The sequence below is a fragment of the Streptomyces sp. CA2R106 genome (genome assembly GCF_037034245.1).
In the GTDB taxonomy this organism is placed as follows: domain Bacteria; phylum Actinomycetota; class Actinomycetes; order Streptomycetales; family Streptomycetaceae; genus Actinacidiphila.
Window position 1 is genome coordinate 1 of record NZ_JBAGKC010000036.1, and the last position, 57671, is coordinate 57671.

At 73.4% G+C, this 57671-nt stretch carries 45 protein-coding genes and 2 pseudogenes (1 of these 47 running past the window's edge); 19 read left to right on the forward strand and 28 right to left on the reverse strand.

Annotation, left to right across the window (positions count from 1 at the left end; translation table 11 throughout):
• Window positions 1–204: pseudogene (locus WA788_RS31705) on the reverse strand (hypothetical protein); the annotation flags it as partial.
• A 61-nt stretch (window positions 205–265) separates the two neighbouring features.
• Complete coding sequence (locus tag WA788_RS31710) at window positions 266–718, reverse strand: DUF6415 family natural product biosynthesis protein (protein WP_335983328.1); 453 nt, start codon at window positions 716–718, stop codon at window positions 266–268.
• A gap of 158 nt (window positions 719–876) precedes the next feature.
• On the opposite strand from WA788_RS31710, the gene WA788_RS31715 reads away from it, so the two are divergent.
• Entirely contained in the window at window positions 877–2088 is a 1212-nt protein-coding gene (locus tag WA788_RS31715) for a helix-turn-helix transcriptional regulator (RefSeq protein WP_335983330.1), read from the forward strand.
• A 305-nt stretch (window positions 2089–2393) separates the two neighbouring features.
• Here WA788_RS31715 and cutA read toward each other — a convergent pair.
• Window positions 2394–2712 (reverse strand): annotated as a pseudogene (gene cutA / locus WA788_RS31720) (divalent-cation tolerance protein CutA); the annotation flags it as partial.
• Between the two features lie 413 nt (window positions 2713–3125).
• Window positions 3126–3572 (reverse strand): NUDIX hydrolase, encoded by a 447-nt coding sequence (locus WA788_RS31725; RefSeq protein WP_335983332.1) that lies wholly within the window; start codon window positions 3570–3572, stop codon window positions 3126–3128.
• 279 nt (window positions 3573–3851) lie between these two features.
• Here WA788_RS31725 and WA788_RS31730 point away from each other — a divergent pair, with 279 nt between their 5' ends.
• The 4 genes from WA788_RS31730 to WA788_RS31745 all read left to right on the forward strand — a co-directional run bounded on the left by WA788_RS31730 (window position 3852) and on the right by WA788_RS31745 (window position 8149).
• Complete coding sequence (locus tag WA788_RS31730) at window positions 3852–5012, forward strand: carbohydrate kinase family protein (RefSeq protein WP_335983334.1); 1161 nt, start codon at window positions 3852–3854, stop codon at window positions 5010–5012.
• Between the two features lie 151 nt (window positions 5013–5163).
• Window positions 5164–6252, forward strand: a complete 1089-nt coding sequence (locus WA788_RS31735) for a PhoH family protein (protein WP_335983336.1) — start codon at window positions 5164–5166, stop codon at window positions 6250–6252.
• A gap of 13 nt (window positions 6253–6265) precedes the next feature.
• A complete protein-coding gene (ybeY, locus tag WA788_RS31740; protein WP_335983338.1) occupies window positions 6266–6760 on the forward strand; it encodes an rRNA maturation RNase YbeY in 495 nt (164 codons plus the stop codon).
• An 18-nt stretch (window positions 6761–6778) separates the two neighbouring features.
• Window positions 6779–8149 (forward strand): hemolysin family protein, encoded by a 1371-nt coding sequence (locus WA788_RS31745; protein WP_335983340.1) that lies wholly within the window; start codon window positions 6779–6781, stop codon window positions 8147–8149.
• Here the strand turns inward: WA788_RS31745 and WA788_RS31750 are convergent.
• The gene (locus WA788_RS31750; RefSeq protein WP_335983342.1) at window positions 8146–9396 is read right to left on the reverse strand and encodes an MFS transporter; all 1251 of its coding nucleotides are present in this window, start codon (window positions 9394–9396) and stop codon (window positions 8146–8148) included. The two genes, WA788_RS31745 and WA788_RS31750, sit on opposite strands and share 4 nt — an antisense overlap.
• 170 nt (window positions 9397–9566) lie before the next feature.
• Window positions 9567–9749: a hypothetical protein gene (locus tag WA788_RS31755; RefSeq protein ID WP_335983345.1), complete on the reverse strand. Its 183-nt coding sequence runs from the start codon at window positions 9747–9749 to the stop codon at window positions 9567–9569.
• A 124-nt stretch (window positions 9750–9873) separates the two neighbouring features.
• Between WA788_RS31755 and WA788_RS31760 the strand changes: the two genes are divergently transcribed.
• Window positions 9874–10248, forward strand: coding sequence for a cytidine deaminase (locus WA788_RS31760; RefSeq protein WP_335983347.1), 375 nt, complete (start codon window positions 9874–9876; stop codon window positions 10246–10248).
• Window positions 10249–10301: 53 nt separating this feature from the next.
• On the opposite strand, the gene WA788_RS31765 is transcribed toward WA788_RS31760, so the two are convergent.
• Entirely contained in the window at window positions 10302–10640 is a 339-nt protein-coding gene (locus WA788_RS31765) for a P-II family nitrogen regulator (RefSeq protein WP_335983349.1), read from the reverse strand.
• Window positions 10637–12007, reverse strand: a complete 1371-nt coding sequence (locus tag WA788_RS31770; protein ID WP_335983417.1) for an ammonium transporter — start codon at window positions 12005–12007, stop codon at window positions 10637–10639. The genes WA788_RS31765 and WA788_RS31770 overlap by 4 nt, the downstream gene beginning before the upstream one ends.
• A 198-nt stretch (window positions 12008–12205) precedes the next feature.
• Here WA788_RS31770 and era point away from each other — a divergent pair, with 198 nt between their 5' ends.
• Entirely contained in the window at window positions 12206–13177 is a 972-nt protein-coding gene (era, locus tag WA788_RS31775) for a GTPase Era (protein ID WP_435130485.1), read from the forward strand.
• A 219-nt stretch (window positions 13178–13396) separates the two neighbouring features.
• Here era and WA788_RS31780 read toward each other — a convergent pair whose 3' ends face one another.
• The gene (locus tag WA788_RS31780) at window positions 13397–14401 is read right to left on the reverse strand and encodes an Lrp/AsnC family transcriptional regulator (protein ID WP_335983353.1); all 1005 of its coding nucleotides are present in this window, start codon (window positions 14399–14401) and stop codon (window positions 13397–13399) included.
• Between the two features lie 117 nt (window positions 14402–14518).
• On the opposite strand from WA788_RS31780, the gene WA788_RS31785 reads away from it, so the two are divergent.
• Window positions 14519–15955 carry an MFS transporter gene (locus WA788_RS31785; protein WP_335983355.1) on the forward strand — a complete coding sequence of 479 codons (1437 nt, stop codon included), beginning with the start codon at window positions 14519–14521 and terminating at the stop codon, window positions 15953–15955.
• 136 nt (window positions 15956–16091) lie between these two features.
• Here the strand turns inward: WA788_RS31785 and WA788_RS31790 are convergent, their stop codons facing one another.
• On the reverse strand, window positions 16092–16355 hold the full coding sequence (locus tag WA788_RS31790) for a protealysin inhibitor emfourin (RefSeq protein WP_335983357.1): 264 nt from the start codon (window positions 16353–16355) through the stop codon (window positions 16092–16094).
• Between the two features lie 4 nt (window positions 16356–16359).
• Complete coding sequence (locus tag WA788_RS31795; protein WP_335983359.1) at window positions 16360–17487, reverse strand: M4 family metallopeptidase; 1128 nt, start codon at window positions 17485–17487, stop codon at window positions 16360–16362.
• A 298-nt stretch (window positions 17488–17785) separates the two neighbouring features.
• Between WA788_RS31795 and leuA the strand changes: the two genes are divergently transcribed.
• From leuA to WA788_RS31815, 4 genes are all read left to right on the forward strand, one after another.
• A complete protein-coding gene (leuA, locus tag WA788_RS31800) occupies window positions 17786–19558 on the forward strand; it encodes a 2-isopropylmalate synthase (protein WP_335983361.1) in 1773 nt (590 codons plus the stop codon).
• Between the two features lie 312 nt (window positions 19559–19870).
• Window positions 19871–20572: a TerB family tellurite resistance protein gene (locus WA788_RS31805; RefSeq protein ID WP_335983363.1), complete on the forward strand. Its 702-nt coding sequence runs from the start codon at window positions 19871–19873 to the stop codon at window positions 20570–20572.
• A gap of 188 nt (window positions 20573–20760) precedes the next feature.
• Window positions 20761–21507 carry a DNA repair protein RecO gene (gene recO, locus WA788_RS31810; protein ID WP_335983366.1) on the forward strand — a complete coding sequence of 249 codons (747 nt, stop codon included), beginning with the start codon at window positions 20761–20763 and terminating at the stop codon, window positions 21505–21507.
• A gap of 123 nt (window positions 21508–21630) precedes the next feature.
• Window positions 21631–22428: an isoprenyl transferase gene (locus tag WA788_RS31815; RefSeq protein ID WP_335983368.1), complete on the forward strand. Its 798-nt coding sequence runs from the start codon at window positions 21631–21633 to the stop codon at window positions 22426–22428.
• A gap of 111 nt (window positions 22429–22539) precedes the next feature.
• Here WA788_RS31815 and WA788_RS31820 read toward each other — a convergent pair whose 3' ends face one another.
• Window positions 22540–23922, reverse strand: a complete 1383-nt coding sequence (locus tag WA788_RS31820; RefSeq protein ID WP_335983372.1) for a glycine--tRNA ligase — start codon at window positions 23920–23922, stop codon at window positions 22540–22542.
• Between the two features lie 244 nt (window positions 23923–24166).
• On the opposite strand from WA788_RS31820, the gene WA788_RS31825 reads away from it, so the two are divergent.
• Window positions 24167–24577, forward strand: a complete 411-nt coding sequence (locus WA788_RS31825; RefSeq protein ID WP_335983376.1) for a Fur family transcriptional regulator — start codon at window positions 24167–24169, stop codon at window positions 24575–24577.
• Window positions 24578–24632: 55 nt separating this feature from the next.
• Here WA788_RS31825 and WA788_RS31830 read toward each other — a convergent pair whose 3' ends face one another.
• Entirely contained in the window at window positions 24633–25613 is a 981-nt protein-coding gene (locus tag WA788_RS31830; RefSeq protein WP_335983378.1) for a helix-turn-helix domain-containing protein, read from the reverse strand.
• 175 nt (window positions 25614–25788) lie between these two features.
• Complete coding sequence (locus WA788_RS31835; RefSeq protein WP_443034126.1) at window positions 25789–27327, reverse strand: MFS transporter; 1539 nt, start codon at window positions 27325–27327, stop codon at window positions 25789–25791.
• 89 nt (window positions 27328–27416) lie between these two features.
• On the opposite strand from WA788_RS31835, the gene WA788_RS31840 reads away from it, so the two are divergent.
• On the forward strand, window positions 27417–28325 hold the full coding sequence (locus tag WA788_RS31840) for a helix-turn-helix transcriptional regulator (protein ID WP_335983380.1): 909 nt from the start codon (window positions 27417–27419) through the stop codon (window positions 28323–28325).
• Window positions 28326–28331: 6 nt separating this feature from the next.
• Here the strand turns inward: WA788_RS31840 and WA788_RS31845 are convergent, their stop codons facing one another.
• From WA788_RS31845 to WA788_RS31855, 3 genes are all read right to left on the reverse strand, one after another.
• Window positions 28332–29309, reverse strand: a complete 978-nt coding sequence (locus WA788_RS31845) for a protein-L-isoaspartate(D-aspartate) O-methyltransferase (protein WP_335983382.1) — start codon at window positions 29307–29309, stop codon at window positions 28332–28334.
• Window positions 29310–29439: 130 nt separating this feature from the next.
• Window positions 29440–30417 (reverse strand): MvdC/MvdD family ATP grasp protein, encoded by a 978-nt coding sequence (locus WA788_RS31850; RefSeq protein WP_335983384.1) that lies wholly within the window; start codon window positions 30415–30417, stop codon window positions 29440–29442.
• Between the two features lie 4 nt (window positions 30418–30421).
• Entirely contained in the window at window positions 30422–30700 is a 279-nt protein-coding gene (locus WA788_RS31855) for a hypothetical protein (RefSeq protein WP_335983386.1), read from the reverse strand.
• A 139-nt stretch (window positions 30701–30839) separates the two neighbouring features.
• Between WA788_RS31855 and WA788_RS31860 the strand changes: the two genes are divergently transcribed.
• Together WA788_RS31860 and cyaB are read left to right on the forward strand one after the other, a co-directional pair.
• Complete coding sequence (locus WA788_RS31860; RefSeq protein ID WP_335983388.1) at window positions 30840–31685, forward strand: helix-turn-helix domain-containing protein; 846 nt, start codon at window positions 30840–30842, stop codon at window positions 31683–31685.
• A gap of 13 nt (window positions 31686–31698) precedes the next feature.
• Window positions 31699–32256, forward strand: coding sequence for a class IV adenylate cyclase (cyaB, locus tag WA788_RS31865; protein WP_335983390.1), 558 nt, complete (start codon window positions 31699–31701; stop codon window positions 32254–32256).
• 172 nt (window positions 32257–32428) lie between these two features.
• Here the strand turns inward: cyaB and ppdK are convergent, their stop codons facing one another.
• Entirely contained in the window at window positions 32429–35194 is a 2766-nt protein-coding gene (gene ppdK, locus WA788_RS31870) for a pyruvate, phosphate dikinase (protein ID WP_335983420.1), read from the reverse strand.
• A 362-nt stretch (window positions 35195–35556) separates the two neighbouring features.
• On the reverse strand, window positions 35557–36807 hold the full coding sequence (gene dusB, locus WA788_RS31875; RefSeq protein WP_443034127.1) for a tRNA dihydrouridine synthase DusB: 1251 nt from the start codon (window positions 36805–36807) through the stop codon (window positions 35557–35559).
• A 123-nt stretch (window positions 36808–36930) separates the two neighbouring features.
• Between dusB and WA788_RS31880 the strand changes: the two genes are divergently transcribed.
• The 3 genes from WA788_RS31880 to WA788_RS31890 all read left to right on the forward strand — a co-directional run bounded on the left by WA788_RS31880 (window position 36931) and on the right by WA788_RS31890 (window position 40086).
• Complete coding sequence (locus tag WA788_RS31880) at window positions 36931–38352, forward strand: MFS transporter (protein WP_335983392.1); 1422 nt, start codon at window positions 36931–36933, stop codon at window positions 38350–38352.
• Complete coding sequence (locus WA788_RS31885; protein WP_335983394.1) at window positions 38349–38870, forward strand: MarR family winged helix-turn-helix transcriptional regulator; 522 nt, start codon at window positions 38349–38351, stop codon at window positions 38868–38870. The genes WA788_RS31880 and WA788_RS31885 overlap by 4 nt, the downstream gene beginning before the upstream one ends.
• Before the next feature lie 145 nt (window positions 38871–39015).
• Complete coding sequence (locus WA788_RS31890) at window positions 39016–40086, forward strand: LacI family DNA-binding transcriptional regulator (RefSeq protein ID WP_335983396.1); 1071 nt, start codon at window positions 39016–39018, stop codon at window positions 40084–40086.
• Window positions 40087–40090: 4 nt separating this feature from the next.
• On the opposite strand, the gene nirD is transcribed toward WA788_RS31890, so the two are convergent.
• The 9 genes from nirD to WA788_RS31935 form a co-directional block, all read right to left on the reverse strand.
• A complete protein-coding gene (nirD, locus tag WA788_RS31895) occupies window positions 40091–40480 on the reverse strand; it encodes a nitrite reductase small subunit NirD (RefSeq protein WP_335983399.1) in 390 nt (129 codons plus the stop codon).
• Entirely contained in the window at window positions 40477–43065 is a 2589-nt protein-coding gene (gene nirB / locus WA788_RS31900) for a nitrite reductase large subunit NirB (protein ID WP_335983401.1), read from the reverse strand. Before nirB ends, nirD begins: the two co-directional genes overlap by 4 nt.
• 124 nt (window positions 43066–43189) lie before the next feature.
• Window positions 43190–43681, reverse strand: a complete 492-nt coding sequence (locus WA788_RS31905; protein WP_335983403.1) for an OsmC family protein — start codon at window positions 43679–43681, stop codon at window positions 43190–43192.
• A 56-nt stretch (window positions 43682–43737) separates the two neighbouring features.
• A complete protein-coding gene (locus tag WA788_RS31910; RefSeq protein WP_443034128.1) occupies window positions 43738–44469 on the reverse strand; it encodes a SanA/YdcF family protein in 732 nt (243 codons plus the stop codon).
• 160 nt (window positions 44470–44629) lie between these two features.
• Window positions 44630–46561 (reverse strand): hypothetical protein, encoded by a 1932-nt coding sequence (locus WA788_RS31915; protein WP_335983405.1) that lies wholly within the window; start codon window positions 46559–46561, stop codon window positions 44630–44632.
• 95 nt (window positions 46562–46656) lie between these two features.
• On the reverse strand, window positions 46657–50430 hold the full coding sequence (locus WA788_RS31920; protein ID WP_443034129.1) for a DUF5682 family protein: 3774 nt from the start codon (window positions 50428–50430) through the stop codon (window positions 46657–46659).
• Window positions 50417–51646, reverse strand: coding sequence for an AAA family ATPase (locus WA788_RS31925; protein WP_443034130.1), 1230 nt, complete (start codon window positions 51644–51646; stop codon window positions 50417–50419). The genes WA788_RS31920 and WA788_RS31925 overlap by 14 nt, the downstream gene beginning before the upstream one ends.
• Window positions 51643–56802, reverse strand: a complete 5160-nt coding sequence (locus tag WA788_RS31930; RefSeq protein ID WP_335983409.1) for a hypothetical protein — start codon at window positions 56800–56802, stop codon at window positions 51643–51645. Before WA788_RS31930 ends, WA788_RS31925 begins: the two co-directional genes overlap by 4 nt.
• Window positions 56799–57671, reverse strand: the 3' portion of a protein-coding gene (locus WA788_RS31935; protein ID WP_335983411.1) for a DUF4132 domain-containing protein. It continues 27 nt past the right edge of the window; the window shows 873 of its 900 coding nt (coding positions 28–900); its start codon lies beyond the right edge, outside the window; it ends in the stop codon at window positions 56799–56801. The genes WA788_RS31930 and WA788_RS31935 overlap by 4 nt, the downstream gene beginning before the upstream one ends.

The following is a 57671-nucleotide window of genomic DNA, read 5'->3' on the forward strand; positions in this document are numbered from 1 at the left end:
CCGGTGCAGATACGACTGCTCGTACCGGCATTTCTCGCCGAGTTGCACCAGGCTCATCCCGGAGCGTTCCCGTTCGTACGCGAGCCGGTTGGCGTACAGCGCCCGTGCCGAAAACCGGTCCACCGCCCGGACGTTCCTGCCCCTCACATTCCCGTTGCCGCTTCCGTTGCCGTCGCCGATCGTGCTGTCGTCGTCGTTTTCCATGCGGACGTCTCTTCCTTTTCTCCGATGTGGTCTGAAGGGTTCGGGTTCTGCTGCGACCGAGCTACGAGGAGAATCCGCTTTCCGCGGTCAGCGCTTTACTCAAGGCCGCCGCCTCGGCCCGCAACCGTCCGACCAGGCAGCACATCGCCATCACCGAACGCCCCATCCGCTCGGCATACCGCGCCGCATCGAGCGAACGCGGCCCCGCGTCCATCCGCCGCCGGGCCTCACCCACACTGAGCAGCGCGACGGCCCGCGCACTGTCCCCCTCCGGGCACCGCCGCGCCATCCCGTCCACCACCGGGATCAACTCACCCAGCACGGCCCTCATCCGCGCCGCCGCGCGAACCTGCTCAGCGACGGACAGCAGCGCGGCACCATCCACAACGTGCTGCGCTTCCTCCAGCAATGCCGCTGGCGCCAGGCAATGCGAACCGTCCGGGGCCAAGCCCGCTAACCCAGTAGCTTTACGCATGTTGATCTGCACCTCCCTGACCGGTTTCGTATCGGTCACGCCCCCGGGACCGGTCACTCGGACGACGGGAGCCTTCCGGCTGACAACACTCGCGGGTGGGAACAGGGGCGCACCACGGCAGAAAAGCTGCGTTCGCGTGGCGTGTTGGTTGCGCGGGGTACCCTGAGCAGGGCGGACAGAGCGGGACGGAGTGCGTCATGGCAGCCAAGCGGCAGCGGTTCGCGGAGCGCCGGAAGGCGCGCGGGTACACCCAGGAACGGTTCGCCGATGCCCTCGACGTGGACCGGACCACGGTGCAGCGCTGGGAGCGGGGAGAAGGCAGCCCGCATCCGCACCTGCGTCCCAAGATGGCGCGCCTTCTGGGGCTTGCTCCCGATGAGCTGGAGGAAGTTCTGTCCTCCGGTTCAACCGTGTCCGCTACGGCCACGCCCTGGACATCTCGAGGAACCGAGACTCACGACGACGAATCGGACGCGTGGGAGTTGGCGCGCCGCGTGCAAGCGAGCGACGTGGGAAGAGAAACCCTTGATCGTCTTGAGTCGTCTTTCGACCAGCTTGCCGCTGCGTACCCCAAGTCCGCGCCGCAGGATATTCTGCGGCGCGTGCGGCGGAACTCTTCCTATGTGCTGCACCTGCTTGACGCGAAGAAAACCCTGGCCGAGCACCGGCGCCTGCTGACCATCGGGGGTTGGCTGTCCCTGCTGGGCGCGACAGTTCATATTGATCTCAAGCAGGAAGACGCCGCAACGGCGCGCCTGCAAACGGCCATGGCGCTGGCTCACCAAGCGGAGCAGCCGGAAATCGTCGCATGGTGCTACGAGACTGAAGCCTGGCGCGTTCTGACGGACGGCGACTACGCTCGCGCTGCGGAGCTGTCCAGAATTTCGCAAGGAATCGCTCCGGCCGGAAGCTCGGTGCTGATCCAGTCAACCGCCCAAGAGGGACGGGCGCATGCGCGGATGGGGCAGGCAAAGGAAACGTACTCGGCCATTGATCGCGTCCAGGACCTTTCATCGTCCCTCGCAACGCCAGAACTGCCCGAGCATCACTACCAGTACGATCCTGGCAAGACGGTCTCGTACACGGCGACCACGTTGGCGTGGCTCGGCGACCCGGCGGCCGAGCCGTTCGCGCGAGAAGTGATCACCCGGTTGGACGCCGGTCGCGATGTGGCCAAGTGGCCGCGACGGGTGGCGTCGGCAAGTATTGATCTGGCTCTGGTTCTGGTGGCGGGAAATCGGCTTGATGAAGCGTGTGAAGCGGCCCAGAAAGCCATTCTTTCTGGTCGGCTGGTGCCGTCCAATCACTGGCGGGCGCTGGAAGTCGTGAATTCCGTCGAGGCCAAGCAGTTGCCAGAGGCGGTCGATCTGCGTGAGGCGTTCGAAACCCTCGGTGCGAACGACGCATGAACCCGACCCACGTTGACCTCGATTCCTCCGAGGGCTGACGGTGGCAGCGTGACGGGTTGGCTGTCCGATGTGCCCCGTGCCGTGTCGGGGCCGGCCTTCGCATGACGCTGCGGGGGTGCCGGGTTTCGCGGGCCCGAGGGTGGTGCGGTCTTCTCCTTCCTGTCCCTGTCGGAGCGATGACTGACCGTCAGGTGCGGGCCGGAAGCCGGGTGGTCTGAAGTGCCTCGCAGAACATCGAGGTGTGCCGGTCGTCTCCGAACTGCTGGAGAAGGCAGCGGGCTGAATGCCCGACTACTCGGGTGAGCCGGGCTCGTATTCTCGGCCACCCAGCGCAGGCACCGTTCCGCACCGGCGACGATCGCCACGGCGGACACCTCAGGGTTGTCCCAGGGATGGTGTTCGAGCAGGTGCGCTTCGAGCTCCGGGGTACCTGTCGGCACGTGTCTTGAGGAGGAGTTGCCACTCCTCGCCCGTGCCGAACTCTCCGAGGTGCCAGAACACGGAGGTCACAGGGCCGACGATCTGCGCTCCGGCGGCCAGACGCTTGCGCACGACGGACTGGGCGAGCTGAACGGCCTGGTCACGGGTCTCGGTGACGGTGGACACCTGCACGAAGTCCGTCATGACCCGATCGTACCGTTGGACTTCAGCGGTTGAAGTTCAACGTGGAGCGACCTGGTCACTGTGTCCTCGGCAACAACAAGGCCGGGTGCGTGCCCGTCGTACCGCTGCCGACATGCGCCGGGCCCTGTTGACCGTACGTGGGCGCGGCATTCCGGCAGTCGCCGAACTGGACCGCAACGTGCGGCGGCAGAACTGGCTGGGCGTCTCAGGACCGAGCCCGCGTGGCCGGTCACCGGCGCACCCGGTGCCGGCTGGTGGGCAGAGCCTGGAGATGGTCCAGGACCTCGTGGCTGAAGGCCGCGCCGTCGATCCGGACCAGCAGTTTCGATCACAGCGGGCAGCGGGAGCTGCGCGAGCGCGGCGGCCAGAACCGTCTTGTGGTCGTCACCAGGTGCTCCCTCAGGTGGAGTTCTTCACGCGGACGCGGTTCGCTCGGCAAGGAGAAGCGCAAGGGGCCCTGCGGGGAGGAGGAAGCGGCCCTCTGCGGCGGCGTCGAGGGCTTCGTCCATGGGCCACCAGGCGAGTTTGAAGTCCTGCTCGGTGGGGGTGAGTTGCTGGGGGCCGCAGGTGAGATCGCGGGCTTCGTAGAGATGGATGCGGGCGGTCGAGGCGAGGGTGAGGGCGTAGGAGCCGAGGGGGCGCCACGTCGTGGCGGTGATGCCGGCTTCCTCGCGCAGTTCCCGGCGTGCGCATTCCTCGTCCGTTTCGCCGGGTTCTTTGCGGCCGCCGGGGAGGAAGAGGTAGTTGCCTCCGTGGTCGGGGAAGTGGGCGCCGAGGAGGGCTACGAGGCCGTCGGCGTCGCGGGCGACGATGACGGAGGCGTCGCGGCCGGGGCCTTGGCCGGGGTGCGCGTGGCTCATACCCGGCGAGGCTAGCGGGGATTTAGCGGAGCATCGCGGCGTGGGCGACGTTCATGACGACGGGGTGGGCGGCCGGCTGTTCCCGGACTTTCCGGTCTACGCCGGCGGTGCCTCGCCACCAGCCCTCCACCAGCGGGTGGTCCCTCGACCGACAGTACGGGGCAGCCCCGGGGGGTCCGGGCGGCGCGGCACCGTAAGGGGGCAACCCGGGGGGACGGGGTGGCGCGGGCGGGACGTGGCTACCCCGGGGGACAGGGGGCGCCGTGGCACAGTGGGGGGATGGACGATCAACCCGTTCTGGACCCGCTGGCGGGTGTACGGGTGCCGGGCGACCCGGCGACGGACGTGTACCTGACGGGCACCGTCTTCCTGGACATCATCTTCACCGGCCTGGACCAGGCCCCGGTCCGCGGCACCGAGTCATGGGCCCGCGGCATGGGCTCCAGCCCCGGCGGCATCGCCAACATGGCCACCGCCCTGGCCCGCCTCGGCCTGCGGACGACCCTGGCCGCCGCGTTCGGCGACGACATGTACGGCGACTACTGCTGGGAGAGCCTCCGCGAGGGCGAGGGCATCGACCTCGGCCCGTCCCGGCGGGTGCCCGGCTGGCACAGCCCCGTCACCGTGTCGATGGCGTACGAGGGCGAGCGCACCATGGTCAGCCACGGCCACCGCGCCCCGCCGCCGGAAGGCGCCGTCCCCGCCTGCCCGCCGCCGGCCCGCGCCGCGGTCGCCTCACTCGGCGCCCGGGAGACGGGGGAGGAGCGCGCCGACTGGATCGCCGGCGCCGCCGCGTCCGGCACGAAGGTCTTCGCCGACGTCGGCTGGGACGAGACCGGCCGCTGGGACCCCGCCGACCTCGCCGGGCTGCGGCACTGCGCCGCCTTCCTGCCCAACGCGGAGGAGGCCGTCCGCTACACCCGCGCCGACAGCCCCCGCGAGGCCGCCCGCCGGCTGGCCGAACACGTGCCGCTCGCCGTGGTCACCCTCGGTGCGCAGGGCGCCTACGCCGTGGACTCCGCGGCCGGCCGCACCGCGGAGGTGCCCGCGCTGGCCGTGGAGGCGCTGGACCCGACCGGCGCGGGCGACGTCTTCGTGGCCGGGTTCGTCACCGGCACGCTGGCGGGGTGGCCGCTCACCGACCGGCTGGCCTTCGCCTCGCTGTGCGCGGCGCTGTCGGTGCAGGAGTTCGGCGGGTCGCTGTCGGCGCCCGGCTGGATCGAGATCGCCGGGTGGTGGGCGCAGGCCAAGGCGTACGCGGGCCAGTCCCCGGACCACCGGGAGGCGGTGTGCCGCTACGGCTTCCTGGAGGAGCTGCTGCCCGCGGCCACCCGCCCGTGGCCGCTGCGCCGCGCGGTCCCCACGATCGGCTTCCGCCCGGCCCCGGCGGGACCCGCGCCGGCGCCCCCGGCGGGACCGGCCCCGGCACCCCCGGCGTGACCTCCCTCCGGCCCGCCCGGCAGCACGGTCCGCAACAGCGCGCCGTAATCCCCTCTGCCTGCGCCGTTCCGCGTCGTACGCTTGGTACTCCAAGGCCCCACGGGCCCAGCGACCAGCAGAAGGCGGGATGAGCAGGCCCTAGCGCCGGCCCATGACTCAGACACCGACCCAGCAGCAGCCGCAGCAGCCGCACCAGGCACGCGCGCATTTCGTCGTACCGGCCAAGCACCCCATGGTGACCGTCCTGGGCTCCGGTGACTCCCTTCTCCGGGTGATCGAGCAGGCGTTCCCGGCCGTCGACATCCACGTCCGGGGCAACGAGATCAGCGCCGTCGGCGACGCGGCCGACGTGGCCCTGGTCCAGCGGCTGTTCGACGAGATGATGCTGGTGCTGCGCACCGGCCAGCCCATGACGGAGGACGCCGTGGAGCGCTCCATCGCGATGCTCCGGGCGAACGGCGAGGCGGCCGACGGCGAGGCGGAGACGCCCGCGCAGGTCCTCACGCAGAACATCCTGTCCAGCCGCGGCCGCACCATCCGCCCCAAGACGGTCAACCAGAAGCGGTACGTCGACGCCATCGACCGCCACACCATCGTCTTCGGCATCGGCCCGGCGGGCACCGGCAAGACCTACCTCGCGATGGCCAAGGCCGTGCAGGCCCTCCAGTCCAAGCAGGTCAACCGGATCATCCTCACCCGCCCCGCGGTCGAGGCCGGCGAACGCCTCGGCTTCCTGCCCGGCACCCTCTACGAGAAGATCGACCCCTACCTGCGCCCCCTCTACGACGCCCTGCACGACATGCTCGACCCCGACTCCATCCCCCGCCTGATGGCGGCGGGCACCATCGAGGTCGCCCCCCTCGCATACATGCGTGGTCGCACCCTGAATGACGCGTTCATCATTCTGGACGAGGCGCAGAACACCAGCGCCGAGCAGATGAAGATGTTCCTGACCCGGCTCGGGTTCGACTCGAAGATCGTCATCACCGGCGACATCACGCAGATCGACCTGCCGGGCGGGACGAAGAGCGGGCTGCGGCAGGTGCAGGACATCCTGTTCGACGTGGACGACGTGCACTTCGCCCGGCTCACCAGTACGGACGTGGTCCGCCATAAGCTGGTCGGGCGCATCGTGGACGCGTACGAGCGCTACGACACCGCCCAGGCCGAGGAAGGAGCCGCGCGCGACCGGCAGGCCGGGAGCGGGCGCGGCAGCGGCTCGGGGCCGAAGAGAAAGTAAGCACCCCACCACCATGGCGATCGACGTCAACAACGAGTCCGGCTGGGACATCGACGACGAGGCGGTCCTGGACGCCGCCCGTTACGCCCTGTACCGGATGCGCATCCACCCGCTCTCCGAGCTGTCGGTGATCCTGGTGGACGCCGCGGCGATGGAGCAGCTCCACCTCCAGTGGATGAACCTGCCGGGCCCCACCGATGTCATGTCCTTCCCGATGGACGAGCTGCGTCCTGGCAAGGAGGACGAGGAGCCCGAGCAGGGCCTGCTCGGCGACATCGTGCTCTGCCCGGAGGTGGCGAAGAAGCAGGGCGAGGAGGCGCCGACGAAGCACTCCATGGACGAGGAGCTGCAACTGCTCACCGTGCACGGCGTGCTGCACCTGCTGGGGTACGACCACGAGGAGCCGGAGGAGAAGGCCGAGATGTTCGGCCTCCAGAAGGCGATCCTGGACGGCTGGCGGGCCGAGCGCGGCGTCGAGGGCCCCTCGCCGGCGCCCACCACCCGCTGAGGCGGCGGCTGCACCCCCATGGTCGTCTTCGCCGTACTGCTCGTCATCGTGGCCTGGCTCGCGGCGTGTGCCGAGGCCGGGCTCGCCCGGGTCTCCCGGTTCCGCGCCGAGGACGCGCTGCGCTCCGGCCGGCGCGGGGCGGCGAACCTCGTCGCGGTCGCCTCCGACCCGACCCGCTACCTCAATGTGGCGCTGCTGGTGCGGGTGGCCTGCGAGACGGCGGCGGCCGTGCTCATCACGGTCGTCGCCTACCGCCACTTCGACCGCACCTGGCAGGTGCTGTGCGTCGCGACCGGCGTGATGGTGCTGGTGTCGTACGTGGCGGTGGGCGTCTCGCCGCGCACCATCGGCCGCCAGCACCCGATGAACACCGCCACCGCCGCGTCGTACGTGCTGCTGCCGCTGGCCCGGGTGATGGGCCCGGTGCCGGGGCTGCTGATCCTGCTGGGCAACGCGCTGACGCCGGGGAAGGGTTTCAAGCGCGGGCCGTTCGCGAGTGAGGCGGAGCTGCGGGCGGCGGTGGACCTGGCCGAGTCGGAGTCGCTGATCGAGGACGAGGAGCGCCGGATGGTGCACTCGGTCTTCGAGTTGGGTGACACGATCGTGCGCGAGGTGATGGTGCCGCGCACCGAGCTGGTGATGATCGAGCGGTTCAAGACGGTCCGCCAGGCGATGACGCTGGCGCTGCGCAGCGGGTTCTCCCGGATTCCGGTGACGGGGGAGAGCGAGGACGACGTGGTCGGCTTCGTCTATCTGAAGGACCTGGCGCGGCGGGTGCACATCAACCGCGACGCGGAGTCCGACCCGATCTCCACGGTGATCCGCCCGGCGTTCTTCGTGCCCGACACCAAGAACGCCGGCGACCTGCTGCGCGAGATGCAGCAGCAGCGCAACCACGTGGCGGTCGTCGTCGACGAGTACGGCGGCACCGCGGGGATCGTCACGATCGAGGACATCCTGGAGGAGATCGTCGGGGAGATCACCGACGAGTACGACCGGGAGACGCCGCCGGTGGAGCCGCTGGGCGGCGAGCGGTTCCGGGTGACCGCGCGGCTGGACATCGGGGACCTCGGCGAACTGTACGGTGTGCCGCTCGACGACGACGACGTGGAGACGGTCGGCGGGCTGCTGGCCAAGGCGCTGGGCCGGGTGCCGATCCCGGGCGCGGGCGCGGTGGTGCCGCTGCCGGTGGACGCCTCGGCGGTCGGCCCGGACGGTACGGTCGCGCTGCGGCTGACCGCGGAGACGCAGGCGGGGCGGCGGAACCGGATCGGCACGGTGCTGGTGGAGCCGGTGACCAGCAGCGAACTGTCGGGCGCGACCCGCGCGTCGGAACCCCGAAACCCGCCCCGCACCGAAGCCCAGCCCGAGGCACACGGGGAAGACTAGGCGGGGTGGGGGGACGGGTGGTTTGCGGGGTGGTGGGGGAGGAGGAGGGGGGTGGTGAGGATGAGGAGGCCGGCGGCTCCGATCGCCAGGCGGGGGGAGGTCGCTGCGGCGAGCAGGCCCCACAGCGCGGTCAGGGCGGCGGTGGCGAGGTTGGTGCTGACCGTCCACGCGGACAGGGTGCGGGCGACCCGGTCGGTCGGGGTCTGCTCCAGCCGGTAGGTGGCAAGCACCGGGTTGAAGACTCCGATGCTCGCGACCAGGCCGAACTGCACGGCCACCACCAGGGCGATGCCGGCCGCGCCCGGGCGCACGAACACCAGCCACAGCGGCCAGCACGCGCGCAGCGCGCCCGAGACGACCATGACGCGGTGCGGCCCGTAGCGTGCGACGAGCCGCTGTGAGAGCCGCGCGCCGAGCAGCCCGCCGGCGCAGGGCAGCGCGAAGGCGAGGCCGTACTGCCAGGGGCGGAAGCGGAGTTCGCCGAGCATGAGGACGGCGAGCAGCGGTTCGGTGGCCAGCAGCAGGGCGCTGAGCAGGACCGTGTTGAGGAAGAGCGGCCGCAGCCGGGGGTGGGTGAGCAGGTGGTGCCAGCCGTCGAGGAGTTCGGCGAGGCGGGCCCGGGGCCGGGGCGCGGTCGGTGCGGTACGGGGCAGCGGGCGCGGCTCGTCCCGGCGGATCGCGCAGACGCCCAGGGCCGACAGCAGGTAGCTGACCGCGTCGGCGGTCACCGTCGTCACCGGGCCGAACAGCCCGACCGCAGCGCCGCCGAGCGGCGGTCCGAGCACGGTGGCGCTCCATGTCGTGGACTCGAAGCGGCTGTTGGCGACGAGCAGCTGCTCCGGGCCGACCAGCGACTTCAGGTAGGCGCCGCTCGCCGAGCGGAACGCGATCTTCGCGGTGGCCGCCACGACGGAGACGAGCAGGAGCTGGACGAAGCCGAGCCGGCCGAGGGCGTAGGCGACCGGGATGCTGGTCATCGCGGCGAACCGGACCAGGTCCGCCGCGACCATCACCGGCCGTTTGCGGCGGGAGTCCACCCACGGGCCGAGCGGCACCGCCGCCAGGGCCCCCACCGCGAGCCCGGCGGCCGACAGCGCCGACACCTCGCCGGACCCGGCGTGCAGGACGACGATCGCCAGCAGCGGGAACGCGCCGAACCCGAACCCGGTGCCGTAGGCGCTGACCGCGTACGCCGCCCACAGCCACCCGAACGGCCGCCCCAGCGCCCGCCCCCCGACCTCCGCCATGCCCTGCCCGCCTCGCCCGTACTCCCACCGGTACAACCCGTCGTTGACCGGCGCCATCCAAGCAAGCGCGGCAGCACCCGGGCAAACAACCGTACGACCGGCGAGCCACAACCGCTGGTTGTTCGGGCTGGCGGGTGGGTGGGCGGCGGCCCTTGACGGACGGGCCCGGGTCAGGGGCCGAGGTTTCCGATCATGCCGAGCATGCCGGCGCTGGCGGAGTGGATCGAGGTGGCCAGGCTGGTGTCGGCGAGGTAGAAGCCGAAGGCGCCGCAGACCAGCGCGTGGGTCGCCTTGAGGCCGGACTTGCGGCTCAGGAAGAACGTGGCCGCGGCGAGTGCGATGACGAGGGGCATGTGCAGCAGCATCGTCGGATCACCACATCTCCTCATACGAGGGCATTTCTCGTGACGAGGCTATGCGCCCGTGCCGGTGTGCGCATCTTCGGGCACGGAGGGTGAGGGTCGGGCCGGGCGTCCTATGATCACGCGTATGACCGACGCGCAGACGCCCGCCGCCCCCGAGAACCCCGAGGACCGCAAGCTCCTCACGCTCGCCCGCTCCGCCCGGGCCCGCAACGCCGTCCCGGAGGGCGCCGCCGTCCGCGACGAGACCGGCCGCACCTACGTCGCCGGCACCGTGGACCTCCCGTCGCTGCGGCTGACCGCCGTGCAGACCGCCGTCGCGATGGCCGTGGCCAGCGGCGCGACGTCCCTGGAGGCGGCCGCCGTGGTGACCGCCGCCGAGGACGCGGCCGACGCCGACCTCGCGGCCGTCCGCGACCTGGGCGGCCCGGACACCCCGCTGCTGCTGGCCGGCCCCGACGGCGCCGTACGCCGCACCCTGACCGCCTGACCGCCTGACCGCCTGACCGGTCGACCCCGCGCGCCGGGAGCGCGCCCCGCGCCCTACAGGGCGTCCGGGCCGCGCTCCCCGGTCCGCACCCGTACCGCGGTCTCCACCGGCACCGCCCACACCTTGCCGTCGCCGATCTTCCCGGTCCGCGCGGCCGCCACCAGCGTGTCGATCACCTCGTCGGCCGCCGCGTCCTCCACCAGCACCTCGATCCGCGCCTTCGGCACCAGGTCCACCCGGTACTCCGCGCCCCGGTACACCTCGGTGTGCCCGCGCTGCCGCCCGTAGCCGCTCGCCTCGGTGACGGTCAGGCCCTGCACACCCAGCTCCTGCAACGCCGTCTTCACGTCATCCAGCTTGTACGGCTTGATGACGGCGGTGACCAGCTTCATGCCCGTGGGCTCCTGTCCTTCGCGGCCGCGCCGAGGAACCCGCCACCCGCGCCCGCCGGGGTCGGCGCCCCGCCCGCCATGCCGTGGGTGAGTACGCCGTGATCGTAGGCGGTCTCGGCGTGCACGGTCAGGTCCAAGCCGGTCCGCTCCTGCTCCTCGCTGGCGCGGAAGCCCATCAGCCGCTCGATCGCCCGCCCGAGGCCGTACGTCACCGCGAACGCGTACGCCCCGACCGCGGCCACCGCGGCGGCCTGCCGGCCGAGTTGGGCCAGGCCGCCGCCGTAGAACAGGCCGCGCGGGCCGCCGGTCATCGTCGAGGTCGCGAGCAGCCCGATCAGCAGGGTGCCGGCGATGCCGCCCATCAGGTGCACCCCCACCACGTCCAGCGAGTCGTCCACGCCGAAGCGGAACTTCCAGCTCACCGCGTACGAGCAGAGCACCCCGGCGGCCAGGCCCACCACGGCCGCGCCGAGCAGGTCCACGCTGCCGCACGCCGGGGTGATCGCGACCAGCCCGGCCACCGACCCGGACGCGGCGCCCAGCGTCGTGGCGTGGCCGTCCCGGCGCCGCTCCACCACCAGCCAGCCCAGCAGCCCCGCGCAGCCGGCCGCCTGGGTGTTGAGGAACGCGGAGGCGGCCAGGCCGTTCGCGCCCAGCGCGGAACCGGCGTTGAAGCCGAACCAGCCGAACCACAGCAGCCCGGCGCCCAGCACCACCAGCGGCAGGTTGTGCGGGCGCATCGCGTCCCGGCGGAAGCCCAGCCGGGGGCCGAGCACCAGCGCCAGCGCCAGCCCCGAGGCCCCCGAGCACACCTCGACCACGGTGCCACCCGCGAAGTCCAGCGCGTGCAGCTCGCTCACCACCCACCCGCCGGTGCCGAACACCCAGTGCGCGACGGGGACGTATACGGCCAGCGTCCACACCGGCACGAACACCACCCACGCGCCGAACCGGGCCCGGTCCGCGACCGCGCCGCTGATCAGCGCGGCCGTGATGATCGCGAACGACAGCTCGAAGGCGGCGAACAGCGGGGTGGGCACGTGCCCGGTCACGTCGGTCGGGCCGACCCCGCGCATGCCGAGGTGGTCCAGGCCGCCGATCAGGCCCAGCCCGCCCGCGTCCGGGCCGAACGCCAGGGTGTAGCCGGCCACCAGCCACACCAGGGTGACCAGTGCGATCGACACGAAGCTCATCATCAGCATGTTGAGCACGCTCTTGCTGCGGACCATCCCGCCGTAGAACAGCGCCAGGCCCGGCGTCATCAGCAGCACCAGCGCGGTCGCCGCCAGCAGCCACGCGGTGTCGCCCGCGCTGATCGCCGGGTGGCCGCCGCCGGCGGCGGAGGCGAGGGAGAGGACAGGGGGCAGGCCGGCGGACTGGAGCAGCACGGAGAGGTCCCTTCGGTCGCGGCTTGCACGAGCGTGCGACGTACGCGTTACCGGACGTGGGCGGGCGTGTTTCCGCCGCGTTTCGTGTTGCCGCCGGGTTTCGGGCGCCTCACGGTCCGTCGTACCCCCGTACGACCCGGGCGGCGCGGTCCGTACACCTCTGCGGTATCGGGGAGAATGGGGGCCATGAGCGCTCGCACCCCCTCCGCCGGAACCGCCGGTACCGCCGGAGGCACCTCGCACCGGTCCGGTTTCGCCTGCTTCGTCGGCCGCCCCAACGCCGGCAAGTCCACCCTCACGAACGCTCTGGTCGGCCAGAAGGTGGCGATCACCTCCAACCGGCCGCAGACCACGCGGCACACCGTCCGCGGGATCGTGCACCGGCCCGACGCGCAGCTCGTCCTCGTCGACACCCCGGGGCTGCACAAGCCGCGCACGCTGCTCGGCGAGCGGCTCAACGACGTGGTGCGCACCACCTGGGCCGAGGTCGACGTGATCGGTTTCTGCCTGCCCGCCGACCAGAAACTCGGGCCCGGCGACACCTACATCGCGCGCGAGCTGGCCGGGATCAGGAAGACGCCGAAGGTCGCGATCGTCACCAAGACCGACCTCGTGGACGGAGACCAGCTCGCCCGCCAGCTCATCGCCGTCGACAAGCTCGGCCGGGACCTCGGGCTGGAGTGGGCGGAGATCGTGCCGGTCTCCGCCGTCGGCGACCAGCAGGTCGGGCTCCTCGCCGACCTCCTCGTCCCGCTCCTCCCGGAGGGCCCGCAGCTCTACGCCGAGGGCGACCTCACCGACGAGCCCGAGCAGGTGATGGTGGCCGAGCTGATCCGCGAAGCGGCGCTCGAAGGGGTGCGGGACGAGCTCCCGCACTCCATCGCCGTGGTCGTCGAGGAGATGACGCCCCGCGAGGGGCGGCCCGCCGACCGGCCGCTGCTCGACATCCACGCGAACCTCTACATCGAGCGGCCCAGCCAGAAGGGGATCATCATCGGGCCCAAGGGTGCGCGGCTGAAGGAGGTCGGGACGAAGTCCCGGCGCCAGATCGAGGGGCTGCTCGGGACGGCGGTGTTCCTCGACCTCCACGTGAAGGTGGCGAAGGACTGGCAGCGCGACCCCAAGCAGCTCCGCAAGCTCGGGTTCTGAAGGGTGCCCTGACCCCCCGGGGTGCCCCCTCCTCCGAGCTACGGGACCTTGCGGTCCGCTGTGGCTTGTCGCGCAGTTCCCCGCGCCCCTGGATATGCCCGGGTTCCTCCGGGGCAAGCCGGTGCGAGCCGCAGTTACCCAGGGGCGCGGGGAAGTGCGCGACCAGCCGGCCACCGGCCTGAGGCGGGGACGAGACAGGGACCGTCACGGCGCGGGAGGTCACGCCGGATAAGGGCCGGCCCCCTTGAGGAGACGGTGGATCGGCGCGGTCTCGGTCCGGCGCAAGCCGGGCAACGCGGCGACGGGCCCCGTCAGATAGCGGTAGAGCGCCTCGGGGTCCTTGCAGCTGATCGACGCGTAGACGTTCGTGGTCCCGGTGGTCGCGGCGGCGAACGCCACCTCGGTGTGCCCGGCGAGCGCGGCGCCGACCTCCGCGAGCCGGGCGGGCTCGACCTCCAGCCAGAGGCCGGCGCGCAGTTCGGAGCGGAGCAGCCCGGCACCGAGGTCGAGGTCGTAGTAGAGAGCGCCGCAGGCGCGCAGTTCCGACAGCCGGCGCCGTACGGTGCTGAGCGACCACCCGGTGGCGGCGGCCAGTTCGGCGGCGGGCGTGCGGCCGTCGCGGGCGAGCGCGTCGAGCAGCAGGTGGTCGCCGGGGGCGAGCGGCACGGGCGCGGCGTCGGGCGGCGGGCCGGCGGGCGCGTCGTCCGGGGCGAGCGCCGCGGCCTCCTGCGGGGTGAGCGCGCTGCTGCGGCTGACCGGGCTGAGGTCACGCCCGAAGAAGATGTGCAGCAGCGCGTGCGCGGCCACGTGCACCACCTGCGGGGTGCGCGGCAGCTTCTGGAGCAGCAGCGTGTCGTCGTGGCCGGGCACGGCCGAGTGCGTCACGCAACTGATCTCGGTGCCGCCGGAGATGAGGTTGACCCAGCGGGTGCCGGCGTGCCGGGCCAGCGCCGCGCCGATCGAGGCGGCCGCGTCGGGCGTGCAGCGCACCCGCACCATCCAGGGCGTCAGCCCGGTCCGGAACGGGTCGGTCAGGCCGAGCACCCGGATCGTACGGTCGCCGCGCAGCCGGCCGTAGCGACGCGCCACGGTCTGGTCGGAGACGCCGAGCACCTGCGCGATCCGGCTGAAGGACGCGCGCCCGTCGATCTGGAGGGCGTGCAGCAGCCGCCGGTCGAGCAGGTCGAGTCCGGCCAGCGGGGCCCAGACGGCGTCGGATTCCACCACCACAGGCTACGTTCTGTCGGAATACGCCGCGACCACGGGTGTGGCTGGAGACGCGAACGGGTGTGCCCGAGGGTGGGGTGGTCCTTCCCGCGACACCGGAACGGAGTCCCACCCATGCGCAAGTGGCTGCCACTTGTGGCGATCTGCCTGGGCGCCTTCATCCTGCTGGTCGACGTCACCATCGTGAACGTCGCCCTGCCGAGCATGGCGTCCGACCTCCACGCGTCCTTCACCTCCCTCCAGTGGGTGATGGACATGTACGCCCTCGCGCTGGCCGCGCTGCTGCTCGCCGCGGGTTCGCTCGCCGACCTGTTCGGGCACCGGCGGCTGTACGTCATCGGGTTGGGCGTCTTCGCGCTCTCCTCGCTGGCGGCCGCGCTCTCGCCCGACGCGACGACGCTGATCACCGCGCGGGCGGTGCAGGGCGTCGGCGGGGCCGCGATGTTCGCCACCTCCGCGGCGCTGGTCGCCGCGTCCTACCAGGGCCGCGACCGCGGCACCGCGTTCGGGGTGTGGGGCGCGGTCAACGGCGCCGCGGCCGCGCTCGGCCCGGTGCTCGGCGGGCTGCTCACCGAGGGGCTGGGCTGGCAGGCGATCTTCCTGGTCAACCTGCCGATCGCGGTGGTCGCCATCGCGCTGACCCTGCGGGTGCTGCCGGTCGGGCGGCGCGGCACCGGCCGGCTGGATCTGCCGGGCGCGCTCACCTTCACGGTGGCCGCGGCCGCGCTGACGTACGCGCTGATCCGCGGCGGGGAGGACGGCTGGACCGACACGCTGACCGTCGCCTCCTTCGTACTCGCCGCTGTCGCCGTGGTCGCGTTCGTGGTGGTCGAACTGCGGTCCGCGCACCCCATGCTGGACCTGTCCCTGCTGCGCCGACCCACCTTCTCGGGGCTGCTCGGCAGCGCGGTGCTCTTCCAGGCGGGTTCCTTCGGCGCGCTGGTCTACGTCTCCCTCTGGCTCCAGAACGTGCTCGGCCTCAGCCCGATCCGCGGGGGCCTGGCGCTGATGCCGCTGGCGGTGGCGTCGTTCGTGGTCGCCGCGGCTGCCGGGCGGCACGCGCACCGCTTCTCGCCCGCGGTGCCGGTGGGCGTCGGCATGGTGCTCATCGGCATCGGGGCGGGTGTGCTCTGGCAGTCCGTGTCCGCGGGCTCGCACGCCTCCGCCCTCTTTGCGGGGCTCGCCGTCATCGGTGCCGGGGTCGGGCTGGCCACGCCCGTGCTGGTCTCGACCGCGGTCGACGCGGTGCCCGCGCACCGGTCGGGGATGGCCGGCGGCGCCGTCAACACCTTCCGGCAGCTCGGGATGAGCCTGGGGATCGCGTTGTTCGGGTCGATGTTCACGGCCCGCGTGCGGGAGGTCACCTCCCACCGCGGCACGGTGCGGGCGGCGTACGCCGCGGGGTTGGACCGGATCTTCCTGGCGAGTGCGCTGGCCGCGCTGGCGGGAGCGGGGTTGGTCTTCCTCACGGTGCGCCGCTCCCGGGTGGGCGAGACCCCCCAGGGTGCCCCGTCCCCGGGTGACCGGGACCTTGCGGTTCGGGGTGGTTGATCGCGCGGTTCCCCACTTCCGGGTGGGCGGGACCCTCCGGGGTGCCCCGTCCCCGGGTGACCGGGACCTTGCGGTTCGGGGTGGCTGGTCGCGCAGTTCCTCGCGCCCCTGCTTGGGCGCCCTGCATGCGGCCGTGTTACGCGCCCTCGTTCAGGACGGTGGTGATGAGGTCGCGTTGGGCGGGGGTGAGGGCGGGGTCGGCGCAGTGGAGGGTGCGGTCGTCGATGGTGAGGACGTAGGTGAAGCCGTCGGGGACCGGGGGGCTGGGGGCGCGGGGGGCGGCGAGGGCCGCGCGGGCGAGGGCTTCGAGCCGGGGGGCGCCGGGGTGGCCGGCGGTGTCGAGGGCGGCCCGCCGGGGGATGCCGGCGAACCCTCCGGAGCGGACCACCTCGATACGCACGAAGTCACGCCTCCTGGGTCTGCTCACCGGGCTGCTGACGCGGCAGTTCGGCGGTGCCGGAGCCCGAGCCGCTGCCGGCGTCGGTGACGCCGACGGTGGACCACGCGGAGCGGACCGCCTGGTACTGGGCACCTTCACCGTAGCGCGCCTTCGCCGCCGCGGCGGTGGCCGCGGCGAACGCCGCGAAGTCGGTGTCGGCGGCGAGCGAGCCGCCGGTGAGGGTGTCGTACCAGATCTGCCCGGCCTGCTCCCAGGCGTGGCCGCCGAGCGCGGCGGCGACGAGGTAGAAGGCGTGGTTGGGGATGCCGGAGTTGATGTGCACCCCGCCGTTGTCGTCCGAGCCGGAGACGTATCCGGCCATGGTGCCCGGCTGCGGGTCCTTGCCCAGGCGCGGGTCGTCGTAGGCGGTGCCGGGGGCCTTCATGGAGCGCAGGGCGACGCCGTGCACGCCGGGGGCGAGCAGCCCGGAGCCGATCAGCCAGTCGGCCTGGTCGGCGGTCTGCCCGAGGGTGAACTGCTTGATCAGGCTGCCGAAGACGTCGGACACCGATTCGTTGAGGGCGCCGGACTGGCCCTGGTAGTCGAGGTTGGCGGTGTACTGGGTGACGCCGTGGGTCAGTTCGTGCCCGATCACGTCGACGGGGATGGTGAAGTCGAGGAAGACCTTGCCGTCGCCGTCGCCGAAGACCATCTGCTCGCCGTTCCAGAAGGCGTTGTTGTAGCCCTTCAGGTAGTGCACGCTGGCGGTCAGCGGCAGTCCGCGGCCGTCGATGGAGTGCCGGCCGTACGCCTTGAGGTAGGTCTCGAAGGTGTCGCCGAGCCCGTCGTACGCGCGGTTGACGCTGGCGTCCTTGGACGGCTGGGCGCCCTCGGCGCGGACCTCGGTGCCGGGCAGGTCGTCCTTGTGGCCGGCGTCGTGGATGGTGCGCTTCGGCTGGTCGGAGGGTGCGGACGGGGCGGCGGCGGTGCGGGCGGCCCCGGCCGGGCCGAGCGCGGCGTTGAGCCGGCGCCGGGTGCGCTCCCGGGCGTCGTGCTCCAGCGTGTGGCGCGCGGGGCCGGACAGGTCGGCGTCGTCGGACCTGGCGAGGCGGTCCAGGATGTGCGGCGGCACGATCGTGCAGAAAACTCCCATGGACGAACTGTGACAGTCACCGCACGTGCTGTCACTCGATTCCCGTCCACACCACGGGAAGGGGGGATTCGGCCGGACCGCGGTGGACGGCCGATCGTCTTGCATGGTGAGAGGAAGTACGCATCGGGTGCGTGTTCCGTCCGCGCGTGGGCTACTGTCGATGCCATGCGTTTCGGGCTGCTTCTCCTTAGCTGCCGCGGCGAGGGCCTGTAGTCGTAGGCCGACCCCCTCCCCGCGGAGTTTCGGCGTTTCCAAGCCGTCGGCCGCCCCGAGCGGAGCCCCGAGGAGAGCCACCCCGATGAACAGCCAGCCCAGCCGGAACCGTGTCGGCCGCCCCACGCCCATCACCGCCGCGACCGTCGCCCAGCGCGCCACGTCGATGCCGATCCACAAGTACGGGCGGTACGAGCAGGTCGACATCCCCGACCGCACCTGGCCGGACGCCCGCGTCACCAAGGCTCCCCGGTGGCTGTCCACCGACCTGCGCGACGGCAACCAGGCGCTGATCGACCCGATGTCGCCGGCCCGCAAGCGGGAGATGTTCGACCTGCTGGTGCGCATGGGCTACAAGGAGATCGAGGTGGGCTTCCCCGCCTCCGGCCAGACCGACTTCGACTTCGTGCGCTCCATCATCGAGCAGGACGCGATCCCGGACGACGTGACGATCTCCGTGCTGACCCAGTCCCGCGAGGAGCTGATCGAGCGGACCGTCCAGTCGCTGGTCGGCGCCCGCCGGGCCACCGTCCACCTGTACAACGCGACCGCGCCGGTCTTCCGGCGGGTGGTCTTCCGCGGCAGCCGCGACCAGGTACGGCAGATCGCGGTGGACGGCACCCGCCTGGTGGTGGAGTACGCCGACAAGATCCTCGGCGACGACACCGTCTTCGGCTACCAGTACAGCCCGGAGATCTTCACCGACACCGAGCTGGACTTCGCGCTGGAGGTCTGCGAGGGCGTGATGGACGTCTGGCAGCCCGAGGAGGGCCGCGAGATCATCCTCAACCTGCCCGCCACGGTGGAGCGTTCCACCCCGTCCACGCACGCCGACCGCTTCGAGTGGATGTCGCGCAACCTGTCCCGGCGGGAGTACGTGTGCCTGTCGGTGCACCCGCACAACGACCGCGGCACCGCGGTGGCCGCCGCCGAACTGGCGCTGATGGCCGGCGCGGACCGCATCGAGGGCTGCCTGTTCGGGCAGGGCGAGCGGACCGGCAACGTGGACCTGGTCACGCTGGGCATGAACCTCTTCAGCCAGGGCATCGACCCGCAGATCGACTTCTCGCAGATCGACGAGATCCGCCGCACTGCCGAGTACTGCAACCAGATGGAGATCCACCCGCGCCACCCCTACGCGGGCGACCTGGTCTACACGTCCTTCTCCGGCTCCCACCAGGACGCCATCAAGAAGGGCTTCGAGGCGATGGAGGCCGACGCCGCCGCCCAGGGCAGGAGCGTCGACGAGATCGAGTGGGCGGTGCCCTACCTGCCGATCGACCCCAAGGACGTCGGCCGCTCCTACGAGGCCGTCATCCGGGTCAACTCGCAGTCCGGCAAGGGCGGTATCGCCTACGTGCTGAAGAACGACCACAAGCTGGACCTGCCGCGCCGGATGCAGATCGAGTTCTCGAAGATCATCCAGAACAAGACCGACACCGAGGGCGGCGAGGTCACCCCGGCGCAGATCTGGGCGATCTTCCAGGACGAGTACCTGCCCACCCCGGACAACGCGTGGGGCCGGATCACGCTGCACTCCGCCCAGACCTCCAGCTCCAGCGACGGCGCCGACGAACTGACCGTCGGCGCCGAGGTGGACGGCGAGGCGACCACCCTCACCGGCCGCGGCAACGGCCCGATCTCGGCGTTCTTCGACGCCCTGGCGGGCGTCGGCGTGGACGCCCGGCTGCTGGACTACTCCGAGCACACCCTCAGCGAGGGCGCGTCCGCGCAGGCCGCGTCCTACATCGAGTGCGCCATCGACGGCCGGGTGATGTGGGGCATCGGCATCGACGCCAACACCACCCGCGCCTCGCTGAAGGCCGTCGTCTCGGCCGTCAACCGCGCAGGGCGGTAACGGGACCGCCCGTTCGGCCCGTCGGCGCCGGGCCGCCCGTCAACGCGGGTCGGACCTTCCCCCCGGTGAGTGATTCGCGCACCGGGGGGAGGGCTGCCGGGTGCCGGCCATCCGCCGCGGCAGGTCCCGAAAACGGGCGCGGCGGGCTGCCCGGGAGGGCCGAAAAGCCCCCGGCCGACAGCAACTGACCCCGCACGCGGTACTGACGGCGTAGCCAACTGTGGCTAACATCACGCTCGACGGCACCGTGGCCGCTGCGCACGTTGGCGCCGTTGCGGATGCGTACCGGGACGAGGACGGCCGGAGGGTGCGATGAAACTGGGGCCTATCTGGAGTGTGCGCACATCCTGGCACACCGAGGACGACGGCGAGTTCTACTGCCCCGAGTGCGGCGGCGACCGCGCGTACCACCGCAGAACCGGCACCCGCAGGCTGACGGTCTTCAACGTCCCCCTGTTCGCGCGGGGTTCGGCCGGCAGCGTGATCGAGTGCACCGCGTGCCACCGCCAGTACGGCTCCGAGGTGCTGGCCTTCCCGACCACCACCCGCTTCTCCGCGATGCTGCGGGACGCGGTGCACACCATCGCGCTCGCCGTGCTCACCGCGGGCGGCGCCGACGCGAAGCCGACCCGGGAGGCCGCGGTCGGCGCGGTGCGGGCGGCGGGCTTCAGCGACTGCACCGAGGACCAGCTGCTCGGGCTGCTGGCCGCGATCGTCGCCGACGAGGGCCGCTTCCGCCGCTCCGACGAACTCGGCCCGGACTCCTTCGCCGAGGCCGTCGACGGCTGCGGCAGCTGGCTGTCGATCGAGCTGCACGAGGCGCTGGAGCCACTCACCGACCACCTCGCACCCCAGGGCCGAGAACGGGTGCTGCTCGAAGGCGCGCACATCGCGCTCGCCGACGGCCCCTACCGGCCGGCCGAGCGCGACGTGCTGGAGGCGATCGGCCGCTGCCTGTCGATCAACACCTCCGACATCGACCGCCTGCTGCGGGCCGCCGCGACAGCGGCCTGACCGGCCCCGGCCAGGGGCCGCCTCCCGGACCGGCCTCCCCGCCCGGGCCCGGACCGCCGGCGTGCGCGTACGGGGCGTACGGCGGTGGTCCGCGGTCCGGATACGGCGGCGGCCTGGCGCGGCCCGCTGCGGCACGGCACGGCGAACCGTTTCCCCGGGCCGGACCCCGGTAGGCGAGAATGGTCCGCATGAGTCTGTTCCGCGACGACGGCATCGTGCTGCGCACCCAGAAGCTGGGCGAGGCGGACCGGATCATCACCCTGCTGACCCGCAGGAACGGCCGGGTGCGCGCGGTGGCCCGCGGGGTGCGCCGCACCAAGTCGAAGTTCGGCGCCCGGCTGGAGCCGTTCAGCCACGTCGACGTGCAGTTCTTCACCCGGGGCGGCGAACTCGTCGGCCGCGGGCTGCCGTTGTGCACGCAGGGCGAGACCATCGCCCCGTACGGCGGCGCCATCGTCACCGACTACGAGCGCTACACCGCGGGCACTGCCATGCTGGAGACCGCCGAGCGCTTCACCGACCACGAGGGCGAGCCCGCGGTGCAGCAGTACCTGCTGCTGGTCGGCGCGCTGCGCACGCTCGCCGCGGGCGCCCACGAACCGCGGCTGGTGCTGGACGCCTTCCTGCTGCGCTCGCTCGCGGTCAACGGCTACGCCCCGAGCTTCGACGACTGCGCGCGGTGCGGGATGGCCGGGCCGAACCGGTTCTTTTCGGTCGGCTCGGGAGGAGTCGTCTGCGGCGAGTGCCGGGTGCCCGGAAGCGTCGTACCCTCACGGGAGGCACTGGAACTGCTCGGCGCGCTGCTGGGCGGCGACTGGGAGACCGCGGACGCCTGTGAGCCGCGCCACTGCCGCGAGGGCAGCGGGCTGGTGGCGGCCTACCTCCAGTGGCACCTGGAGCGCGGGCTGCGGTCGCTGCGCTTCGTGGAGAAGTGAGGCGGCCGCGGCTCACGCCGTACCCCGCCGCACCGCAGCGCACCGCACCGCCTGATCGCCGCACCGCACCGCACCGCATGATCGACGAACGACCTGCCACGACCTGTCGGGAGACGTACCACCATGGCACGACGCGGGATTCTCACCCGTCACCGGAAGACCTACAGCGCGCCCGAGCCGCACCCCTCCGGCGAGCGCCCGCCGAAGATCCCGGGCGAGCTGGTCCCCAAGCACGTCGCCGTGGTGATGGACGGGAACGGCCGCTGGGCGACGGAGCGGGGCCTGCCGCGGACCGAGGGCCACAAGGTCGGTGAGGGCGTCGTCCTCGACGTGCTCAAGGGCTGCCTGGAGATCGGCGTCAAGAACCTGTCGCTGTACGCCTTCTCCACCGAGAACTGGAAGCGCTCGCCGGAGGAGGTGCGCTTCCTGATGAACTTCAACCGCGACGTCATCCGGCGCCGCCGCGACGAGATGGACGAGCTGGGCATCCGCATCCGCTGGGTCGGGCGGATGCCGAAGATGTGGAAGTCCGTGGTGCAGGAGCTCCAAGTAGCGCAGGAGCAGACGGTCGGCAACACCGCGATGACGCTCTACTTCTGCCTGAACTACGGGGGCCGCGCCGAGATCGCCGACGCCGCGCAGGCGCTGGCCCGCGACGTGGCCGCCGGCCGGCTGGACCCGGGGCGGGTCAACGAGAAGACCTTCGCGAAGTACCTGTACTACCCCGACATGCCCGACGTGGACCTCTTCCTGCGGCCCAGCGGCGAGCAGCGCACCTCCAACTACCTGCTGTGGCAGAGCTCTTACGCGGAGATGGTCTTCCAGGACGTCCTGTGGCCGGACTTCGACCGCCGCGACCTGTGGCGCGCCTGCCTGGAGTACGCCCGGCGCGACCGCCGCTTCGGCTCCGCCCAGGCGTAGGCACACGCCGGCGCCCGAAGACAGACGCGAAAGGGGCGCGGGAACCGGCGATCCGGGTCCCGCGCCCCTTATCCGCGCGAGGACTCGCGTCAGAGTCGTGTCGGAGTCGCGTCAGCAGCCCAGCAGGCGGGAGCCGAGGTAGGACTCGACCTGGTCGAGGGAGACGCGCTCCTGCTTCATCGTGTCGCGCTCGCGCACCGTGACGGCGTTGTCATCGAGGGTGTCGAAGTCCACGGTGACGCAGAAGGGCGTGCCGATCTCGTCCTGGCGGCGGTAGCGGCGGCCGATCGCGCCCGCGTCGTCGAACTCGATGTTCCAGTTCTTGCGGAGCGCGGTCGCCAGGCCCTTGGCCTTCGGGGACAGCTGCGGGTTGCGGGACAGCGGCAGCACCGCGACCTTGACCGGCGCCAGCCGCGGGTCGAGCCGCATGACGGTCCGCTTCTCCATGACGCCCTTGGCGTTGGGCGCCTCGTCCTCGTTGTACGCGTCGAGCATGAACGCGAGCATGGCGCGGTTCACGCCCGCCGCCGGCTCGATCACGTACGGGTACCAGCGCTCGCCGGCCTCCTGGTCGAAGTACGACAGGTCCTGGCCGGACGCCTTCGCGTGCGCCGACAGGTCGTAGTCCGTGCGGTTCGCGACGCCCTCCAGCTCGCTGAACTCCTGACCGCCGAACTGGAAGCGGTACTCGATGTCAGCGGTGCGCTTGGAGTAGTGGGAGAGCTTCTCCTTCGGGTGCTCGTACCACCGGATGTTCTCCTCGCGGATGCCGAGGCCGGTGTACCAGTTCCAGCGCTCCTGCATCCAGTACTCGTGCCACTTCTCGTCCTCGCCCGGCTTGACGAAGAACTCCATCTCCATCTGCTCGAACTCGCGGGTGCGGAAGATGAAGTTGCCGGGCGTGATCTCGTTGCGGAACGACTTGCCCATCTGCGCGATGCCGAACGGCGGCTTGCGGCGGGCGGTGGTCTGCACCTGGGCGAAGTTCACGAAGATGCCCTGCGCGGTCTCCGGCCGCAGGTACGCCACCGAGCCGGCGTCCTGCGTCGGGCCGAGGTGGGTCTGGAGCATGCCGGAGAACTGCTTGGGCTCGGTGAAGGCGCCCTTGGTGCCGCAGTGCGGGCAGTTGATGTCGGCGAGGCCGTTCGCGGGCAGCCTGCCGTGCTTCGCCTCGTACGCCTCCTCCAGGTGGTCGGCGCGGAAGCGCTTGTGGCAGGAGGTGCACTCGGTGAGCGGGTCGGAGAAGGTGGCCACGTGGCCGGAGGCGACCCAGACCTCGGGGGAGAGGATCACCGACGAGTCGAGTCCCACCACGTCGTCACGCGAAATCACCATGGCGCGCCACCACTGGCGCTTGATGTTCTCCTTGAGCTCGACGCCCAGCGGTCCGTAGTCCCAGGCGGCCTTGGAACCGCCGTAGATCTCACTGCTCGGGAAAACGAAGCCACGGCGCTTGCTCAGGCTGACGATGGTGTCGATCTTGTCGGCGGCCACGGTGCTCTCTTCAGTGCGACGGGGGGTTCGGTCGCCCCAGATTACCGGCGGGTGCGGGGCCCATATCAAATCCGTTCCGGCGCGCGGGCCGCCGAGGGCCTCCGCTTCGGCGCCGAGCGCGCAATACTTGACAACGGTTTCCACTTGTCCGGGCCGTGGCGGTCCGGCCGGGGCTGGCACAATGGGCCGCCGGGCCCGGGTCCGGGGACGGCGGCCTCGGGACGACCTGAGAAGGAGGCAACCCGTGGACAGCACCAAGCAGCCGGTGCGCGGCCGCTCCACCCGACAGCGCGCCGCGGTCGCGGCGGCCCTCGACGAGGTCGACGAGTTCCGCAGCGCCCAGGACCTGCACGACCTGCTGAAGCACCGCGGCGACTCGGTGGGCCTGACCACGGTCTACCGCACCCTCCAGTCGCTGGCCGACGCCGGCGAGGTGGACGTGCTGCGCACCGGCGACGGCGAGTCCGTCTACCGCCGCTGCTCCGGCGGCGGCCACCACCACCATCTGGTCTGCCGCGGCTGCGGCCGGGCCGTCGAGGTCGAGGGCCCCGCGGTCGAGAAGTGGGCGGAGTCCATCGCGACCACCCACGGGTTCGTGGATGTCTCCCACACCATGGAGATCATCGGGACCTGCGCCGACTGCGCGAGCAGCTAGCCGCTGACCGCTGACTGCTGACCGCGAGCCGCTGACCGTTGGCCGCCGGACGGCCTTAGAGCCAGCTGCGCCGGGCCGCCTCCATGCCGAGCTGGAAGCGGGTCCGCGCGCCCGCGTGCTGCATCAGGTCGTGGATGTGCCGCTGCACCGTGCGGATGCTCCACCCGAAGGTGCGGGCGATCACCTCGTCGGTGGCGCCGCTGGCCAGCAGCCCGAGCAGCTGCCGGTCGCGCGGGTCCATCGTCTCCTGGACACCGTTCGGCCCCGACCGGTTCAGCGGCACCGCGCGGGCCCACACGGACTCGAAGAGGGCCGCCGCCATGTCCAGCAGCGAGGACGGGTGGATGAGGTAGGCGATGCCGTTGTGGTAGTCGTCGGCGGAGCTCATGATCGCCAGGGCGTCGTCGCACATCACCAGCTTCACCGGCAGCGACGTGCCGACCTTGGCACGTTCGCCGCGCCGGATGCCCTCCCAGATGTTCTCCAGCCGCCCGGGCAGCGCCACCGACTCCTGGTCGTAGACCACGCGGTAGCCGATGGTGCCCGCCTCCAGGAATCGCCGCTCCTCCAGGTTGGGGCCCTCGTCGCCGTGCTCGCCCGCGGCGACGAAGTACGGCGGCTTGTCGAACGCCCGGATCTCGCGCTGCGCACGGCGCTGCACCCGTACGAAGGTGCGCCAGATCTGCGGCGCGCCCGTGACCACCTCGATCCGGGCGTCGAGCCGGCGCGCGGACTTCTCGGCGTGGAACGCCTCGTCCAGCTTGTTCAGGTGCTGCTGGAGCAGCCGGAGTTCGTGCTCGCGTTTGGCGATCAGCACCGAGCCGGCCAGCGACGGCTCCACCGCCGAGTAGCGGGCCGGGCGGCCGGGTGTGCGCGTCACCAGACCGCGGTCGATCAGGCTGGACAGCGCGCGCGTCGTCGTGGACGTGGTGACGTTGACCCGGCTCGACAGCACGTCGGCGGTGGAGTTGCCGCGCGAGATCAGTGCCTCGTAGACCCGCGCCTCCGTCTCCGGTATGCCGACCGTTTCCCACATGAGCACTCCCTGTCGTGTATACGACACGCGTCGTGTACCCGCAGCCATCCGGTCATGGTCATGGCTGACACAACTGCGCCACGGTCTCATACCGCAGGGCTCACCGGGGAGCGCCCACGAAGGGGGTGCCGGGGCGACTGCCCCGGCACCCCCTCGCTGTTTCGCTCCGGCCCGCTCAGACCACCTTGCGGGGCAGGCGCAGGCTCAGCGCGACCGTTGCCGCCACGGCCACGAGCTGGGCGAGGAGGGTCCACACCAGGGCGTCCTGGATGCCGACCGACGACGTCGACAGGCTCAGGAAGAGCGTGCCGAGGGTGGCGACGCCCAGCGCCAGGGCGGACTGCTGGGTGGTGGCCATCGCACCGCTGCCGACGCCCGCCTGGGCCGCGGGCACCTCGCTCAGCACGATCCGCAGCACCACCGGCAGCACGAAGCCCTGCCCGAAGCCGGCCACCGCCATGCCCGGCGCGAGCGCCCACACGCCCAGGTGCGGCCAGCCCCAGAAGAACGTGCCGGCCAGGACCAGCAGGCCCGCCGCCTGGATCAGCGACCCGCCGGTCACCGTCAGCCGCCCCCAGCGCGCCACCGCGCGCGGCCCGAGCAGGGAGGCGGCGAAGAACGCCGCGCACAGCGGGGCCAGCGCCGCGCCCGCCTGGAGCGCGCTGAACTCCAGCCCGTCCTGCATCGCCACCGCCAGCACGAACATGAAGCCGCCGAAGCCCAGGCAGAACGGCACGATCAGCAGCAGTCCGCTGCGCACGCTGTGGATACGCACCAGCGACGGCGGCAGCAGCGGGTTGCCGCCGGTACGCTCCCCGCGCACCTCCACCGCCACGAACGCGGCCGCGGCGAACGGCGAGAGCGCCAGCAGCACCCACGCCCACACCGGCCAGCCGGCCGCGCGGCCCTCGGTGAGGGGCAGCAGCAGCGCGACCAGCGTCAGGGCCAGCAGTCCGGTGCCGGCCCGGTCGATCCGCGCCGGGTGCTGCGACTTCGTCTCCGGCACCGCACGCAGCGCCAGGACGAACGCGACCGCGGCGACCGGCACGTTCACCAGGAAGATCGACCGCCAGCCGCTGCCGGCGATGTCCGCGGAGACCAGGACGCCGCCCAGCACCTGCCCGACCACGCTGGCGATGCCCGCGGTCGCGCCGTAGTAGCTCAGCGCCTTGCCGCGGCTGCTGCCGGAGGTCGCGGACTGGATGGTGGCCAGGGCCTGCGGCAGCAGCAGCGCGGACGCCGCGCCCTGCGCGACCCGCGCGCCGACCAGCGTCCACGCGTCGGGGGCGACCCCGCAGGCCAGCGAGGTGAGGGCGAACAGCGCCAGCCCCCACAGGAAGAGGTTGCGGCGGCCGAACATGTCGCCGAGGCGGCCGCCGAGCACGAGCAGCACCGCGTACGCGACGCCGTAGCCGGAGACCACCATCTCCAGCACCGCGGAACCGGCGTGCAGGTCGTGGTCGATGGTGGGCAGGGCGACGTTGACGATGAAGAAGTCGACCATCGGCAGGGCGGCGCCGAGCAGGACGGTCAGCAGGCCCAGGGTGCTCAGGCCAGGGGTGGTCGGGCCGGGGGTGGTCGGGGCCGGGGTGGTCGGGTTCGGGGCGGGGGTGGTGCCCTTGCCCCTTCCGGTGCCGAGGTGGGTGACCCGGGGCAGCACCTGGGCCCGGGACACGAGGGTGGGTTCCATGCGATCGGTCACGTGTTCCACCATGGACCGCTGCTCAGGGGGGTACCAGACAGCGTTTATCCAGGTATACGGACCACCTGGCAATGGGCTGGGGAGTGCGGCACGCTGGAGGCATGACATCCAGCGGGCCCGGCATCCGGGATCGTACGGCTCCCGGCGGCGCGGCGGGCGAGAGCCGGCGGCGCGAACTCGCGTCCTTCCTGCGCAGCCGGCGCGAGCGGATCTCCCCGGAGCAGGTCGGGCTGCCCCCGGGCCGCCGGCGCCGTACGCCCGGGCTGCGCCGCGAGGAGGTCGCGCAGCTCGCCGCGGTGGGGGTCACCTGGTACACGTGGCTGGAGCAGGCCCGGGAGATCCAGGTCTCCGGGCAGGTCGCCGACGCGATCGCCCGGGCGCTGATGCTGGACCGGATCGAGCGGCGCCACCTGTTCACGCTCGCCGGGGCCGCCGACCCGCACCCGGACCTGGACTGCCCGGGCATGTCGACGACCGTCCGCGCCATGATCGACCAGCTCGAACCGCTGCCCGCGGTCGTCCTCAACAGCCGCTACGACATCATCGCCTACAACCGCACCTACGGGCGCCTGGTCACCGACCTCGACGCGATGCCGCCCGAGGACCGCAACCTGATGTGGCTGGCCTTCACCGACCCGCAGTGGCGCGAGCGGATGCTCGACCGGGAGGAGAACATCCGGCTGATGGCCGCGAAGTTCCGCGCCTCCATGGCCGAGCACCTCGCCGACCCCGCCTGGAAGGCCCTGCTCAGGCGCCTCCAGCAGGGCTCGCCCGAGTTCTGCGCGATGTGGGAGCGGCACGAGGTCCTCGTCCAGCCCGACAGCCACGTCAAGCGCTACCTCAACCCCGACGTCGGCCTGCTCGCCTTCGACTTCACCCACCTCTGGCTCGGCCCCCAGCAGGGCCCCCGCCTCACCACCTACGCCCCCGCCGACCCCACCACCCGCGAACGCCTCCACCGCCTCCACCACCTCACCCTCCCCCCAACCCCCCACCCCCTCCCGGCCTGACCCACCTCAGTCCGCCGCCCCGGCGCCCGACGGCACGCGGCACCCGGGCTCGTCGAGCCAGTGGAACTGGCGGTGCGGGCTGATCGTGGTGCCGAAGCGATCACGCGACGGGTTCCCATGGGACTGGAACCATGTGTGGGCAAGTTCCAGAACGTCCCACAGCTTCCGGGGACCCGCCTGCCGGACCGTGCCGCCCTTTACGTGCGCCAGCGAACCATCGGGGGTCCAGACGCGGTACCCCACGGCGCTGCCGTCATGGTCGAGTTCGGTGGCGTCGCTGAACTCGCCCAGCGCGAGAGACCCCACGAAGCGGAACATCTCCCCGCGGAGCAGGGCGATGTCTGTCCCGGCGGTCCGCGCCGTGAAGGGCCCGGCGTCGTGAGGGTAGGGGACCCTGCCGACCGCACCGGCTGCCCGCGCTTTCATGAAGTACGAGCCACCCGGGAGGAAACGGCCTTCCAGTACACCGTTCCCGCTCATGACCAGCCTGGCGGTGCCCCGCCCCAGCGGGCAGACCACCACCCCGCCTCGGCGTACCCCCTTCGCCAGGGCATAGGGAAAGGTGTCGAAGCCGCAGGTGACGATCAGCCGGTCCAGCGGGAAATCGTCGGGAAAGCCGTCCCGGGCGTCTCCGGCCACCACTCGGGGTGCGTAACCGCACGCGCGAAGTCGTGCCTCGGCGATGCGCGCGAGCGTCGCGTCGACTTCGATCGTGATGAGGTTCCTGTCGCCGACCCGGTGGCAGATCAGGCCGCTGTTGTAGCCCGTGCCGGTGGCGCCTTCGCCGACCTTGTCACCGTCTTCGACGTCGAGCGCCTCCAGCATGTCGAGCATGAGGCTCGGCTGGCTGGAAGACGATGTCGAGTGGCCGTCGGTGACCTGTGTCGTCAGGGCGTTGTCGCCGTAGACGGCGTCGAAGTATCCCGGAGACTCCGCGGTCACCGGCTCCCACACACCGTTCGCCTGTCGGTAGAAGACCGGCACGTAGAGGTGGCGGGGGGGGGGGGCTCCTCGACTGCCTTGCGCCAGCCGGTGGAGCGTAGGACGCCGTCGTTGGTGAGCTGCCGTGCCAGCGCCAGACGCAAGGCCGTCGTGGCTTCGTTGTCGGGACGGCTCACGTGATCACTCCTGTCAACAGGGAGGCGTGCGCCTCCGCGATGGGGAGACCTGTGGCAGCGGCGATGAACTGCCACTGGCCGGCTGGGTTGCACTCGTAGAAGATCCACCGGCCGTCCGGCAGAACGGCGAAGTCGAAGGCTCCGTAGTTCAAGCGGTATCCGGCCATGAAACGTCGGACGCCCTCGGCGACATCGTCGGGGATCGGGACCTGCTCGTATTCCAGCGCGTCGTAGTCACTGCGCCAGTCGTCCCTGGCCGCATCGCTTCCGGCGTGGATGGCGACGGGGAACATCTGCTGCCCGACGACGGTCAGCCGTACCTCGTAGTCCTTCGGAACCCACTCCTGGAGGTAGTGCGCGGTCAGCTCAAAGGACTCGTCCAGGTCCGAGACGTCGATGCGGCGGGTCGGAATCATCGTGGGCGGGGAGTCGGGCAGTTGCAGCGACGCCGCGGCTACCGGCTTCGACGCCAGCGGTCCGCCGATGGTCCGCCCCCACCGTCGGGCAGCGGCCAGGTCGTTGCCGATGAACGATCGGGGTACTTGCAGGCCGGCTGTCGTGGCGGTAACGAGCTGCCCGGGCTTGTGTGCGCTGGCCCGGTACACATCCGGATGGTGCATCCACGCGGCGGGCAGCGAGGCAAGGATCTGCACCATGCCCACCAATGCCTGGGAGACGGCCCATTCCCGGTAGACCTCGGCGACATCCGGAGAGACGGCCGGGAGCCCAGGCCGCCTGTAGTAGACGGCCCGGACCCCCTCCAGCCGCACCGTTTGCTCGCGCCGTGCCAGCGTGCCGGTCCAACCGTGCGCCACGTCCCGATGTTCGGCCGCCAGGGTGACGGCCACGGGGAACTCGCTCAGGTCGAAACGCAGGACCGGCACATGGCGTTCGTTGAGCGCCTGGACCACGAGGTCAGCGGTCGGGTCGAGTTGTTCTGCGATGACCAGCACATGCCCGCGCGACGCTGTCATGGCCCTACGCGAGCTTCGTCAGTCGGTGGGCCGACGGGACGTGCCCGGGCTCCGGCTCGGGGAAAGCGTACGGGTCGGCGTCCTCGTCGGGCGGAGTGCCGGGCGAGGTGTCGTTGTTGGTCGCCGTGGACGAGGCCGCGAGCGGTTCACCGGCCCACAGGCCGCCGCCTGCCGTGATGTTCACCTGACGTGTCTCGTCGTAGGTGAACGCCGACGGATCGATGGTCACCACAAACGTGGGCACCGGCACCTTTGCGCCGAACGGTACGAGAGTTGCGGTCATGCCGAGCAGCCTCCTTGTGTAGAGCGAAAAACGAGCGCGTGTGAACAGGGTCCGTGACCGTGCGTGCCGATTCGACTCCCGCGCGGTAATCTCACCGTGGGATGGTTTCTCATCCCGCCCTGGACGGTGCGGAGTTGAGATGGGCACAGCAGCAGGCCCGCGGTTGGCGATGCCGGAGTGGGCCTGGCAGCGGGCCGAGATGAGAGAGGCCCTGCGGAATCGGGACATCGGTGCTGTGTTCCGCCATGTGCAGCGCTGCTCCGGCGTCAGCCAGGCCCGTATCGCCGGCGCCGTCGACATGACACAGAGCCGGGTGAACGAGATCATCAACGGTCGTCGCGAGATCTCGCGCCTTGATGTGTACGAGCGCGTGGCTGACGGCCTCGGTATGCCCGACGACGCACGCCGACTGCTCGGCCTGGCTCCTGGCCGACAGGCTCGCTCAAAAGGCGTCGCTTTCGACCTCGCCGCTTTCCCCGAGGTCGTGCGGGTCTACGCGGCTCAGGCGGCTGCGGCCGAGGAGATCCGGCAGCATGCGGCGACCGCGGCGGAGATCGACGTACTCGCGGTGCGCGGGCTCGGCCTGCTCGCATTGAACGACTCTCTGCTGAGGCCCGGGTTGACCCGCACAAAGCCGCCCCGGGTACGCGTGCTGCTGCTAGACCCGAGAGCCCCTGCCGTCGCCACGCGCGCAGCGGAGATCGGCGAGTCGGCAGAGTCACTGGCCGGTGGCATCCAGTTGGCCGAGGCTCGGCTGCGCGAGCTGGCCGCAGGCAGTCAACTCGCCGTCTACCGCTACCGAGTCCTGCCCACCTGGCGGATCATCCGCCTCGACACCACCATGTACCTCTCGGCGTTCACCGCGGGCTGGGAAGGGCATGAGTCCGCCGTGTACAAGGTGATGCACACGCCGTCGGGGCCGCTGTTCGGGGGGTTTCGGAGGATGCTGGACGCGCTTGTCGCCGAGGCCGAGCGCGTTGTCTGAGGGAGGAGGGCAGTTGATAGAGGCCGAGTTGAAAGCGCGCGTGCGCGACCCCGAGCGGGTGCTCGCCGGACTGGAATCCTGTGCGGCCGGCCACGCCGAGGTCTACCGCGACACGTACTACGACACCGCCGGACGGGAGCTGACCGGCGAGGACCGTGAGCTGCGGGTGCGCACCGTGCGCGGGCCGGAGGCCACCCGCACGGTTCTCACGTACAAGGGTGCCCGGGTGGACGAGGCGTCCGGCTCCAAGCCCGAGGCGGAGACCGCCGTCGAGGATGCCGCCGCTGTGCACGAGATCGTGCGCGGCCTCGGGTACACGCCCGTGATCGAGTTCGAGAAGCACTGCCGGAACTACGGCTTCACATCCCGCGGACGCCGGATGCTCGCCACCCTCGTACGGGTGCCCGAGGTCGGCGGGCAGCACTGGATCGAGTTGGAGACGGTCGTGCCGGACGACGAACTCGCCGCGGCGCTCGCCGACGTACGGGAGGTGCTCGCGGACCTGGGGATCGAGGACGGTGATCTGACCACCGAGCAGTACACCGACGCCGTCGCCGCGGCACGGGCATGACGAGTGCCTGGCCCGGCGGCCGGGGGGGACTTCGGCAAGGGGGCGGGGGCGGCCGCTTCCGCACGAAGGGGCCGCCCCCGGTGGGGCGGGTCGGGGGGTGCCGGTGGTGAGGGTTGGGCGGCCCCGGTGGGGGCCGCCGCCGGCGGGCCGACCCGGCCCCGGTTTCAGGTGGTCAACTCAGCCCCGCCCGCCCGGCTTCGAGGCGGGCGACGGGGATGCGGAAGGGTGAGCAGGAGACGTAGTCCAGGCCCACCCGGTGGAAGAAGTGCACCGACTCCGGGTCACCGCCGTGCTCGCCGCACACCCCGAGCTTCAGGCCGGGGCGCACCGCGCGCCCCGCCTCCGCGGCCGAGCGGACCAGGGACCCGACCCCGTCGGCGTCGATCGTCTCGAACGGGGACACCCCGAAGATGCCCTTCTCCAGGTAGGCGGTGAAGAACGACGCCTCCACGTCGTCCCGGGAGAAGCCCCACACCGTCTGGGTGAGGTCATTGGTGCCGAAGGAGAAGAACTCGGCCGCCTCCGCGATCTGCCCGGCGGTCAGCGCGGCCCGCGGCAGCTCGATCATGGTGCCGATCGACAGCCTCAGCTCGGTGCCGCTCGCCGCCTCGACCTCGGCGATCACCGCGTCGGCCTCGTCGCGGACGAGTTCCAGCTCCTGCACGGTGCCCACCAGCGGGATCATGATCTCCGGGCGCGGGTCGCCCTTCACCGAGCGCCGGTACGCCGCCGCCTCGGCGATCGCCCGCACCTGCATCGCGAACAGCCCGGGGATGACCAGCCCGAGCCGTACCCCGCGCAGCCCCAGCATCGGGTTCTGCTCGTGCAGCTTGTGCACCGCCTGGAGCAGCCGCAGGTCGTTCTCGTTGGCGTCCTTGCGGGCCTCGGCGAGCGCGACCCGCACCGACAACTCCGTGATGTCCGGCAGGAACTCGTGCAGCGGCGGGTCCAACAGCCGTACGGTGACCGGCAGTCCGTCCATCGCCTCGAAGAGCTCCACGAAGTCGGCCTTCTGCAACGGCAGCAGCGCGCCCAGCGCCTCCTCCCGTTCGGCGTCGGTGTCGGCGAGCACCAGCCGCTCCACCAACTCCCGCCGCTCGCCCAGGAACATGTGCTCGGTGCGGCACAGCCCGATGCCCTGCGCGCCGAACCGCCGGGCCCGCGCGGCGTCCTCGGCGTTGTCGGCGTTGGCCCGTACCCGCAGCCGCCGCACCCGGTCGGCGTACGCCATCACCCGGTGCACCGCCTGCACCAGTTCGTCGGCCTCCTCCGCACCGGCGTGCATCCGGCCCTCGAAGTACTCGACCACCGGCGAGGGCACCACCGGCACCTCCCCGACGTAGACCTTCCCCGAGGACCCGTCGATCGAGATGAGGTCGCCCTCCTCTATCACCACACCGCCCGGCGCGGTCAGCCGGCGCCGCTTGGTGTCGACCTCCAGCTCCTCCGCCCCGCACACGCAGGTCTTGCCCATCCCGCGGGCCACCACGGCCGCGTGCGAGGTCTTGCCGCCGCGCGAGGTGAGGATGCCCTCGGCCGCGATCATGCCGTTCAGGTCGTCCGGGTTGGTCTCGCGCCGGATCAGGATGACCCGTTCACCCGAGCGCGACCACTTCACGGCGGTGTACGAGTCGAAGACCGCCTTCCCGACCGCCGCGCCCGGCGAGGCGGCGATGCCCCAGCCGATCCGCCGGTAGCGGGAGTCCCCGGCGGTCGCGGCGTCCTCGAACCGGGGGAACATCAGCTGGGCGAGCTGCGCGCCGTTGACCCGTTGCAGTGCCTCGGCCTCGTCGATCAGCCCCTGGTCGACCAGTTGCGTGGCGATCCGGAACGCGGCGGCCGCGGTCCGCTTGCCGACCCGGGTCTGGAGCATCCACAGCTGGCCGCGCTCGATGGTGAACTCGATGTCGCACAGGTCCCGGTAGTGCGTCTCCAGTGTCTCCATGATCTTCATCAGCTGGTCGTACGACGCCTTGTCGATCGCCTCCAGGTCGGCGAGCGGCACGGTGTTGCGGATGCCGGCCACCACGTCCTCGCCCTGGGCGTTCTGGAGGTAGTCGCCGTAGACGCCCTGCTGGCCGCTGGCCGGGTCGCGGGTGAAGGCCACCCCGGTGCCGGAGTCGGGGCCGAGGTTGCCGAAGACCATCGAGCAGACGTTGACCGCGGTGCCCAGGTCGCCGGGGATGCGCTCCTGGCGGCGGTAGAGCTTGGCCCGCTCGGTGTTCCAGGAGTCGAAGACGGCCCGGATCGCCAGGTCCATCTGCTCGCGCGGCTGCTGCGGGAACTCCCGCCCGGCGTGCGCCTCGACGATCGCCTTGAACTCCTCGACCAGCCGCCGCAGGTCGGCCGCGTCCAGCCCGAGGTCGCTGTCGGCGCCCTTGGCCCGCTTCGCCTCCTCCAGCGCCTCCTCGAAGAGGTCGCCGTCCACCCCGAGCACGGTCTTGCCGAACATCTGCACCAGGCGCCGGTAGGAGTCCCAGGCGAACCGCTCGTCGCCGCCGGCCTGCGCGGCCAGCCCCGCCACGGACGCGTCGGACAGCCCGATGTTCAGGACGGTGTCCATCATCCCCGGCATGGAGAACTTCGCCCCGGAACGCACCGACACCAGCAGCGGGTTGTCGTGCTGGCCGAGGGTGCGGCCCATCCGCTGCTCCAGCGCGTCGAGGTGCGCACTCACCTCGTCGCGGAGCGCGGCCGGTTCCGCACCGGACTCCAGGTAGACCTTGCACGCCTCGGTGGTGATGGTGAAGCCCGGCGGGACCGGGAGGCCGAGGTTGGTCATCTCGGCGAGGTTCGCACCCTTCCCGCCGAGCAGATCCTTGAGGTCCTTGTTGCCCTCAGTGAAGTCGTAGACGTACTTGCGCTTCTTCTCGCGTGTCGACACGGGTCCGTTGACTCCTCGCGTCCTTGTTGCCCTGACGGCGGGGAGCGTACCCATCTCGAAGGTGCCCAAGGCCGTCCATCATCACGACACACGGGTGTAACCGCTCGTCTGCCGTCTAATCCAAAGCACGCGGCTTCCGGCGGGGTCGGGGCGGTGCGTTCACGAGTCGAACGGACGACCCCGAAGCGCGAGGTGCGACGGCCGATTCGGGTACGCACGGTGACGGTTACGCGGGCCGGGTGTACACAACCGAATGGCACTGAGTGCCAAGCATTCGAGAAGTAGCGCGCTCTGATGTGCGCTCATTTGAGCGAATGGCATATCAGACGTGGCGCGAATCACGTGATCCGCCGTCCCCGCGTCTCATCTGTCGGACGTATGAAAGGTACGTATCGCCGGGCCTTGCGCTGCCCGGTTCAGCCGCCCGAGGTGTCCGACTCCGCGTCCTCCGTCAGCGCCGCGCACTCGTACGGGTCGTTCAGCCAGCCGTCCGGCAGGACGACCCGCTTGCCCGCGGCGGTACGGCCCCGCGGCCCGTCGGCGTGCGCCGGCCACGGCTGCGCCTGGTCCAGCGAGCCGAGCAGGTCGGACAGTTCGGCCAGCGACGAGGCGGTGGCCAGCGCGCGGCGCACGTCGGAGCCGACCGAGAACCCCTTGGTGTACCAGGGGACGTGCTTGCGGAAGTCGACCACCCCGCGCGTCTCGTCGCCCAGCCACCGCCCGAGGAGGTCGGCGTGCCGCAGCATCACCGCGGCGACCGCGGCGAAGTCGGGGCGGGCGGCGGCCTGGTCGCCGCCCTCGCCCGTACGACCGGGGCCCAGTGCGGCGACCAGGTCGCCGAACAGCCACGGCCGGCCCAGGCAGCCGCGGCCGACCACCACCCCGTCGCAGCCGGTCTCGCGCATCATCCGCGCCGCGTCCTCGGCACACCAGATGTCGCCGTTGCCGAGCACGGGGATCTCCGGGACGTGCTCCTTGAGCCGGGCGATGGCGTCCCAGTCGGCGGTGCCGCCGTAGTGCTGGGCGGCGGTGCGGCCGTGCAGCGCGACGGCGGTCACGCCCTCCTCGACGGCGATCCGGCCGGCGTCGAGGTAGGTCAGGTGGTCGTCGTCGATGCCCTTGCGCATCTTGATGGTGACCGGCAGGTCGCCCGCGCTGCCGACCGCCTCCCGCAGGATCGACCGCAGCAGGTTGCGCTTGAAGGGCAGGGCCGAGCCGCCGCCCTTGCGGGTGACCTTCGGCACCGGGCAGCCGAAGTTGAGGTCGATGTGGTCGGCGAGGTCCTCGTCCACGATCATCCGCACCGCCTTGCCGACGGTCGCCGGGTCCACGCCGTACAGCTGGATCGACCGGGGGGTCTCGGCGGCGTCGAAGTGGACGAGCTGCATCGTCTTCTCGTTGCGCTCGACCAGGGCGCGGGTGGTGATCATCTCGCTGACGAAGAGCCCCTGGCCGCCGGAGAACTCGCGGCACAGGGTGCGGAACGGCGCGTTGGTGATCCCGGCCATGGGGGCGAGCACGACCGGGGGCCACACGGTGTGCGGGCCGATCTGGAGGGCACCCGGGGCGGGTGCGGCCTTCGGCTGGGGTGCGCCGGTCGGCTCGAGTGCGGCCTTCGGCTGGGGTGCGCCGGTCGCGGGCGGGGCCAGGGTGGCGTCAGCGGTCATGCGGCCATTGTCCCGTACCGGGGGAGCGGACCCCGAAACGGTTGTACGACAACAACAAAATCGGTTGTAGAGTAGTAATGATTCTACTTGTACAAGCGATGCGAGAGGCCGGGACGCGAAGGTATGCCCGAACTGACCTACCGGCGCCGGATGCTGGTCCTGGCGATCTGCTGCATGAGCCTGCTGATCGTCAGCCTGGACAACACGATCCTCAACGTGGCGCTGCCCTCGATGCAGCGGGACTTCCACGCCTCGCTCTCCGGGCTCCAGTGGACGATCGACGCCTACCTGGTGGTGATCGCCTCGCTGCTGCTGCTGGCCGGCTCCACCGCCGACCGGGTCGGGCGGAAACGGATCTTCCAGATCGGCCTGGTGGTCTTCACCCTCGGGTCGGCGCTGTGCAGCCTCGCCCCCGGGCTGGGCTGGCTGATCGCCTTCCGCATGCTCCAGGCGGTCGGCGGCTCGATGCTCAACCCCGTGGCGATGTCGATCATCACCAACACCTTCGTCGACCCCAAGGAGCGGGCGAAGGCGATCGGCGTGTGGGGCGGCGTGGTCGGCATCAGCATGGCGGCCGGTCCGATCATCGGCGGTGCGCTGGTGGAGTCCGTCGGCTGGCGCTCGATCTTCTGGATCAACGTGCCGGTCGGCCTGGCCGCGCTGGTGCTGACCGCGCGGTTCGTGCCCGAGTCGCGGGCGCCGAGGGCCCGCCGGATCGACCCGGTCGGCCAGGTACTGGTGATCCTGCTGCTCGGCACCCTCACCTACGGGATCATCGAGGGCACCGGCGCGGGCTGGGGCTCGCCGCTGATCGTCAGCTGCTTCGTGGTGGCCGCGGCGGCGGTGCTGGCGCTGGCCGGATACGAGCGGCGCAGGTTCGACCCGCTGATTGACGTGCGGTTCTTCCGCAGCGTGCCGTTCAGCGGCGCCACCCTCATCGCGGTGTGCGGCTTCGCCGCGCTCGGCGGGTTCCTCTTCCTCAACACCCTCTACCTCCAGAACGACCGCGGCCTGTCGGCGCTGAAGGCCGGTCTGTACATGGTGCCCATGGCCGCGATGTGCCTGGTCTTCGCGCCGCTGTCCGGCCGGCTGGTCGGCGCCCGCGGGCCGCGGCTGCCGCTGGTCCTCGCCGGGATCACGATGACCGCCAGCGGCGTGCTGTTCTCCGCCTTCCACGCGGAGGAGCACAACGCCGAACTGTTCGCCTCCTACGTCCTGTTCGGCATCGGCTTCGGCCTGATCAACGCGCCGATCACCAACACCGCGGTGTCCGGGATGCCGCGCGCGCAGGCCGGGGTGGCCGCCGCGGTCGCCTCCACCAGCCGGCAGGTCGGCTCGTCGCTCGGCGTCGCGGTGCTGGGCGCGGCGCTGGCGGCCGGGCTGCACGAGGGAGCATGGTGGATCATCGCCGGGTGCGGGGCGGCCGTGCTGGCGCTCGGCGTCCTCACGACCGGGCGCTGGGCGCGCGGGACGGCGGAGCGTACGGCGTCGGCGCTGATGGCGCCGGAGGTGGAGAAGGACGAGATGGCGGTGAGCGCGTCGTGACGGCGGCGGAAGCGGCAACGGGTGCGGGCGCGGATTCGGGTGCGGCTGAGGGTGCCGAGATCCGGACGGGGGCGGCCGAGCGGGTCTGGAGCAACCTCCGCGCGCTGGTGCTGGAGCAGAACGAACGGCGCAAGGAGACCGCCGAAGCGCTCGGGATGAGCTTCTTCCGGGTCAAGGCGCTGCGCCGGATCGCCGCGCGCCCCTACCGGATGAGCGACCTCGCCACCGAACTCGCCTCCGACCGCCCCTACCTCACGCTCATCGTCGACGACCTGGAGAAACGCGGCCTCGTCGAGCGCCGCCAGCACCCCACCGACCGCCGCTGCAAGATCGTCTCCGCGACCGAGCAGGGGCAGGCCGCCGCGGCCCGCGCGAACGCGATCCTCGGCAACCCCCCGCCCGCGCTCGCCGCCCTCCCCCCGGACGACCTCGCGGCCCTCGACCGCGTCATCGCCACCCTCGTCGCCTCCGGCGCCCAGGCCCTGGCCGGCCCCCCTGCCGTCGAACCCGGCGAGTAGCGACCCGACCGCCGCTGCCCGGTGTGCGGGCAGTGGCGGGTGGGGGTTGGGGGGACGGGGGCGGGGTGGGGAGCGAAAGTTTCGTAAGAGGGAGCGAAGGTTAAGGGCGCTGCTCTTGCGGGGCGGGCGGGCTACGATCACGGGTATGAGTACCACCAGCGTGCAGCCGCCCCGTGACGACCAGCCGGAGCCGTCCGGCGGCGGCACCGCGACGCTTGCCGAGATCGCACGGGCCGCGGGCGTGTCGGCTCCGACTGTTTCGAAGGTCCTCAACGGCCGGGGCGATGTCGCACCCGCCACCCGCAGCCGGGTGGAGGAGCTGCTGCGCCGGCACGGCTACCAGCGGCGGCGCGGCAGCGTGCAGCCGGCGCCGCTGATCGACCTGGTCTTCCACGAGCTGGAGAGCTCCTGGGCGATGGAGGTGATCCGCGGGGTGGAGAACGTGGCCCGGCAGGAGAGCCTGAACGTGGTGCTGTCGGAGTCCGCCGGCCGGCTCAGCCCCGGGCAGACCTGGGTGGACGGGGTGCTCGCCCGCCGCCCCACCGGGGTGATCCTGGTGCTGTCCGGCCTCGACCCGGCGCAGCGCGCCCAGCTGATCAGCCGCGACATCCCGTTCGTGGTGCTGGACCCGGCCGGCGACCCGGGCGAGGACGTCCCCGCGATCGGCGCGGCCAACTGGCAGGGCGGCCTCGCCGCCACCCGCCACCTGCTGGAGCTGGGGCACCGCCGGATCGGCGTGATCGGCGGGCCCGACGGCATGATGTGCAGCCGGGCCCGGATCGACGGCTACCGCGCGGCCCTGGAGACCGCCGGCGTCGGCTACGACCCGGCGCTGGTACGGTCCGGCGACTTCCACCACGAGGCCGGCTACACCGCCGGACTGGCGCTGCTGGGACGCCCGGACCGCCCCACCGCCGTCTTCACCGGCAACGACCTCCAGGCCCTGGGGCTCTACGAGGCCGCCCGCGAGCTGGGCCTGCGCGTCCCGCAGGACGTGAGCGTGGTCGGCTTCGACGACCTGCCGCTGGCCCGCTGGATCAGCCCGCCGCTGACCACGGTCCGGCAGCCGCTGACGGAGATGGCCGAGGCCGCCGCGCGGCTGGTGCTGGACCTCAGCCGCGGCAAGCAGCCGAGCACCCTGCGGGTGGACCTGGCCACGCGGCTGGTGGAGCGGGCCAGCAGCGCGCCGCCCCCCGCCGCGGACGAAGCGCCGTAGCGCGTCAGGCGAGCCGTACCGGGTAGCTCGCCACGGCCACCGTGTCGTCGTCCAGGCACCGCCCGTCCGCCAGGTCGAACCGCTGCTTGAGCAGGGGCGAGGCCACGTACGGGCGGTGGCCGGGCGCGGTGGAGCCGACCAGGCCGTGGCTGAGCACGCCCGCACCGGTGAACGGGTCCACGTTCCCGATCGCGTACAGCTTCCCGCCGCGCACCCGGAAGAGCGCGGCCTGCGCACCGTCGGGCAGCAGTACCGCCACCCCGCGGCCGGGTTCCAGCGCGTCGAGCCGGCACACCGCGAACCAGCCGCCTGGGACCCGCAGTTCGACCGTGGCCGGGCGGTCGGGAGCTTCCGCGGCGGCGGTCGGCGCGGTCAGATCGGTCGTGGCACTCATACGGTCACCGTCTCGGTCAGGGCCAGCAGTACCGGCTCGGGCTTGATCTGGTCGCGCTCCGGCACGAAGCGGACCGTGGGGTCGGGGGTGTCGGGCGCGTTCACGAAGGACACGAACCGGCGCAGCCGCTCGGGGTCGCCCACGGTGTCCGCCCACTCGTCGCGGTAGTGCGCCACGTGCTCGGCCATCAGCGCCTCCAACTCCGCGCAGATGCCCAGCGAGTCGTGCACCACCACGTCCCGTACGTGGTCCAGGCCGCCCGGGATGCGCTCCAGCCACACGCTGGTGCGCTCCAGCCGGTCCGCGGTGCGCACGTAGAACATCAGGAACCGGTCGATCAGCCGGACGAGTTCGGCGTCCGAGAGGTCCTTGGCGAGCAGGTCCGCGTGGCGCGGGGTGGCGCCGCCGTTGCCGCCGACGTAGAGGTTCCAGCCGGACGCGGTCGCGATCACCCCGAAGTCCTTCGACTGGGCCTCCGCGCACTCCCGGGCGCACCCCGACACCGCCGACTTGAGCTTGTGCGGGGAGCGCAGCCCCCGGTAGCGCAGCTCCAGGTCGATCGCCATCCGCACGCTGTCCTGCACGCCGAACCGGCACCAGCTCTGCCCCACGCAGGACTTCACGGTGCGCAGCGCCTTGCCGTAGGCGTGGCCGGACTCGAACCCGGCGTCGACCAACCGGGCCCAGATCAGCGGGAGCTGCTCCACCCGGGCGCCGAACATGTCGATCCGCTGGCCGCCGGTGATCTTCGTGTAGAGGCCGAAGTCCCGGGCCACCTCGCCGATCACGATCAGCTTCTCCGGGGTGATCTCACCGCCCGGCACCCGCGGCACGATCGAGTAGGAGCCGTTTTTCTGCATGTTGGCCAGGAACCGGTCGTTGGTGTCCTGCAACGCGGCCTGCTCGCCGTCCAGGACGTGCCCGCTCGCCCCGATCACCGGCGCCAGCGACGCGAGGATCGAGGCGACCGCGGGCTTGCACTCCTCGCACCCCTCGCCGCCGCGCGCCGCCTCCCGCCCGTATCCGTCGAGCAGTTGGCGGTAGGAGGTGATGCGCAGCGCGCGCACGATCTCGTACAGCTCGGTGCGGGTCTGCGGGAAGCAGCGGCACAGGCCGGTGTCCACCTCGACGCCGTTCGCGGCGAGTTCGGCGGTCACGATCTGCCCGAGCACCTTCACGCAGCTGCCGCAGCCGGTGCCGGCCCGGGTGCACTTCTTCACGTCCGGCACCGAAGTGCAGGAGTGGTCGGTGACGGCCGAACGCACCGTGCCCTTCGCCACGTTGTGGCAGGAGCAGATCACGGTGTCGTCGGGCAGCGCGGACACGCCCAGTCCCGCGGCGCCGCCGCCCGCGCCCGCGCTCGCCGGGAGCACCAGGTGCTCGGCCGCGACCGGCGGCACCGTGCCGGTCAGCGGGCGCAGCAGCCCGTACGACTCGGTGTCGCCGACGAGCACCCCGCCGAGCAGCGTGCCGTCCTCGGCGACCACCAGCTTGCGGTAGACCCCGGAGCGCGGGTCGGCGTACACCACGTCCAGGCAGCCGTCGGCGGCGCCGTGCGCGTCGCCGAAGCTCGCCACCTCCACGCCGAGCAGCTTCAGCTTCGCGGAGGTGTCCGCGCCGGTGAACGCGGCCGTCTCGCCCGCGATCCGGCGGGCGGCCGTCTCGGCCATCTCGTAGCCGGGGGCGACCAGGCCGTAGACGCGGCCGTCGGCGGCGAGCGCGCACTCGCCGATCGCGTACACCGAGGGGTCCGCGGTGCGGCAGGACGCGTCGACCACGATGCCGCCGCGTTCGCCGACCGGCAGGCCGCACTCCCGCGCCAGCTGGTCGCGCGGCCGGACCCCCGCGGAGAACACCACCAGGTCGGTGCCGAGCGTCGAACCGTCGGACAGCGCCATCGCGCGCACCCGCCCGTCCGGGCCGGCGACGACCTCCTGGGTGCCGACGCCGGTGTGCACGGCCACGTCCAGCTGCTCGATCCGGCGCCGCAGTGCGCGGCCGCCGCCCTCGTCGACCTGCACCGGCATCAGCCGGGGCGCGAACTCCACGACGTGCGTGTCCAGGCCCAGGCCCTTCAGGGCGCCGGCCGCCTCCAGGCCGAGCAGGCCGCCGCCGACCACGGTGCCGCTGCTCGCGCCCGCCGCGTACGCCTCGATCGCGAGCAGGTCCTCGATGGTGCGGTAGACGAAGCAGCCCGCCGCGTCCCGGCCCGGCACCGGCGGCACGAACGGGTACGAGCCGGTGGCCAGCACCAGCGTGTCGTACGCCACGACCAGCCCCGAGCGGGCCGTCACCGTCCGCGCGTCCCGGTCGACGGCCACCGCGGGGTCGCCGAGCCGCAGCTCGATGCCGTGCCGCGCCATGAAGCCGTCCGGTACCAGGCCCAGCTCCTCCGGGGCGGTCCCCTCGGAGAAGTACGAGGTCAGATGGACCCGGTCGTAGGCCGCGCGCGGCTCCTCGCACAGCACCACCACCCGGGCCCTGGCGGTGAGCCCGCGGTCGGCCAGCGCCTCCAGGAAGCGCTGCCCGACCATGCCGTGGCCGACCAGCACGATCGTCGGGCGCGTCTCGGTTCGGTTCTCCATACCCGCAACCCTGCGCCGCCGCTGTTTCCCGAGGACATCCCGCCGATTTCCCGACGGCAACGCTGCCCTCATCCCCCCGGGTGCCCCGGTGTGAGCGCGGCGGCGGCCGCTTCGTGGGCCGGGGTTACGCGGGGGAGGTGGGAACGGGCCTCGCGGTGGGGGCGTGGTGGACGGGGAAGTTGACGGAGTTGGCGATGAAGCAGAGCTCCTGGGCGCGCTCGTGGAGGGCGTGGGCCAGGTCGAGCATGTCGGGGGAGGCGACCTCGACTTCGGGGCGCAGGACGGCCTCGGTGAAGTGGCCGGCGCCGTCGGGCGTCTCGATCATGGTGCCCTCGGCACGGTCGGTGTAGCCGGTCACCACGACGCCGTTGACCGCGCAGAGGTGGAGGTAGGAGAGCATGTGGCACTGCGAGAGCGCGGCGAGCAGCATCTGCTCGGGGTTCCACCGGTCGGCGTCACCGCGGAAGTGCGGGTCGGCGGACCCGGCGATCACGGGTGTGCCGGGTGCTGTGACCTCGTGGGTACGGCGGTAGGAGCGGTAGGAGTCCGTGCCGGTGCCGACGTTGCCGGTCCAGACCAGCTCGGTCCGGTAGATGTGCTGCCGGGCGGACGGCATGGCGGCTCCCTCGGGTCGGTGGCCGCCATGCTAACCAAGCGGTCGCTTCCCACCGCTCAGCGGGCGGCCAGGACGCGGGCCACTGCGGTCTCGTGGCGGCCGAGGAACTTCGGGTTCGGCTTGAGCACGACGTCGAGTGCGGCCTTGTCCGCGGCCAGCACCTCCCGGGTGCCGCCGGCGTACCAGGTGGCGTCGTGCCGCTCGTCGACGCCGACGCCGTACGCGTCGATCCCGGCGGCCGTGCACAGCGCCAGCGCCCGGTCGACGTGGAAGCCCTGGGTGACGAGCACCGCGCGCCGCACCCCGAAGATCCGCCGGGCGCGGTCGCAGGAGTCCCAGGTGTCGAAACCGGCGTAGTCCAGCACCACACGGGAGGCGGGCACGCCGTGCGCCTCCAGGTAAGTGCGCATCGCGGCCGGTTCGTTGTAGGAAGGGCGGCTGTTGTCGCCGGTGGCGAGGATCACCCGCACCTTGCCCGCGTCGTAGAGCCGTACCGCCGCGTCGAGCCGGTGCGCGAGGTAGGCCGACGGGACGTTGCCGGTCAGTCCCGCGCCGAAGACCACGGCGACGGGCGCGCTCGGCACGTCCTGCTCGGAACGCACCCGGCTGTCCTGGGTGAGCCGCAGCCACGCGGAGGGCAGCAGCGCGAGCACGCACAGGGCCACCGCGCAGCGCAGCAGGCGGCGCCGGGCGCGGCGGGACTCCGGCAGGCGGGGGAGGAGCCGGGGGCGGGCGCCGTCGGGCACGAGCAGGCCGTCCCGGGTGCGCGGGCGGTGCGGCGCGGCCACGCCTCGGCGCGCCCCCGGTGCACGTACGGTCCCCCGCGCACGGAGGGTCCCCGGCACCCGTACGGTCCCCGGCGCGCGGGTCGGACCGGTCCGGTCACGCATGCCGTACTCCCTCGCTCGACGCGGCGGACGCACCCGCGCCCGCCGTACGCACCCCGCCCTACACGCTCAGGGACGTCCGCCCGGCCCACGCGGTTGCGGTGAACTCCCGTGCCGCGGCAGCCGAGTACAGCGCCGCGGCCAGCCAGGCGGTGGCGAACGCGTCCGGGTCGGCGGGCAGCATCGCGCCCAGCCGGTCCGGGCGGCGGGCCCGGGTCGCGGCGGCCAGTGCCCGCGCGCACGCCGCGGCCGTCGGCAGTCCGGCGGCCACCAGCCGCCCGGGCAGCTCCGGGTCGACCGCGGCGGCGGCGAGCGCACGGCCGCCCGCCACGGTGCGGCCCACCGCCCGGCTGAGCAGCTCCCACTCCACCGGGGGCGGCGCGAGCGGCGGCGCCGGCGGCGGGGCCGCGGCGACTCCGGTAAGCCCGGCGGCGCCGGGCGGGAGGCGGTCCAGCCCCAGGTCGTGGCGGGCGCCGTCCGGCGCCGCCAGGGCCAGCGCCGCGACGCTGGAGGGCCGGTCGGACGCGAGCCGGCCGATCAGCCGGACCCGGCCGCCGGGGCGCTCGGCGAGCCTCCGCAGGTTGTCCGCGTACGTCAACTCCGGCCGCTCGTCCGGCGCGTGGAGCAGCACCGGCGGGCCGTCGTCGGGCACCAGCACGGGCCGGCCGCCGCGGGCGGCCACGGTCCCGTCGAGGAAGAGCAGGTCGGAGCCCGCGGGGCGGCGCTCGGGGTCGGCCGCCTGATGGGCGAGCACCGCCCGGACCTGGTCCGCGGGCGGGCGGCGCCACAGCGCGTCCAGCGGCTCCGCGTACCAGTCCGCGCCGCCCGCGCCGACCGTCCGCAGCCCGGCGCCGCCGCCGATCCGGCCGTCCTCCGTGACGGTCGCGCCGGTGGCGATCAGGCCCGCGCCGCGGCCGAGTGCGCGCAGGGACAGCGCCGCGCCGCCCGGCACCCGGCTGCCGGCGGCGGCCCTGGCCCGGTCCGGCGGCCCGGGCGCGACCACGGCCAGGGTGCGCAGCGTGCCGCCCGGCGCGAGGGCGTACGTCCGCGCGCCCGCGTAACCCGACGCGGTCACCACCGGCTCGGTGAACAGCCCGTACAGCCGCAGTGATCCGCTCGGGCGGTAGGTCCGGCGGGCCTCGCCCGCCGCCCGGTGCGCGGCGGCGCGGGAGGCGGGGTCGGCCGGGTCGGCATCCCGCACGGTGCGGGCCAGGTCGAGCAGTTCGGCCAGGTCATCGACCAACTCCGCCAGCCGGAAGGAGGGTTCGGCGGCGCGGGCCTCCCCCAGGCGGCGGGCGGCGCGGACCGCGGCGGCGGCCGGGCGGTGCAGGCCGGCCAGCCGGGCGGAGCGGGCGGCGTGCAGCAGGCCGGTGCGCGGCAGCGTGGAGGCGACGGCGCCCTCGCGCAGGACGGCGACCCCGGCCGCCCACAGGGCATGCGCGGCCTGCCGCACGGCCGGGGACAGCGGGGGCGGGTCCGACGGTGTTCCGGGAGCGGGAGGTGCGGGGGCCGCAGCGGGTGCGGGGGCGGGTGCGGGCGCTGGTGCGTCCGGCAGCGGGTGGGGCCGCTGGGACGGCTCGGGTGCTTCCGCGACGGCAGTGCTGCTTTCCCCCGGGCGCTCTCCGCCTTCGACGCCCCCGGCGCCCTCCGTGTCCTCGGGCTCCTCCGCTTCCTCCTCCGCTTCTTCCTCCGCCTCCTCCGCCAGGGGCGCCGCCGCCAGTACGGCGGCCCGGTGCAGGCAGGCCGGGGCGAGCAGGCAGTCGCAGCGCACCGCGGCGGCCGTCGCCACCGTGCCCCGCGCGGTGAGGGCGAGCAGCACCGAGGTGTCCGCGTCCACCGCCACCCGCACGGCATCCTCCTCCCGGGCCACCTGCCACCCGGCCACCTTCGCCACCGCACCGTCGAGCCGCTTGCGCAGCCTCGGCGGCAGATCCGCCAACGCGTCCGCCGCCGCCCCCGCCGCGACCGGCGGCAGCCCCGTACCCCGCTCCATCCCCGCGCCTTCCTCCCCTCGCACCACGCCCCCCGCCGCCGCTCGTCATCCTGCCCCAGGGGTACGACACTCCCGGCCCGCCGCCCGGGCCCGGCTCAGCGCCCCCGCACCTGGTCCCCGATCCACCCGGCGAGCTGGAGCGGCCCGAGTGCCGCCACGGGCATGCCCGCGCCGACGAGCTGCCCGGCCACGCCCGTGGAGTAGCGCGGTCGCCCCGCGTCGTCCAGCGACGCGCAGCCGAGCACCCGGCAGCCCGCGTCCACCAGTGCCCGTACCTCCGTCAGGAGCGGTCCGACCGGGCCGCCCTCCTCGAAGTCGCTGACCAGGACGACCAGGGTGCGCGAGGGCACCGTGACGAGCGTGCGGGCGTGCCGCAGCCCGCGCGCGATGGACGTGCCGCCGCCGACCTTCACTTCGAGCAGCAGCGACAGCGGGTCGTCCACCTGGTCGGTGAGGTCGAGGACCTCGGTGGAGAACGCCACGAAGTGCGTGGTGAGCGCCGGCACCCCGGCGAGCACCGCCGCGGTGAGCGCGGCCCACACCGTGGACGCCTCCATGGACCCGGACACGTCGACGACCAGCACGACCCGCCAGTCCGCCGACGCGCGGGCGCGGGTGCGGAAGACGGGCCGCTCGGGCCGTACGGTGACCGCGCCGGTGGCCGGGTCGCGCTCGGCCGTGGCGAGGTTCGCCCGCAGGGTGCGGGCCAGGTCCAGCGGGCCGCCCGGGCGCCGGGTGGGCCGGGGGCGGGTCAGGCCGGACAGCGCCGGGCGCAGCCGCACCGCGAGCGCGCGGGTCAGCTCGGCGACGATCCGGGCCACCAGGGGCCGCAGCCGCGCCAACCGGGCCTCGGGCAGGCCGCCCGCGTACGACAGGACCGTGCGCAGCAACTCGACCGACGGCCGCGCCGACTGCGGGTCGATGGCCAGCGCCGCGTCCAGCCGGCCCGCGGTGGCCGCCGCGGACAGCACCTCCTCGCGTACGTCGGCGCCGAACAGGTCCGCCAGCTCCTCGCCCCAGGCCCGGACGTCCGGGTAGGGCGCGCCCTGCCCGCCGCCCGCGCCGGTCGCGTGCGGCACGCTCGCCGCGCCCTCGCCGCGCCCGGAGCCGTACAACTCGTCGAGCGCGGAGGCGATCCGCCCGGCCCGGCCGCCGTCGGCGCCGCGGTCGGCGACCTGGCCGAGCAGCAACTGCCAGCGGACGTCGGGGGAGATGCCGAAGGGTGCCGGTGCCGGTGCCGGTGCCGGTGCCGGTGCGGGCTCGGGTGCGGGGCGGGGCTGCGGTTCTGGGCCGGGTGCGGGTTCCCGGGCCGCTGCGGGTGCGGGCGCGTCCTCGGTGAGCAGCGCCAGCAGCCCGTGGGCCGCCAGCACTTCGCGCCCGGCGAGGTCCGCCGCCGTGTGCCGGGCCAGGTCGTGCGGGTCGGGCACCGCGGCACCCTGCGCGCCCGGCGCGGACGGGTGGGCGCGGACCGTGTCGAGCAGGCGCGCCCGGGCGGCCGGGGACAGGACGTCGAAGCCGTGCCGCAGCGCGGGCAGCCGGGTCAGGAACGCCCGGTCCGGCAGCTCCGCGACCAGTTCGGCGACCGGTGCCAGCAGCGGCCCCGACTCCAGCAGCGGTCCGGCCGCGGTGAGCGCACCGGCGAGGAACGCCCCCAGGTCACGCCGCAGTTCTGGACTGGCCGCGCCATGCGTACGGGCGGCCAGCGCGGTGCCGAACGCGGCCGGTGCGAGGTCGTCGAGCAGCACCTGGGTGGCGGCCGCGGCGCCCTTGACCAGCGGGCTGCCGTCGGCGGCCAGCCGGGCCAGGGCGTCGCGGACCCGCAGCCCGGGCGTACCGCCGCGGGTGGCGAGTTCGGCGAGCGCGCGGGCGTCGGCCGGGTCGTCGGAACCGGCGAGCCCGTCCAGCGCGCGGACGCCCGCCGCGGTGAGGGCGGCGAGCGCGTCGGCGATCCGCCCGGCCGCCCAGTCCGCGGGCAGCCCGGGCAGCAGCCCGGCCGCGATCCGGTCCAGCAGCCGTATGCCGGCGAGCAGTTCGGGCAGTGTCCCGCCGGCGGGCAGCACCTCGGCGGCCTCGGCGAGGCGGTCCGCGGCGGCGTCCGGCAGCCCGCACTCCGCGGCCTCCTCGAAGCCGGCCAGCACCTCCGCCGCCGTGGGGCCGCCGCGGCGCCGCTCGGCCACGGCGCGGGTGCGCAGCAACCCGGCCGCGGCCTGCGCGAGGTCGCTGCCGTGGGCGGCCACGGCGTCCAGCATCGCCGCGGTGGTCGGGGTCCAGCCGACACTCCAGCGCACGCCGATCGTGCCCGGGCCGTCCTCCGCCTCCCCGCTGCCGCCGCCCGGCGGGCCGGCCGGCGGCGATCCGAAGGGCGGGCCGGACGGGGGCGGCCCCAGCGGCGAGCCGCCGCCGTGGACGACCTCGCCGTACGGCACCCGGCACACCGCGAGGCGGCGCAGCGCCAACTCCCGGCGCAGGTCGAGCGGTGAGCGGTGCGGGTCGAGCCGCACCTCGCGCCGCTCGGGTGCCTGGGGTGCGGGCAGCCGCAGTTCGGTGAGCAGTGCCTCAACGGCCGGGCCGAGCCCGGAGCGCGGGGTGCCCGGGGCGAGCCGGCCGTGCCGGGTGCCGACCAGCACCGACTCCAGCGCCTGCGCCACCACCCGCCCCCGGCCCAGCAGTTGGCCCTGCGCGAGGACCGTCTGCGCGGCCTCCAGCAACTCCGACCGCCCGGCGGCCGGCCGGCCCCGCAAGGTCGCCAGGTCCCGTGCGTGCCGCACCATTTCGCGGGCGTCGGGCGGCCCGCACGGGTGGCCGGCGGCGCGTACGGCGGCACAGATCCGCACCGCCGTGGACACCAGCAGCGCGTCCAGCCGCTCCGGGTCGCCCGCCGCCTCCACCGCGCCCTGCTGCCACTGCGGGTCCCGCACCCCGGCCGGATACCCGGACCGCTCGTCCAGCAGCGCGAACGTGTACGGGACGAGGGAGGTCGTCACCTTCGTCACGGTCGTCGCCTTCGCCGCCTTTGTCGCCTTCGCCGCCTTCGCCGCGGCGGCGTCCCCGGGTACGACGTCGGGCGCGGTGCTTCGGGCGGTGCCCGGCGCGGTGCCGCCGTCCGGCAGGGCGCCCTCGGGCCGTACCGGACCGGGCAGGAGCGCCGGCGCGTGGAACGCCCCCACCAGCGCCACCGCCCGCCCCGCCCCGCGCTCGGCCATGACCCGCCGCATGTGCGCCTCGCGCCGCAGGTCGTGCGGGTCGAGGCGGTCCGCGGCGGCCGCGTCCCGGCGCAGCGCCCAGCCGACGAGCAGGGCGGCGCGCCGCAGCGACTCGGGCGAGCCGCCGGGCGCCGCGGACTCCACCAGGCGGTCCCACAGGTCGTCCTCGGCCCGGCCGCCGGCGCGGTCCCGCAGGATGTCCGCGAGACCGCGCCGCGGCGGGCCGTTCACGCCCGCGCCGCCCCCTCCGCGGCGCGGGCTGTCCCCTTCGGGCGCTCCGACCGGCAGGTCGAACGCCACCACCGGCACCCCGGCCGCCCGCGCCCAGCGCAGTGCCGCGAGTTCCGGCGAGAACTCCGCGAAGGGCAGGAACACCAGCCCCCGCGGACCGTGCCCGGCGAGTGCCACCGGCGGCAGCACCTCCGGGTCGGCCAGGTACGGCAGCCAGCTGCCGAAGTCCTCCGGCAGCTCGACGAAGAGCACGTCGGGCGCCGCCTCTTCCAGCAGCCGCGGTACGGCCGCCGCCAGTGCGGGCGAGTGGTGCCGTACCCCGATCAGATACGGCTCCCGGCACCCGGCCAGCCCCGCTGCCTCCGCCGCCACCTCCGCCCGCCCCATCCCCTCGGCCGGCGCGGGGGCGGGCTCGGTGACCTCAGCCGAGGACATCGCGCAGCTCCCACAGGGTGCGCCACAGGGGCGCGCCCTGTTCGGCGCGGCGGCGGACGGGCCCGTCCCAGTAGCCCAGGAGGCGGGCGTGGTCGGCGGGGTCGTCCTTGCGCACGGTGCCGAGGAGGTGCCCGGGCAGGGTGCGCAGCGGGTCGCGGCCGTCGGGCAGGTAGGCGGCGGCCAGGCCCATCGAGGTGGCGACGTGGACGGCTTCGGCGGTGCTCATCACCGTGGACGGCCGTTCCACTTCCCAGCCCTCCGCGCTGCGGCCGCCGCGCAGGTCGCGGAAGGCGGTGACCAGTGCCTCCAGGACCGCCTGGTCGACGGTGAACTCGGCGCCGCCCCGGGCGAGCGCGGCCGTGGCCTGGGCGCGGACCAGCGCGGTCTCGGTGTCGAGGTCGGCGATCGGCCCGACCGTCTCGAAGTTGAACCGGCGCTTGAGGGCCGCGGACATCTCCGAGACGCCCCGGTCGCGGAGGTTGGCGGTGGCGATGACGGTGAACCCGGGCACGGCGTGCACCGTCCCCTCCCCGTCGTCCGCGCTGTCCGCCAACTCCGGTACGGCCATGCGCCGTTCGGACAGGATGGAAACCAGCGCGTCCTGCACCTCCGGCAGGCAGCGGGTGATCTCCTCGACCCTGGCCACCGCGCCGCGGGTCATCGCGGTCAGCACGGGGGAGGGCACGAGGGCCGCGCGGCTGGGCCCCTTGGCGAGCAGCGCCGCGTAGTTCCAGCCGTAGCGGACCTGGTCCTCGGTGGTGCCCGCGGTGCCCTGGACGGTCAGGCCGCTGGTGCCGCACACGGCGGCCGACAGCAGCTCCGACAGCATCGACTTGGCGGTGCCGGGCTCGCCGACCAGCAGCAGGCCCCGCTCCCCGGCGAGTGTCACCACGCACCGCTCCACCAGCGCCCGGTCGCCGACGAACTTGCGGGCCACCACCAGTTCGCGGCCGGACGGTTCCTCCTCGGTGCCGGCGCGCAGCACCTCGCCGCCCGAGCCGCACACGAAGACGACCACGGCGCGCGGCGTCAGCCGCCACCCGGGCGGGCGCGGCCCGCGGTCCCACTCGGCGAGGAAGGCCAGCTCCCGCGCGTACCGGTCCTCGGCCAACTCGATCTGCCGCCGCGCCGGCCGCTCGCTCAACACGCCACCTCCACCCGCGCTTTCGTCTGCTCCCGCACCGGAACCCGCGCCTTTTTCCCTACCGCCGCTCATCGCCGGCCCCGTCCCGTCCTGCGCTGCACGAACTCCTCGAACGCCGGCACGTCCCCGTCCAGCACCCGCTGCCATGCCCGCCGGAACAGCTCGGGCACCGGCTGCTCCGGTATCGGCTGGTAGGTGATCTCCAGCTGGGCGGCGCTGAACAGCGGCTCCTTCCACGACTCCATCGGCAGCGCCGGGGACTTCGCCTCGACCCAGCCGCCGGGCAGGAACAGGGTGCGGCCGGCGCGCGGCCGCTTCGCCTCCACCACCAGGTCGGTGGCGGCCAGTTCGGCCCTGGCCCGCTTCGCCCGGGCGGGCTTCCAGCCGGTCCACACCGCCACATTGCGGTCGGTCGGGTCGGGCAGCGCGAGCAGCATCAGATACAGCGCGGCCGCGTCCGGCGACAGGCCGAGGTGCTGTGCGACCTGCCCGGTCAGCTCGGGCACGCTGCGCGCCGGGTCCTGCGCGGCGCCGGCCGGCCCGTCGGCGGCCACGGCGGCCGCCAGAGCGTCGCCGAGTACGTCCCGCAGCGCCTGCGCGTAGGGCTTGGACGACCCGCCGAACGCGGCGAGCTGGACGAGCGCGGGGTGGTCGGGGCCGCCGTCCGGGGACGCGCCGGGCAGTACGGCCGCCGGCCGCAGCCACACCGTCTCCACGTCGATGCCGCGCCGCGAGGTGGTGAGCGCCAGGGCCGGGCTGAGCCGGACCAGGCCCTCCGCGTCCTCGCCGCCGGTCTCCGGCAGGCCGTACGCCTGGCGCAGCGCCGGTGCGACCTGCTGGCCCTCGGCGTCCCAGATGAGGTCGGTGTCCAGCAGCAGGTGCTCGTCGGCGAGCCGGGCGCGCAGTGCGGCCAGGGTCTCGCGCAGCGCGGGGCGCAGCGGGTCGCCGTAGGGCAGCCGGTACGCCAGCCAGCGCAACGCACCGGCGTAGCGCCACAGTTCGAGCCCGGTGAGCAGCGCGGCCGGGTCGTCGGCGCGCATCTGGCTGTCCTCGCCGAGGCGCTGGCGGGTGCGGCCGTGCAGGGCCGGGTCGGACTGCGGGTTGGCGGTCTTCCCGATCCAGCCGCCGAGGTCGCCCTCGCGCTCGGCGCGTTCGACCAGTTCGATCGGCACGGGGCGGCGCTTGCCCTGTACGGCCAGCCACGCGTCGGCGAGCGCGTCCGGGTCGAAGCCGTCCTGCCACAGCCGGTCCAGCGCGGCCGGGTCGGCGGGCACCAGGGCGGCGAGCAGGCGGGTGCGGTGGTCGGTGGGCAGCCGGCGCAGCTCGTCCCGTGCGGTCAGGGCGCGGTTCGGCCGCAGGTCGGCCAGGTCCAGCACCTCCGCGGGCGGCAGCCCCCACTTGCCGTGGCCGCCGAGCCCGGGCAGGCCGAGCAGCAGCAGGGCGGCCAACGACACGTCCACGCCGGTGCGTTCGGCGAACCGCGCGGCCGCCTCCGGCCGGTACGGCACCGGGCCGCGCGTGGCGACGGCGGTGAGCAGCGCCGCGATCGCGTGCGCCGGGATGGGCGGTACGGGCGCGGTACCGGTCGTGCCCGGCGGGGTGCCCAGGACGCGGTCCTCGACGAGCGTGTAGCCCTCCCACGGGCCGAAGGCGCCGTCGGGCGCGAACTCGACCGCCTTCCAGGACTGCCGGTCGTCGCTCCGGTCCTGGGTGTAGGCGGCGATCAGCAGGGTGCGGTCGCCGCTGCGCAGCACCTCGCCGATCCGGGTGGTGGCGGGCTTCCCGGTGATCTCCACCAGCCGGAGCCGGCCGCGCGGGTCGGTGAACACGCTGTCGCCGCCGGCCGGGTCCGGGGTGAGCAGCGCGGGCAGGAACTCCAGCAGTGCGGCGCGCTGGTCCTGCGGGGTACCCGGGGCGGCTGCGCGGGCCGCGGCGGCGGCGACGCCGGAGCCGGCGAGCGTGAGCCAGTCGAGGTCGTGCCTGCGCTGCTGGACGAAGTACGGCAGGCGCCGGTCGTCCTGCTCGGGCTCGGCTGCCGGGCGGGCTTCCTGGGTGCCGGCGATGACCGCGTGGAGGGTGTGCAGGGTCTCGATCGTCCCGAAGCTCCGGACGTTCGCGGCGCCGGGGTAGCCGCCGACGGCCACGAAGCCGGTCAGTCCGCGCAGCGCTTCGGTGATCATCCGGTCGTGGGCGTGCTCGGCCACCGCCGGGGGCTTGTCCTCGGCCGCCGGGGTGCGGCGCTCGGCGAGCCGCATGACCAGGCGGGCCGCGGCCGCGGTGACGGCGACGATCGAGGCGACGCCCTTGACCAGCCGCGGGTCGCCGATCCCCGGCAGTACTTCGTGCACGGCCGCGCGCAGGTCCGGGTGGTCGTGCTCGGCGGAGCCGGGCTTGGTGCCGCGCACCGGGGCCAGGAGCGCGGCGGCCTGCTCGTCGGTGACGGCGCGCAGCACCGCGGAGCCGGCCTCGTCGCGCGGGCGCAGCGCGTGCCAGTACCACAGCGGCGGCACGAGGCCGGTGCCCTGTGCGTGCGGCCCGCCGCGGGCGCCGGTCTCCACCTCGCCCAGCTCGACGCCGTCCGTGTCGTACAGCTGGACGGTCCGGGTCCAGGTGTTCCGCGTGCTCGGGTGGAGCACGGCGCCGCCCGGCAGCCGCAGCGGCGGGGCGAGGGTGCCGCGGCCGGCGAGGGCGGGGGTGCGGCTGCCGTCCACGGAGCACGCGGTGTACGTGCCCGCCGCCTTGTCGTGCCGCACCCACCAGCCGAGCAGGCCGTCCTTGCTGCCGAACGGGGTGCCCTCCAGGCCTGGTTGCAGCGGCAGCAGGGACGACCAGGACTCGACGACCTGCTGGCCGGCGCCGTCGTCGGCGAGGGCGCTGTCGAAGAAGGCGGGCAGACTGGCGCGGCCGCGGACCGCGCCGGCCGGGTCGTACTCGTGCCAGCGGTTCTCGTGCAGCACCCAGTACGAGATGCCGTCGGAGGCGATCGGGCGGCGCCCGGCGAACGAGGTGTCGCCCGGCAGCACCGGCCGGGCGCCGAACCAGCGGCCGCCGCCGGGCAGCGCGAGCGACACCGGACCGGCGTCGCGGTGCGGGGCGGCGAGGTCGCCGCCCGGGCGGAAGACGTCCGCGGGGCGGCCGGACCAGGCCGCGCGCCGCTCGTCGCCGTAGCCGGACACGATCAGCCACTGGCCGTCGACCCACCGCACGACGGGCCGCATCCAGGAGTAGCGGTTCGGCGCGGGCAGCGGCAGGGTGCGCTCGTCGAGCACCGCGTCGGGGCCGACGGCGGCCACGTGCGGGCCGTTGGCGACGATCAGCGCGGGCCAGGCGTCGTCGAGTTCGAAGTCCAGGTCGTCGGCCTTGACGGTGGCCCGGTACCGCTCGACATAGGCGTCCAGGGCGGGCCAGCCCAGTTCGTCGAGGATGCCGGCGCGCAGGGTGCGGGCCAGGACGGGCGCCACGTCGAAGGCGGCGAGCCGGTCCACGGCCGCGGGCGCGGTGGCGAGCACCTCGGGGTCGGCGAAGCGGTCGACGCGGGCCAGCAGCCGGCCGAGTTCCGGCAGGCCGAGCGGGCGCGCCAGGTCCTCGGCGCGGGCGGCGAGCCAGCCGGCGACGGCCGCGGACAGCCGGGGGTGGGTCGCCAGCGTCCGCAGGTTCTCCGGGCCTTCGACATGGGTCGCGACCTGTTCGACGGCCGCACCCAGCATCGGTGCGAACCGCGGGTCGGCGACGACCGCGCCCAGGTCGCGGCGGCCGGGGCTGTCGTCGGTGAGCCAGTCGCGCAGGTCGACCGCGACGCCGGGGTGCGGGTCGGCGACCGGCACGCCGGTGGCCAGGCACACGTCCAGCAGGTCGGGGTCGAGCTCGCGGTGGCCGCGCTCGGCGGTCAGCCGGACCGGCTCGCCTTCGCGGGCGAGCTGGGGCGCGAACCGCTCGACCAGCTCCAGTTCGGCCGCGAGCCGCTCCTCCTGGCGGCGGTAGCCGCGCCGGCGGAACTGCGCCCACTGGCTGAACCACCAGGCGGCGCTGGGGACTTCGGCGTCCCGCTCGGACGGGGAAGCCGCAGCGGCCTCCGCCGAGGCGGCCGCCGCGGTGGCCGCCGGGCCCTCGGCGAGCAGCGCGAACGCGCCTGCCTGCTCCAGCAGTTCCAGCCACATCGTGTCGATCGCGGTCCGGCCGGTGTAGGTGTTCGCCGCCTCGGCGGGGAAGAGGCGCAGCAGCCGGGCCCGGGTGGCGCGGTGGGCGCGGGCGGCGGTGAGCAGGCCGGTGCGGGCGGACTTCCAGAACGACACGGCGGCGCGGTCGATCGCGCTGGTCCCGAGCAACTCCTCGATCAGCGCGGCCTCTTCGGCCGGCGCGTCGCGCCCGGCGGCCTTCGCCAGCCGGCGCAGGTCGTCGATGAGCCCGGCGTACGGCGGCAGCCCGGCGGCGGCCCGCTCCCCGCTCAGCAGCCGGAACTGGGTGAACGCGGCCTCGGGGGAGAGGCGTTCGGACAGCCCGCGGGCCTGTTCGCGCAGCGTCTTCCCGGACAGCGCCCCGGCCGAGGCGAACTCCAGGAACACCTCGCGCAGCCGCTCCTCGTCGACCGCCAGGGCGTGCCGCCGCTCGGCGTCGCGCGCCTTGCCGAAGTACGAGGAGGCGTACGTGGTGGACTCGGCGGCGAGGAAGATCCGCGCCACCTCTTCGTAGTACGTGGGCAGGAAGTGCGGCACCGAGCGGTCCAACCGCTCGCCGATCTCGGTGAAGCCGTCCTTCGCGTGGCCGGGCCGGGAGGCGGCGAGCCGGGTCAGCCGCTCCATCTCCTTGACGACGGCGAGTGCGTGGCGGGCGTTGGCCGGGTCGTTGACCAGGGCCCAGGCGGGGAAGCCGAGGGAGCGCCGCAGGACGTGCCCGACCGGGACCGCGGTCGCGGACGCGGCGCCGTCCGTGCGGTCGCCCTTCGTCCGGGTGCCCTCGTCGGCCTGCGGCCCGAACCCCGGTGCGAAGCCGAGGTATTCCAGGGACAGGTCCTCCGCCGCGCCCAGCGCCTCGGGTACCAGGCGGACGACGGTGCGGCCGGTGAGCACCGGGTGCGCGTAGGCGCGGGCGACCAGCACATCGGTCGTCGCCTCCCGCTGCCCCGCATCGGCGGAGCCCCCGCCGGCCGCCCGGCCCGTACCGGATTCCGTGCCCGGCCGCCGGTCGAGCGGCAGCACCGCGCCGGCTGCCAGCAGATCCCCGTCGTTCATCGCTTCCCCTCCGCGCCCTCTTCGTTCTCCTCGGGCACGACCCGGCCCGCGTACAGCGCCGACGCCATCCGGTGCCCCTCCGACCAGGCGACGGCGTCCACCTCCGACAGCCGCAGCCGCCCGCCGCCGCTGCCGCGCCACTCCAACTCCCCGGTGACGGCCTCGGCTTCGGGGTAGTCCGCGCCGAGCCACAGCGCCGCCTCCACCGGCCGCCCGTCCGTCACCACCTGGCAGACCGCGTGGCCGCCGCGCACCCGGTAGCCCAACTGCGTGGCGCGCGCGGTGGCGTGCCGCAGCTGCTCGAACCGGCCGCCCGCATAGGTGTCGACCGTCGTGGCCGCGCCGTCGGTCTCCGCGTCGCGCCGCCACACCTCGCGGAACAGCTGGCCGATGCTCTGCCGCACCTCCAACTCGGCGGCGAACTCCCGCAGTTCGTCGAGGTCGGCGGGGTCGGTGAGCAGGACGGGGTGGGGTATCAGCACGGCGGGCGCGGCCAGCCGCACCGAGTCGCCGTCGAGGTCCACCACGCCGAGGCCGCGCTCGGGGTCGGCGTCCCGCAGGAAGCCGGCGCGGGCCAGGTCCGGGGTGCCGTCCGCGGCGACGGGCGCCACCACCAGGTCCCGCAGCGCCGCCTGCCAGGACGCGTCGGGCCAGACCCGGGCGACCAGCGCGGCCGGTACCGGCAGGGAGCGGACGAGCCAGCTGTCGGCCTGCGCCAGGCACTCCCGCTCGTGGCGCTCCAGCCACTCCACGAGCTGCTGGAGCCGCACCACCTCCGGGTCCGCCCGCAGCTTGCCCGGCACCTGCTTCAACGTCCGCCCCGCGGCGTTGCGGCACACCACGCGGGTGCCGTCCAGCGTCACGGCATA

Coding starts and splice junctions, on each gene's coding strand:
- WA788_RS31840 (WP_335983380.1), top strand. CDS start 27,417: ATGACATCCAGCGGGCCCGGCATCCGGGATCGTACGGCTCCCGGCGGC.
- WA788_RS31920 (WP_443034129.1), bottom strand. CDS start 50,430: ATGTCCTCGGCTGAGGTCACCGAGCCCGCCCCCGCGCCGGCCGAGGGG.
- WA788_RS31805 (WP_335983363.1), top strand. CDS start 19,871: ATGAAACTGGGGCCTATCTGGAGTGTGCGCACATCCTGGCACACCGAG.
- nirD (WP_335983399.1), bottom strand. CDS start 40,480: ATGAGTGCCACGACCGATCTGACCGCGCCGACCGCCGCCGCGGAAGCT.
- WA788_RS31925 (WP_443034130.1), bottom strand. CDS start 51,646: ATGAGCGGCGGTAGGGAAAAAGGCGCGGGTTCCGGTGCGGGAGCAGAC.
- dusB (WP_443034127.1), bottom strand. CDS start 36,807: ATGACCGCTGACGCCACCCTGGCCCCGCCCGCGACCGGCGCACCCCAG.
- WA788_RS31830 (WP_335983378.1), bottom strand. CDS start 25,613: ATGTGGGAAACGGTCGGCATACCGGAGACGGAGGCGCGGGTCTACGAG.
- recO (WP_335983366.1), top strand. CDS start 20,761: ATGAGTCTGTTCCGCGACGACGGCATCGTGCTGCGCACCCAGAAGCTG.
- WA788_RS31915 (WP_335983405.1), bottom strand. CDS start 46,561: ATGGAGCGGGGTACGGGGCTGCCGCCGGTCGCGGCGGGGGCGGCGGCG.
- WA788_RS31880 (WP_335983392.1), top strand. CDS start 36,931: ATGCCCGAACTGACCTACCGGCGCCGGATGCTGGTCCTGGCGATCTGC.
- WA788_RS31750 (WP_335983342.1), bottom strand. CDS start 9,396: ATGGCGGAGGTCGGGGGGCGGGCGCTGGGGCGGCCGTTCGGGTGGCTG.
- WA788_RS31725 (WP_335983332.1), bottom strand. CDS start 3,572: ATGAGCCACGCGCACCCCGGCCAAGGCCCCGGCCGCGACGCCTCCGTC.
- era (WP_435130485.1), top strand. CDS start 12,206: ATGGGGGCCATGAGCGCTCGCACCCCCTCCGCCGGAACCGCCGGTACC.
- WA788_RS31765 (WP_335983349.1), bottom strand. CDS start 10,640: ATGAAGCTGGTCACCGCCGTCATCAAGCCGTACAAGCTGGATGACGTG.
- leuA (WP_335983361.1), top strand. CDS start 17,786: ATGAACAGCCAGCCCAGCCGGAACCGTGTCGGCCGCCCCACGCCCATC.
- WA788_RS31745 (WP_335983340.1), top strand. CDS start 6,779: ATGGTCGTCTTCGCCGTACTGCTCGTCATCGTGGCCTGGCTCGCGGCG.
- WA788_RS31855 (WP_335983386.1), bottom strand. CDS start 30,700: ATGACCGCAACTCTCGTACCGTTCGGCGCAAAGGTGCCGGTGCCCACG.
- WA788_RS31715 (WP_335983330.1), top strand. CDS start 877: ATGGCAGCCAAGCGGCAGCGGTTCGCGGAGCGCCGGAAGGCGCGCGGG.
- WA788_RS31905 (WP_335983403.1), bottom strand. CDS start 43,681: ATGCCGTCCGCCCGGCAGCACATCTACCGGACCGAGCTGGTCTGGACC.
- WA788_RS31795 (WP_335983359.1), bottom strand. CDS start 17,487: ATGGGAGTTTTCTGCACGATCGTGCCGCCGCACATCCTGGACCGCCTC.
- WA788_RS31930 (WP_335983409.1), bottom strand. CDS start 56,802: ATGAACGACGGGGATCTGCTGGCAGCCGGCGCGGTGCTGCCGCTCGAC.
- ybeY (WP_335983338.1), top strand. CDS start 6,266: ATGGCGATCGACGTCAACAACGAGTCCGGCTGGGACATCGACGACGAG.
- ppdK (WP_335983420.1), bottom strand. CDS start 35,194: ATGGGTACGCTCCCCGCCGTCAGGGCAACAAGGACGCGAGGAGTCAAC.
- WA788_RS31760 (WP_335983347.1), top strand. CDS start 9,874: ATGATCACGCGTATGACCGACGCGCAGACGCCCGCCGCCCCCGAGAAC.
- WA788_RS31860 (WP_335983388.1), top strand. CDS start 30,840: ATGGGCACAGCAGCAGGCCCGCGGTTGGCGATGCCGGAGTGGGCCTGG.
- WA788_RS31815 (WP_335983368.1), top strand. CDS start 21,631: ATGGCACGACGCGGGATTCTCACCCGTCACCGGAAGACCTACAGCGCG.
- WA788_RS31755 (WP_335983345.1), bottom strand. CDS start 9,749: ATGCCCCTCGTCATCGCACTCGCCGCGGCCACGTTCTTCCTGAGCCGC.
- WA788_RS31835 (WP_443034126.1), bottom strand. CDS start 27,327: ATGGTGGAACACGTGACCGATCGCATGGAACCCACCCTCGTGTCCCGG.
- WA788_RS31735 (WP_335983336.1), top strand. CDS start 5,164: ATGACTCAGACACCGACCCAGCAGCAGCCGCAGCAGCCGCACCAGGCA.
- nirB (WP_335983401.1), bottom strand. CDS start 43,065: ATGGAGAACCGAACCGAGACGCGCCCGACGATCGTGCTGGTCGGCCAC.
- WA788_RS31785 (WP_335983355.1), top strand. CDS start 14,519: ATGCGCAAGTGGCTGCCACTTGTGGCGATCTGCCTGGGCGCCTTCATC.
- WA788_RS31730 (WP_335983334.1), top strand. CDS start 3,852: ATGGACGATCAACCCGTTCTGGACCCGCTGGCGGGTGTACGGGTGCCG.
- WA788_RS31890 (WP_335983396.1), top strand. CDS start 39,016: ATGAGTACCACCAGCGTGCAGCCGCCCCGTGACGACCAGCCGGAGCCG.
- WA788_RS31850 (WP_335983384.1), bottom strand. CDS start 30,417: ATGACAGCGTCGCGCGGGCATGTGCTGGTCATCGCAGAACAACTCGAC.